Source organism: Saccharopolyspora sp. NPDC050642 (assembly GCF_040654735.1).
GTDB classification, from domain to species: domain Bacteria; phylum Actinomycetota; class Actinomycetes; order Mycobacteriales; family Pseudonocardiaceae; genus Saccharopolyspora; species Saccharopolyspora elongata.
The window spans coordinates 1-56,891 of record NZ_JBFAIN010000024.1; the positions used below are offsets into that span (position 1 = coordinate 1).

At 70.7% G+C, this 56,891-nt stretch carries 50 protein-coding genes, 2 tRNA genes and 1 pseudogene (1 of these 53 running past the window's edge); 30 read left to right on the forward strand and 23 right to left on the reverse strand.

All coding sequences use genetic code 11. The features are described 5' to 3' along the window. Window positions 1-165 precede the first annotated feature (165 nt). A complete protein-coding gene (locus AB0H93_RS29210; protein ID WP_358576609.1) occupies window positions 166-828 on the forward strand; it encodes an endonuclease V in 663 nt (220 codons plus the stop codon). A 37-nt stretch (window positions 829-865) separates the two neighbouring features. Here the strand turns inward: AB0H93_RS29210 and AB0H93_RS29215 are convergent, their stop codons facing one another. The 5 genes from AB0H93_RS29215 to AB0H93_RS29235 form a co-directional block, all read right to left on the reverse strand. Further along, window positions 866-1,429, reverse strand: coding sequence for a suppressor of fused domain protein (locus AB0H93_RS29215; protein ID WP_358576610.1), 564 nt, complete (start codon window positions 1,427-1,429; stop codon window positions 866-868). 62 nt (window positions 1,430-1,491) lie between these two features. After that, window positions 1,492-5,340 carry a GH-E family nuclease gene (locus AB0H93_RS29220; RefSeq protein WP_358576611.1) on the reverse strand — a complete coding sequence of 1,283 codons (3,849 nt, stop codon included), beginning with the start codon at window positions 5,338-5,340 and terminating at the stop codon, window positions 1,492-1,494. Next, the gene (locus AB0H93_RS29225) at window positions 5,340-5,645 is read right to left on the reverse strand and encodes an ESX-1 secretion-associated protein (protein ID WP_358576612.1); all 306 of its coding nucleotides are present in this window, start codon (window positions 5,643-5,645) and stop codon (window positions 5,340-5,342) included. The genes AB0H93_RS29220 and AB0H93_RS29225 overlap by 1 nt, the downstream gene beginning before the upstream one ends. Before the next feature lie 24 nt (window positions 5,646-5,669). Beyond that, on the reverse strand, window positions 5,670-6,248 hold the full coding sequence (locus AB0H93_RS29230) for a YbaB/EbfC family nucleoid-associated protein (protein WP_358576614.1): 579 nt from the start codon (window positions 6,246-6,248) through the stop codon (window positions 5,670-5,672). Between the two features lie 188 nt (window positions 6,249-6,436). Then, window positions 6,437-7,120 (reverse strand): 2-phosphosulfolactate phosphatase, encoded by a 684-nt coding sequence (locus AB0H93_RS29235; protein WP_358576616.1) that lies wholly within the window; start codon window positions 7,118-7,120, stop codon window positions 6,437-6,439. A gap of 57 nt (window positions 7,121-7,177) precedes the next feature. Here AB0H93_RS29235 and AB0H93_RS29240 point away from each other — a divergent pair, with 57 nt between their 5' ends. Genes AB0H93_RS29240 through AB0H93_RS29250 form a run of 3 tightly spaced genes read left to right on the forward strand, consistent with a single transcriptional unit; the run spans window position 7,178 to window position 8,810 of the window. Beyond that, window positions 7,178-7,648, forward strand: a complete 471-nt coding sequence (locus AB0H93_RS29240; RefSeq protein WP_093275003.1) for a ribose-5-phosphate isomerase — start codon at window positions 7,178-7,180, stop codon at window positions 7,646-7,648. Between the two features lie 4 nt (window positions 7,649-7,652). Further along, window positions 7,653-7,982: a hypothetical protein gene (locus tag AB0H93_RS29245; RefSeq protein ID WP_358576617.1), complete on the forward strand. Its 330-nt coding sequence runs from the start codon at window positions 7,653-7,655 to the stop codon at window positions 7,980-7,982. Between the two features lie 18 nt (window positions 7,983-8,000). Beyond that, a complete protein-coding gene (locus AB0H93_RS29250; protein WP_358576619.1) occupies window positions 8,001-8,810 on the forward strand; it encodes a DNA-formamidopyrimidine glycosylase family protein in 810 nt (269 codons plus the stop codon). An 86-nt stretch (window positions 8,811-8,896) separates the two neighbouring features. Here AB0H93_RS29250 and AB0H93_RS29255 read toward each other — a convergent pair whose 3' ends face one another. The 6 genes from AB0H93_RS29255 to AB0H93_RS29280 form a co-directional block, all read right to left on the reverse strand. Then, window positions 8,897-9,658 (reverse strand): hypothetical protein, encoded by a 762-nt coding sequence (locus tag AB0H93_RS29255; RefSeq protein ID WP_358576620.1) that lies wholly within the window; start codon window positions 9,656-9,658, stop codon window positions 8,897-8,899. Between the two features lie 68 nt (window positions 9,659-9,726). Continuing rightward, window positions 9,727-10,629: a sterol carrier protein domain-containing protein gene (locus tag AB0H93_RS29260; RefSeq protein WP_358576741.1), complete on the reverse strand. Its 903-nt coding sequence runs from the start codon at window positions 10,627-10,629 to the stop codon at window positions 9,727-9,729. Next, window positions 10,530-10,946 (reverse strand): GNAT family N-acetyltransferase, encoded by a 417-nt coding sequence (locus AB0H93_RS29265; protein ID WP_358576621.1) that lies wholly within the window; start codon window positions 10,944-10,946, stop codon window positions 10,530-10,532. The genes AB0H93_RS29260 and AB0H93_RS29265 overlap by 100 nt, the downstream gene beginning before the upstream one ends. Before the next feature lie 46 nt (window positions 10,947-10,992). Beyond that, the gene (locus AB0H93_RS29270) at window positions 10,993-11,619 is read right to left on the reverse strand and encodes a 2'-5' RNA ligase family protein (RefSeq protein ID WP_358576743.1); all 627 of its coding nucleotides are present in this window, start codon (window positions 11,617-11,619) and stop codon (window positions 10,993-10,995) included. A gap of 55 nt (window positions 11,620-11,674) precedes the next feature. Continuing rightward, entirely contained in the window at window positions 11,675-13,144 is a 1,470-nt protein-coding gene (locus AB0H93_RS29275; RefSeq protein ID WP_358576622.1) for a DHA2 family efflux MFS transporter permease subunit, read from the reverse strand. 506 nt (window positions 13,145-13,650) lie between these two features. Then, window positions 13,651-13,721: transfer RNA gene (locus AB0H93_RS29280), tRNA-Gly, on the reverse strand. Window positions 13,722-13,835: 114 nt separating this feature from the next. Here AB0H93_RS29280 and AB0H93_RS29285 point away from each other — a divergent pair. Continuing rightward, a tRNA-Pro gene (locus tag AB0H93_RS29285) sits at window positions 13,836-13,909 on the forward strand. A gap of 168 nt (window positions 13,910-14,077) precedes the next feature. Here AB0H93_RS29285 and AB0H93_RS29290 read toward each other — a convergent pair. Both AB0H93_RS29290 and AB0H93_RS29295 read right to left on the reverse strand, forming a co-directional pair. Then, on the reverse strand, window positions 14,078-14,218 hold the full coding sequence (locus AB0H93_RS29290; protein ID WP_165968244.1) for a hypothetical protein: 141 nt from the start codon (window positions 14,216-14,218) through the stop codon (window positions 14,078-14,080). Next, entirely contained in the window at window positions 14,197-15,153 is a 957-nt protein-coding gene (locus AB0H93_RS29295) for a sucrase ferredoxin (protein WP_358576623.1), read from the reverse strand. Before AB0H93_RS29295 ends, AB0H93_RS29290 begins: the two co-directional genes overlap by 22 nt. Window positions 15,154-15,344: 191 nt before the next feature. Here AB0H93_RS29295 and tig point away from each other — a divergent pair, with 191 nt between their 5' ends. From tig to AB0H93_RS29320, 5 genes are all read left to right on the forward strand, one after another. After that, window positions 15,345-16,709, forward strand: coding sequence for a trigger factor (gene tig / locus AB0H93_RS29300; RefSeq protein ID WP_358576625.1), 1,365 nt, complete (start codon window positions 15,345-15,347; stop codon window positions 16,707-16,709). Between the two features lie 242 nt (window positions 16,710-16,951). Next, the gene (locus AB0H93_RS29305) at window positions 16,952-17,578 is read left to right on the forward strand and encodes an ATP-dependent Clp protease proteolytic subunit (RefSeq protein ID WP_358576626.1); all 627 of its coding nucleotides are present in this window, start codon (window positions 16,952-16,954) and stop codon (window positions 17,576-17,578) included. A 40-nt stretch (window positions 17,579-17,618) separates the two neighbouring features. Further along, a complete protein-coding gene (locus AB0H93_RS29310) occupies window positions 17,619-18,251 on the forward strand; it encodes an ATP-dependent Clp protease proteolytic subunit (protein ID WP_358576628.1) in 633 nt (210 codons plus the stop codon). A gap of 230 nt (window positions 18,252-18,481) precedes the next feature. Continuing rightward, a complete protein-coding gene (gene clpX, locus AB0H93_RS29315) occupies window positions 18,482-19,762 on the forward strand; it encodes an ATP-dependent Clp protease ATP-binding subunit ClpX (RefSeq protein WP_132489213.1) in 1,281 nt (426 codons plus the stop codon). A 162-nt stretch (window positions 19,763-19,924) separates the two neighbouring features. Continuing rightward, window positions 19,925-20,563, forward strand: a complete 639-nt coding sequence (locus AB0H93_RS29320) for an alpha/beta hydrolase (RefSeq protein ID WP_358576629.1) — start codon at window positions 19,925-19,927, stop codon at window positions 20,561-20,563. Between the two features lie 7 nt (window positions 20,564-20,570). Here AB0H93_RS29320 and AB0H93_RS29325 read toward each other — a convergent pair whose 3' ends face one another. Continuing rightward, window positions 20,571-21,446, reverse strand: a complete 876-nt coding sequence (locus AB0H93_RS29325) for an alpha/beta hydrolase-fold protein (RefSeq protein WP_358576630.1) — start codon at window positions 21,444-21,446, stop codon at window positions 20,571-20,573. Window positions 21,447-21,519: 73 nt separating this feature from the next. After that, window positions 21,520-22,356, reverse strand: coding sequence for a formate dehydrogenase accessory sulfurtransferase FdhD (gene fdhD / locus AB0H93_RS29330; RefSeq protein WP_358576632.1), 837 nt, complete (start codon window positions 22,354-22,356; stop codon window positions 21,520-21,522). A gap of 104 nt (window positions 22,357-22,460) precedes the next feature. Here fdhD and AB0H93_RS29335 point away from each other — a divergent pair, with 104 nt between their 5' ends. Continuing rightward, window positions 22,461-23,798, forward strand: a complete 1,338-nt coding sequence (locus tag AB0H93_RS29335; RefSeq protein WP_358576633.1) for an OFA family MFS transporter — start codon at window positions 22,461-22,463, stop codon at window positions 23,796-23,798. 93 nt (window positions 23,799-23,891) lie between these two features. On the opposite strand, the gene AB0H93_RS29340 is transcribed toward AB0H93_RS29335, so the two are convergent. Both AB0H93_RS29340 and AB0H93_RS29345 read right to left on the reverse strand, forming a co-directional pair. Continuing rightward, window positions 23,892-24,683, reverse strand: a complete 792-nt coding sequence (locus AB0H93_RS29340; protein ID WP_358576635.1) for an LLM class flavin-dependent oxidoreductase — start codon at window positions 24,681-24,683, stop codon at window positions 23,892-23,894. 98 nt (window positions 24,684-24,781) lie between these two features. After that, window positions 24,782-25,708, reverse strand: a complete 927-nt coding sequence (locus AB0H93_RS29345; RefSeq protein WP_358576636.1) for a LysR family transcriptional regulator — start codon at window positions 25,706-25,708, stop codon at window positions 24,782-24,784. A gap of 71 nt (window positions 25,709-25,779) precedes the next feature. Here AB0H93_RS29345 and AB0H93_RS29350 point away from each other — a divergent pair, with 71 nt between their 5' ends. From AB0H93_RS29350 to AB0H93_RS29360, 3 genes are all read left to right on the forward strand, one after another. Next, window positions 25,780-26,838, forward strand: a complete 1,059-nt coding sequence (locus AB0H93_RS29350; protein ID WP_358576744.1) for an SDR family oxidoreductase — start codon at window positions 25,780-25,782, stop codon at window positions 26,836-26,838. 9 nt (window positions 26,839-26,847) lie between these two features. Further along, window positions 26,848-27,633, forward strand: coding sequence for an SDR family oxidoreductase (locus AB0H93_RS29355; RefSeq protein ID WP_358576637.1), 786 nt, complete (start codon window positions 26,848-26,850; stop codon window positions 27,631-27,633). A 418-nt stretch (window positions 27,634-28,051) separates the two neighbouring features. Beyond that, window positions 28,052-28,657: a hypothetical protein gene (locus AB0H93_RS29360; RefSeq protein WP_358576638.1), complete on the forward strand. Its 606-nt coding sequence runs from the start codon at window positions 28,052-28,054 to the stop codon at window positions 28,655-28,657. Between the two features lie 45 nt (window positions 28,658-28,702). Here AB0H93_RS29360 and AB0H93_RS29365 read toward each other — a convergent pair whose 3' ends face one another. Beyond that, window positions 28,703-31,000: an FdhF/YdeP family oxidoreductase gene (locus AB0H93_RS29365; protein WP_358576639.1), complete on the reverse strand. Its 2,298-nt coding sequence runs from the start codon at window positions 30,998-31,000 to the stop codon at window positions 28,703-28,705. A gap of 126 nt (window positions 31,001-31,126) precedes the next feature. On the opposite strand from AB0H93_RS29365, the gene AB0H93_RS29370 reads away from it, so the two are divergent. Next, window positions 31,127-33,754, forward strand: a complete 2,628-nt coding sequence (locus AB0H93_RS29370) for a valine--tRNA ligase (RefSeq protein WP_358576641.1) — start codon at window positions 31,127-31,129, stop codon at window positions 33,752-33,754. Window positions 33,755-33,868: 114 nt separating this feature from the next. Here the strand turns inward: AB0H93_RS29370 and AB0H93_RS29375 are convergent, their stop codons facing one another. Then, window positions 33,869-34,693, reverse strand: a complete 825-nt coding sequence (locus tag AB0H93_RS29375; RefSeq protein ID WP_358576642.1) for a siderophore-interacting protein — start codon at window positions 34,691-34,693, stop codon at window positions 33,869-33,871. A 167-nt stretch (window positions 34,694-34,860) separates the two neighbouring features. Here AB0H93_RS29375 and AB0H93_RS29380 point away from each other — a divergent pair, with 167 nt between their 5' ends. Genes AB0H93_RS29380 through AB0H93_RS29395 form a run of 4 tightly spaced genes read left to right on the forward strand, consistent with a single transcriptional unit; the run spans window position 34,861 to window position 37,437 of the window. Beyond that, window positions 34,861-36,228: a folylpolyglutamate synthase/dihydrofolate synthase family protein gene (locus tag AB0H93_RS29380; protein WP_358576643.1), complete on the forward strand. Its 1,368-nt coding sequence runs from the start codon at window positions 34,861-34,863 to the stop codon at window positions 36,226-36,228. Continuing rightward, window positions 36,225-36,707 (forward strand): DUF4233 domain-containing protein, encoded by a 483-nt coding sequence (locus AB0H93_RS29385; RefSeq protein ID WP_358576645.1) that lies wholly within the window; start codon window positions 36,225-36,227, stop codon window positions 36,705-36,707. Before AB0H93_RS29380 ends, AB0H93_RS29385 begins: the two co-directional genes overlap by 4 nt. 56 nt (window positions 36,708-36,763) lie before the next feature. Then, window positions 36,764-37,012, forward strand: coding sequence for a ribbon-helix-helix protein, CopG family (locus tag AB0H93_RS29390; RefSeq protein WP_358576647.1), 249 nt, complete (start codon window positions 36,764-36,766; stop codon window positions 37,010-37,012). Next, window positions 37,009-37,437: a type II toxin-antitoxin system VapC family toxin gene (locus AB0H93_RS29395; protein WP_358576649.1), complete on the forward strand. Its 429-nt coding sequence runs from the start codon at window positions 37,009-37,011 to the stop codon at window positions 37,435-37,437. Before AB0H93_RS29390 ends, AB0H93_RS29395 begins: the two co-directional genes overlap by 4 nt. Before the next feature lie 18 nt (window positions 37,438-37,455). Here AB0H93_RS29395 and AB0H93_RS29400 read toward each other — a convergent pair whose 3' ends face one another. Next, on the reverse strand, window positions 37,456-38,556 hold the full coding sequence (locus tag AB0H93_RS29400) for a zinc-binding dehydrogenase (protein ID WP_358576651.1): 1,101 nt from the start codon (window positions 38,554-38,556) through the stop codon (window positions 37,456-37,458). A gap of 209 nt (window positions 38,557-38,765) precedes the next feature. Here AB0H93_RS29400 and AB0H93_RS29405 point away from each other — a divergent pair. The 11 genes and pseudogenes from AB0H93_RS29405 to AB0H93_RS29455 all read left to right on the forward strand — a co-directional run bounded on the left by AB0H93_RS29405 (window position 38,766) and on the right by AB0H93_RS29455 (window position 51,787). Beyond that, window positions 38,766-40,290: pseudogene (locus AB0H93_RS29405) on the forward strand (alkaline phosphatase D family protein). A 66-nt stretch (window positions 40,291-40,356) separates the two neighbouring features. Beyond that, window positions 40,357-40,581 carry an AbrB/MazE/SpoVT family DNA-binding domain-containing protein gene (locus AB0H93_RS29410; protein WP_358576745.1) on the forward strand — a complete coding sequence of 75 codons (225 nt, stop codon included), beginning with the start codon at window positions 40,357-40,359 and terminating at the stop codon, window positions 40,579-40,581. Further along, on the forward strand, window positions 40,571-40,999 hold the full coding sequence (locus tag AB0H93_RS29415) for a type II toxin-antitoxin system VapC family toxin (protein WP_358576653.1): 429 nt from the start codon (window positions 40,571-40,573) through the stop codon (window positions 40,997-40,999). The genes AB0H93_RS29410 and AB0H93_RS29415 overlap by 11 nt, the downstream gene beginning before the upstream one ends. A gap of 106 nt (window positions 41,000-41,105) precedes the next feature. Next, entirely contained in the window at window positions 41,106-41,516 is a 411-nt protein-coding gene (ndk, locus tag AB0H93_RS29420; RefSeq protein WP_101376463.1) for a nucleoside-diphosphate kinase, read from the forward strand. Beyond that, window positions 41,498-42,055: a GNAT family N-acetyltransferase gene (locus AB0H93_RS29425; protein ID WP_358576654.1), complete on the forward strand. Its 558-nt coding sequence runs from the start codon at window positions 41,498-41,500 to the stop codon at window positions 42,053-42,055. Before ndk ends, AB0H93_RS29425 begins: the two co-directional genes overlap by 19 nt. A gap of 364 nt (window positions 42,056-42,419) precedes the next feature. Next, complete coding sequence (locus AB0H93_RS29430; RefSeq protein ID WP_358576656.1) at window positions 42,420-44,384, forward strand: TIGR03960 family B12-binding radical SAM protein; 1,965 nt, start codon at window positions 42,420-42,422, stop codon at window positions 44,382-44,384. A gap of 263 nt (window positions 44,385-44,647) precedes the next feature. After that, window positions 44,648-45,442: a TIGR03936 family radical SAM-associated protein gene (locus tag AB0H93_RS29435; protein ID WP_358576657.1), complete on the forward strand. Its 795-nt coding sequence runs from the start codon at window positions 44,648-44,650 to the stop codon at window positions 45,440-45,442. 166 nt (window positions 45,443-45,608) lie between these two features. Further along, window positions 45,609-48,614 carry a translation initiation factor IF-2 N-terminal domain-containing protein gene (locus tag AB0H93_RS29440; protein ID WP_358576659.1) on the forward strand — a complete coding sequence of 1,002 codons (3,006 nt, stop codon included), beginning with the start codon at window positions 45,609-45,611 and terminating at the stop codon, window positions 48,612-48,614. Between the two features lie 82 nt (window positions 48,615-48,696). Then, a complete protein-coding gene (locus AB0H93_RS29445) occupies window positions 48,697-49,605 on the forward strand; it encodes a hypothetical protein (RefSeq protein ID WP_358576661.1) in 909 nt (302 codons plus the stop codon). A gap of 45 nt (window positions 49,606-49,650) precedes the next feature. Continuing rightward, a complete protein-coding gene (locus AB0H93_RS29450; RefSeq protein WP_358576662.1) occupies window positions 49,651-50,259 on the forward strand; it encodes a TetR/AcrR family transcriptional regulator in 609 nt (202 codons plus the stop codon). 22 nt (window positions 50,260-50,281) lie between these two features. Further along, window positions 50,282-51,787 (forward strand): carboxylesterase family protein, encoded by a 1,506-nt coding sequence (locus AB0H93_RS29455; protein WP_358576664.1) that lies wholly within the window; start codon window positions 50,282-50,284, stop codon window positions 51,785-51,787. Between the two features lie 120 nt (window positions 51,788-51,907). On the opposite strand, the gene AB0H93_RS29460 is transcribed toward AB0H93_RS29455, so the two are convergent. From AB0H93_RS29460 to AB0H93_RS29470, 3 genes are all read right to left on the reverse strand, one after another. After that, window positions 51,908-52,639: a helix-turn-helix transcriptional regulator gene (locus tag AB0H93_RS29460; protein WP_358576665.1), complete on the reverse strand. Its 732-nt coding sequence runs from the start codon at window positions 52,637-52,639 to the stop codon at window positions 51,908-51,910. An 88-nt stretch (window positions 52,640-52,727) separates the two neighbouring features. After that, on the reverse strand, window positions 52,728-55,955 hold the full coding sequence (locus AB0H93_RS29465; RefSeq protein ID WP_358576667.1) for an arabinosyltransferase domain-containing protein: 3,228 nt from the start codon (window positions 55,953-55,955) through the stop codon (window positions 52,728-52,730). A gap of 248 nt (window positions 55,956-56,203) precedes the next feature. Continuing rightward, window positions 56,204-56,891: the 3' portion of a glycosyltransferase family 2 protein gene (locus AB0H93_RS29470; RefSeq protein WP_358576668.1), read on the reverse strand. The gene runs 290 nt beyond the window's last position; the window shows 688 of its 978 coding nt (coding positions 291-978); its start codon lies off the right edge, out of view; its stop codon occupies window positions 56,204-56,206.

Sequence of the window (56,891 nt, forward strand, 5' to 3'; positions counted from 1 at the left end):
ATGACCGTGCAGTGACGCAATCCCGGGTTTCCGGCCGCGAGACTGTGCAGCAGCGCGCTCTCCTGGCGGCCGTGCCCAATGCCGACCGACATCACCGCAGTTTCAATTGAAACTGCGGTCCACCACAGGGCCGAGGGCACCGGGGATTCGGCCTACGATCAGGGTGTGATCCGAGTTCGCGAGTTGCACCCGTGGCCGTCGACGGAGGCCGAAGCCGTTGCGATCCAAGAACAACTGCGCCCGCTCGTGCGCTTCGACGGCGAGCCCGCGGAGGTTCGCACGGCGGCGGGCCTGGACGTCGCCTACCGCGACGACTCGGGTCGCCTGGTCGCGGCCGTAACGGTCGTCGACGTGGCAACGCTGTCCGTTGTGGACAGTGTCGTAGTGCACGGCGAGACCGATTTTCCTTATGTGCCAGGGCTGTTCGCGTTTCGCGAAGCGCCTTCGTTGCTCCGGGCCTTGTCCGAGATGTCGGTGGTGCCGGACGTCTTGGTGTGCGACGGGCAGGGTCTCGCCCACCCGCGCCGCTTCGGGCTGGCCTGCCACCTGGGCGTGCTGACCGACCTCCCGAGCATCGGAGTCGGCAAGACGGCGATGGGCCGCTACGAGCCGCCGGGCGAGGAGCGCGGGGCGTGGTCACCGCTGCGGATGGACGACGAAGTCGTCGGCCGGGCGCTGCGGACGCAGCGGGGCGTCAAGCCGGTGTTCGTCTCCGTCGGCCACCGCTACACCCTCGACGGGGCCTGCGACCTGGTGCTCCGCCTGTCACCGAAGTACCGCCTGCCGGAAACGACCCGAACGGCCGACCACCTGGGCAGGACGGCGTAGCCCGGACGGTCGGCCTGGTCGATCTCGGCGGCCGTGGCTAGACGGCGGATTCGCGGCGCACGTCCAGGATGTTCGTCCCGTTCAGGTGGAAGACCTCGAAGAGCATGTCGGCGCCCTCCCGGCCCACGAAGTTGATCTCGGGCTTGGTGATCGGAACCAAGGTGAGGATCTGCAGCTGGGGCTTGGCCTGGTCCGGGTAGAGGTTGAACGCCTCGTCGAACATCGGGCTGGTGTGCGCGATGACCCCGACGATCTCGGTGCCCTCGATGATCGGCTGGTCGTTGTCGAAAACCGATCCGTACTCCATGCCCCGCTCGTTCTTGATGATCAACGAGGCGATCGAGTCGGTGAGGTAGTGCGCGATGTGCTGCTGGTCGGAACGCAGCGAGCAGACCAGCTCCTCGGGGAGCATCGAGGTGATCTTCTGGAACCGCAGGCCGTTGGTGACCACGGTGGTGACCGGCGGCTCCTCGTTCTGGTAGAAGGTCAGGTCGTAGCCGCGGTTGCCGCGGTCCGACTGCGCCGACTCGATCCGTTGAACCTGCCCGAGTCGCTGCTCGAGGTGGTCGAGCAGCTCGGGGGGCTGCTGGGCGTTCGTCACAGGTGCTCCGATCGTTCTTCCTGGAAGTATGCGGCTGTCCCGGCGAGCGTTCCAGGACCGTATCAGCGGCGGGGGTCTCCGAGCTTCTGTCCTCCCTTGACGATCGTTTGCGGATCGACGGGGGTGGTGGAGATCGGTTGCAGCTGCTGGCCCTGGAAGTGCTTCTCGAACAGTTGCGGGTACTTGCCGAAGCCCGGCGCCGTCGATTCGTGGCTGTGCTTCTGGTTCTCCGACTTGAGTTCGAGTCGGTAGTGGTCGGGGTGGTCGTACATCGCCTTGTACTGGTCGCGCGTCACCTCGTGGTGGATCGCGAACTCCCGCTGGCGCCAGTACTCGTAGTCCGGCATGTGGCCCATGTCCGCCACGCTCCGGTGCTTGCCGTCCACCTCTTCCTGCTTCGGGACGGTGAACTTGTCGTGCGGCGGTGCCGGGGGCTCCTCCCCGCGCGTGTACCAGTCCGGCGGGTCCGTTTCCCTGAGCTGCTGGTTCGGCGGTGTGCCGACGCGTTCGTAGAACTGCGGCTTCCCGGCGTCGTCCACGCCCACCGGGATGGGCTTGCCGGAGGCCGCGCACTTGTACGAACCATCGGGGTTCATCTCGGTGTTCTGGTAGACGCTGTGCTTGGTGCCCTCCGAGATGGCCGGCCGGTCACCCTCGTAGACCCAGCGCATGTACGTGTGGTCGTCCCTGAGGTGATCTGGAGTGTCGGGCGTCGGTTCGAGCGTGCCTTCGCGCTGGACCCACTCGTTGCTGTTCTCGTCCCACCGCAGCGGTGGGCCGCTCTGGCCATCGCGCAGACGCGCTTCGTGCCCACCGCCGTAGAGGTAGTACTTGTTGTCGTGCGGCGGCTGGCTCAGCGCCTCCTTGCGGTTCTTGATCTCCTCTTCGCTGAGCTTCTCCCGGTTCCCGCGCGCTTCGGCGTCGTCGGGCCGGTCGCCGATGTCTTCGCCGTCGCGAGACGGGTGGAAGGCGTCGTCGCTGGCAGGGGAGTTCGTGCCGTCCGGGTGGTGGGTGTCCCAGCCGCCGTCCGGCGGCCAGGTGGGCCCGCCGTCCGGGGCTCGGCTGCCGGCGAAGACGTTGCCGTTGGTGTCGGTCCAGGCCAGGCCGCGCGGGGCCGTCACGTCCACGCCGAGCTTCTTCGCCAGGTCGCCGGCGAAGTCGCCGGAGTTGCAGCTGACCAGGCGGATCGGGCTCTGGCCGTCCCAGCCGGAGCGGCGCAGCACGTCGGCGAACTCGTCCGGCGAGTAGCTGCGCCCGCCGATGTCGATCCGGCCGTCCGGACCCATGTGCGCGTCGACGGTGAAGTGCTTGCCGTCGTCCGGGACCCGGTGCGCCAGGTCCTGCATGTTCGGGTCGGTGTGGCCGGAAGTCCCCGCATCGGTGCGGTTGTTGTCGAGGGTGTCGACGCCGTCGTTGATCTTCTGGTCGTACTCGGGCGTGCCCGGCTCCGGCTTGTCGGCGTCCGGCTCGTGCGGCTTGTCCGCGTCGTCCTTCGGCTTGTCCGTCGTGTCGGGCTCGCGTTGGGAGTCCGCGCCGTCCTTCGGCTTGTCCGCGTCCGGGCCCTTCGAGTCCGGCTGGTTGGACGTGTCCGGCGACTTGGTGCCGTCCGGGGACTTCGTCGGGTCCGGGCTCTTGGTCGAGTCCGGTGCCTTGGACGAGTCCGGGGTCTTCGTGGTGTCCGGGGCCTTCGTGCTGTCCGGGGTCTTCGTGATGTCCGGCTTCGAGCCGGGCCCGCCTGCGTCGGGGCGCTGGTTCGGCGCGTCGGTGCGCGGCGCGCCGGGGCCTCCCGGCCCGCGGCCGTCGGGGCCCGTCGGTCGGGGAGAGCCGGTCGGTCCGCCGTTCGGGCGGGGCGGTGCGTCCGGTCCCGCCGATCCGCGGGGCGCCGCAGTGGGGCGCGGCGTAGCGTCCGGAGTGGACGGTGGGCGTCCGGCAGCGCCGGGGCTGCCCGGTGTGCCTGTCCAGCCGCCTCCGGAACCCGGACGGCTTCCGCCGCCGCTCGGGCTGGCGCCACCGCCGCCGGCGCCACCGCCGTGCGCGCCACCGCCCATCGCGCCGCCCGCCGGGGCTCCGGCGTTCGGCTGATCGGTGCGGGGAGCGTTGGGCGATGGTGCGGTCTGCGGAGCTGCCGGAGCGTCCACACTGGACGAGCTCGTGCCGGACGGGTTGCTCGGCCGGTCGAAGGACGACGGCGAGTGGCTGCCGCCACCACCGGAACCACCGCTGTGCGTCCCGCCGCCACCGGGCATGCCGCCGCCGGACGAACCGCCGCCGTGCGGGCCGGAGCCGCCGCTCGGCGAGCCACCCGCGTCGGGGCTGGAGCCGCCACCGTGCGGGCTGGAGCCGCCGCTGGGGCTGCCGGAGAGATCGCCGGAGAAAGCGGTGTTGCGGCTGTCCGGCGCGTGCCCACCACTGGGCGATCCGGAGGACCCGCCCCCGGAGTGGCTGCTGGAGCCCGGGCCGTCCGGCGAGGAGCTGCTGCTGGAATGGGTGCTCGAACCGCCCGAGTGCGGCGCGGAGCCGTCGGGCGAGGAGGTCGGCCTGCTGCTGTCCGGCGACGAGCTCGACGAGTGCGAACCGCCCGAGTCCGTGCTGCTGGAGCTCGACGAACCGCTGGACGACGAATCGGAGTGCGAGCCGCCGGAATCGCCGCCGCTCGACCGGCCGTCGCCGCCGGAGCCCGAGCCGTCCGAGCTGGATCCCGAACCGCTGGGGTCGGAGTTGGAGCTTCCGCTGGAGCTGGAGGAGTTCGATCCGTCGCTACCGGAGCCCGAGCCGCTGCCGGAACCGGAGTCGCCACCGGAACCGGAGCCCGACCCGTTGCCGGAACCGTTGCCACCGGACCCGTTACCGCCGGACCCAGAGCCCGAGCCGTTTCCGGAACCGTTGCTGCCGGATCCGGAGCCGCCGTCGCTGCCCGAACCCGAGCCGCCGTCGCTACCCGAGCCGGAGCCGCCGTCGCTACCCGAACCCGAGCCGCCGTCGCTACCCGAGCCGCCGTCGCCGCTGATGTTCGGGCCGCCGCCCGTCCTAGCGTTGTGCTTGCCGACGACGTTGGTGCCGAAGGCGTCGTCGAACTTCTTCCAGGAGCCCTCGGCGAAGTTGTCGGCGAGCTTGCCGGGGGCGTCGACGACCTTCTTGATGCCCTTGCCGAGCTTCTTCAGGATCTTGCCCAGGACCTCGACCATCTTGGCGATCTTCGGCGCCACGTTCTTGATCGTCTTGACCAGCTTCTGGACGACTTCGCTGATCTTCGAGACGGTCTTGGAGATGAACGCGGTCGCCTGGGCGACGATCACCGGGGTGCCGAGCCCGAAGGTGCACAGCGCTTCCAGCGCGTAGGTGATCAGCCGCGAGACGCAGTCGGCGACCAGGTCGCGGACGAATTCGCGGACGAACGAGACGACCTCGCCCATCACCGTCACGACGGTGCTCAGGATGCCGGCGAGCTCGCTGGCATCGTTGAGCGCGCTGGCCTTCTCCTCGGCGTGCTTGCGGTAGGCGTCACCGGCGGCGCCGGTCCACTGCGAGGTGTCGCCCTGGACGGCGCTGTTGTACTCCTCCGCGGCCTGCTTGACGGCTTCGGAGACCTTCTGCCAGGTCGCGCCGTAGGCCTTGACGCCGTCCGGGTCGCCGGCGAACCAGTCCAGCGCCTCCTTGAGCGGCTGCACGTGTTCGATCAGGAACGAGACGCCGTAGGACGCCAGCGTGCCGATGGGGTCCATGACCATGCTGGCCACTTCCATCGCGGCACCGCCGTAGGCGAGCCCCGCCTCCACCCAGCTGGATTCGTCGTTGAGGCTGGTGACGTCGTGGTACGACTCCAGGATGCCGACGCCCTTGATGCTGTCGGGCGTCTCGTTCGGGTCCTTCGGGAGGGTGTCCTCGGTAACGACGAGCGGATTGTCGGCCATCACTGCATCCCGCTGAACATCGAGCTGTTGTCGTCATCGGTGGACTGGTAGTCCTCGGCGGCGCCGCGCACGTTCTCGGCGGTGTCCTGCATCGCCTCCACGGCCTTCTGCAGCGTCTCGACGCCGTACTGCTCGACGGGCTGCAGCATCAGCGCGAAGGGCTGGCACAGGATCCCGTAGGCGTCGTTGTTCATCGTCACCTGCTGCGACGCGTCGACGGCGACGTTCAGCTGATCGACAACACCATCCACTTTGGACGCGTGCGATCGCAGGTTCTCGATGACGACGTTCATCTCGTCGGCCATCGTCGGCTCCCCTCAGTGCGGAACTCAGCGCAGGAACGAACCACCGCTGAAGTCGTCATCGTCGAAGTCGTCCGGGCGGCGGCGCGATGGCCGCGGCTGCTGTTGCGGAGGCGGCGGCGTGGCGGGACGTTGCGGAGGTTGTTGCCGCTGCTGCGGTTCCTCGTAGTCGTCTTCCAGCCCGAACTGCATCTCCGGCACGCCGGATTCGCGCCCCTGCGGGCCGTCCTCGTCCGCAGGCGGTTCCGGGAAGTTCTTGCGGGCCTCGCCGAGCACGTGCTGCGCGGCGGAGTCCTCCAGCCCGACCGTGCCCGCCACTGCCTGCTGCATGAGTTCGGGGATCTTCGCCTGCGCGGTCTGCACGGCGCGCATGATCTCGGCGGCGAGCTTCGCCATCGGGCGGTTGCTGGCGTTCTCGGAGAGCTGCAGGCTCTGCAGGATGCCGTTCGAGCCGATGGTCACCTGGATCGCTCCGTCGCGGGAGGTCTCCGTCACCGCGATCTGCTCGATCTCCTGCTGCATCCGGCCGAACTTCTCGGCCTTCTCCGCGGCGCGTTCCTGCCACTGCTGGACCATGCGCTCGGCGGCACCGATGTCTTCAACCACGCGTCCTCCCCGGCAGAACCCCCCTGTTCCGGAAAGAATGACGTGTTGGGAAACTGTTCGGATCCACCAGGCGGTACAAATGGGCCGAACAGATCAGCTCATTAAGTCGAATGGTCTAACAATCGTGCGCGAAAGTAGCTCAGCGGGTTCGTCGTGGCCCGGCCGTCCTGTGTGGACGCGAAGCCGCCTCATCCGGCCGTCAGGATCCCGTCCCGCAGCACGGGCGCCCGCCCGCTGCAGTTGACCTCGGCGGCCAGCGCGACGTCGTGCGCGAAGCCCCACTCCGCGAGCTCGCGGCCGGACTCGCAGTCGGCGAGCATGGCGCCGATCTCGCCCGACACGGCCTGGAACGCCGCCGCGGCCAGCTCGGCTTCGGGAGAGCGCCGTCCGGGCAACGCGGAGATGATCGCGCCCGCGCCGAGCAGATCCTCGATCGCCGGGCGCAGCTGGTCGTCCCGGCGCTCCCCGGCGGCGACGATTCCGATCGGGCCGCCCACCTTCACCGCCGCGCGGGCCACGGCCGCCGCGTTGCGCAGGCAGCCCGCGAACACGGTGGCCCCGGTCGCGACGGCCTCGGCGCACAGCGTCGCGCCGTTCGGCGACGGAAGCCCCAGCAGCACGTCCGGTGTCAGGGTGCGAAGCGACGACGGGCTCAGCGACCACTCGTCGAGGCTGCGGGGGCGCGCGAGCACGACGTCCTCGGGCGCCGACCCGTCCTGCCGGCGCAGCGGCATGACCCTGGCGCCGGTGCTCGTCGCCACGTCGACCGCCGTCGAGAAGGACAGGACGTCGACCACCACGAGCACCGGGTGGTCCGCCATGGCGCGCAGACCGGGCAGGGCCCAGTCGGTGTGCACATCGATGCTGGTCACGGCCGGTAGCGTAACCGGGGTGTGCGGGGGCGGTGGGCCGTTTGGCAGACTGCCCGCGTGCGCGTCTACATCGGCTCCGACCATGCCGGCTACGAACTCAAGAACCACCTCGTCAAGTGGCTGACCGACAAGGGTCACGACGTGACCGACATCGGTCCGGCGGAATACGACGCCCAGGACGACTACCCGCCGTTCTGCGTCGAGACCGCCCGCCGCGTCGTCGCCGACGAGGGCAGCCTCGGGCTGGTCCTCGGCGGATCCGGCAACGGCGAGCAGATCGCCGCGAACAAGGTCCCCGGCGCCCGCGCCGCGCTGGCCTGGAGCGTCGAGACCGCGAAGCTCGCCCGGCAGCACAACAACGCGCTGCTGGCCGGCATCGGTGCGCGGATGCACACCGTCGACGAGGCCGAGCAGATCGTCGAGGCGTTCCTGACCACCGACTTCGAGGGCGGCCGGCACCAGCGCCGGATCGACCTGCTCACCGACTACGAGAAGACCGGCGAGCCCCCGGCCCTGCCCGGCAACTGATCCCATGGCACCGGCACGTCCGACCGCGGCGCTGCTGACACCTCTGGTGGCGGCGGCGGGAACCGCGGTCGGCGTGCTGGTGCTCTTCTTCGGGCAGCGCGCGCTCGCGCCCGTCCTCGCCGGCGGTCCCGGCGCGACCTGCACCGAACCCGACTGCCTGCTCGGGGTGGGCCTGTGGCTGATCGTGGGCGGCGTCCTCGCGGTGTGCGCCTCGCTGCTGGCCGGGGCGGTGTTCCGGCATCCCGACCGACCGGTCCGGCGCGGCCTGTTCGTCGCGCTGTGGTGCGTGGCGGCCTACCTCGTGGAGTCGGTCGTGCTGTGGATCCTCGCCTGACGCGGACGGACTGTTGACATGCCTGAAGGCCACACGCTGCACCGGCTCGCCGGGCTGCACGGCGACCTGTTCGCCGGCACGGAGGTCCAGGTGCGCAGCCCGCAGGGGCGGTTCGCCACCAGCGCCTCGTTGCTGACCGGCTCGGTGTTCGAGCGGGCCGAGGCGCACGGCAAGCACCTGTTCCACTTCTACGGCCCGGACCGGGTCGTCCACGTGCACCTCGGGTTGTACGGCACGTTCACCGAGTCCGAGCTCCCGCTGACCGAGCCCCGCGGCCAGGTGCGGATGCGCATCGTCGGCCGCACGCATTGGACGGACCTGCGCGGGCCCACCGCGTGCGAGCTGCTGACCGGCGAGGAGGCCGCCGCGCTGCGCGGTCGGCTGGGGCCGGACCCGCTGCGCCGCGACGCCGATCCCGAGCGGGCGTGGCAGCGGATCTCGCGTTCCCGCACCAGCATCGCCGCGCTGCTGATGGATCAGAAGGTGCTGGCCGGCGTCGGCAACGTCTACCGGGCGGAAGTGCTGTTCCGGCACGGGATTCCGCCGTACACGCCGGGCCGCTCGCTCGGGCGCGAGCAGTGGGACGCGATCTGGGCCGACCTCGTCGAGCTGATGGCCGACGGGGTGCGGGTGGGGCGCATCGACACGGTGCGCCCGGAGCACCTGCCGGAGGTCACCGGCCGGGCGCCGAGGCAGGACCGGCACGGCGGCGAGGTCTACGTCTACCGGCGAGCGGGGATGCCCTGCCTGATCTGCGGAACGCCGGTGGCGATGGCGGACCTGTCGGCCCGCAAGCTCTACTGGTGCCCCACCTGCCAAGAAACCTGACCACCACCCGCCCCTCCCGGGAGGCTGTGGACAACTCCCGCAGTTTCAATTGAAATTGCGGGTTGTCGTCGGCGGCATCGGAACCGTCAGATGTCGAAACCGCCCATGTCGAAGTCGCCCGCGTCGAAGCCGCCGGCGTCGCCCGAGTCTCCGCCGTCGAAGCCCTGGTCACCGATGCCCTGGTCGCCGTCGGCTCCCAGGCCGTCCTGGTAGCCCTCCGCGTACGCGGCTTCCGCCGGGACTCCCGCCATGCCGCCGAACAGGGCGCTCATCAGCACGAACGAGCCCACGCCCCAGGCGCCCGCGACCAGCGCCGGCTTCCACCACGGCTCGCTGTACCAGCCCTGCGGCACCGGCCGCCCGGCGACCGTGCCGCCCGGGTAGTAGTGCGGCGTCTGCTCGGTCGGGTTCGGCGACGCCACCTGGTGCCGGCCCTCCACCTCGACGTCGCGGTACTCGGTGACCTTGCCCGCGCCGTGCTGGCCGGACAGGTCGGGCAGCTCCGGGCCCGGGTCCATGTCCATCGCGACCCGCGCCGCCCGCACGTAGTACAGGCCTTCCAGCGCGGACTCCGTGGTCAGGCGCGCCTGCGCGGCGGTGTTCGCCCGGTCGAGCTGGGAGATCGCCGCCCCGTGCCGTTCGGCCGCGTCGGCGAGGGCCTGCTTGGCCGCCTCGTTGGTGCCGACCAGGTTGAGCACCTGCCCGCCGAGTCGCTCCACCCAGCGCCGCGCTTCGGCCTTGGCGTCCTCCAGCTGCTTCTGCTGGTGCGCCACGGCCTTCTGGCGGGACCACCAGACCGCGGCGACGATCACCACGAGGGCGATCACGATGATGATGGTTGCGGTCACCCGGGCCTCCCGTTCCGGCGGACGCGTCGATTTCGACAGTACGCCGCCGGAACGAGGATGCGGTCGGGTCAGAAGCTCTCCGGGCAGTGCGGGGCGTCTTCGGTGGCGAACGCGCGGGAGGCTTCGAGCAACGCGCCGGGGGCGAGCTCGGCGACCCGCCCGGAGCGTGCCAAGCCGGAAAGTGTGTTCCCGCCCAGGTACGCCGCGGCCAGGTCGGTGACGTCCAGCCCGAGCTGGCCGGGGTCGTCGGTGCGGGCGATCTTGCCGACGCCGTCGGAACCGGCGGTCAGCCGCCACCGGCCCGCGTTCCACGGGCAGAACCGGTCGGTGATGTCGAGCACGACGTCGACCGGGGCCGAGTACCGGCGCGCGGGCAGCGCGCGGTCGACGTCGACGAGCCGCACCCACAGCCCGTCGAGGATCTGCCGGCTCGCCGCGCGCGGGTCGGCGAGCATGCCCACCACCGGCTCGTCGAGCGCGGCCTTCGGCCAGTTCACCTCGCCGACCAGGTCGATGTCGAGCAGGTACCGCCACAGCGCGGCGTAGGCCTGCGGGGTCGCCGCGACGAGTTCCAGCACCTGCAGCTGGTATGCGGGGCCCCGGGTGGTCCACTCGGGCTTGGGCCGGTAGATGACGTAGCCGTCGGGGTGCAGCGCGAACCTGGCCCGGCCCAGGTCGCCGCGCTCGGCGCGGTCGTCGATCATCCGGACTTCCCAGGAGCCGTCGCCCCGGGACAGCCAGCCGGTCCGGGCGGCGGCCACCTCCGGGTAGCGCCGGTGGGCGAATTCCAGCGCGGTTTCCCGGTCGACCTCCCGGACCCGTCGCTCGTCGACGTCCACAGTGGACAGGAATGCGGCGCCGCGCGGCAGGCTCAGGCGGGTTTCGCAGCTGGCCAGGCCGTAGCCGAAGCGGCCGTAGATGGCGCCTTCCGAGGCGTACAGCGCGGCGAGCCCGGAGCCGCTGTCGTGCAGCTCGTCGAGCTGGGCTGGGCGCGCATCAGGGAGGTCAGCACGCCGCGCCGCCGGTGGCCCGGCTTGACCCCGACCGCGCTGATGGCCGCGACCGGGTGCCGCGCCGGGCCGGGCACGGTGATGTCCAGCGCGAACCGCCCGGCGACACCGATCAGCTCGTCGCCGTCGAAGGTCCCGTGCGCCAGCGACGTGTCGAAGACCTCGCGGTAGCGCTCCATCGCGGGGTCCCGGCTGTCGTCGAGGAAGGCCGCGGTGAACACCGCGAAGAAGCTCTCGTAGTCGCCGGTCGAAAGTTTTCTCGTGGTGAGGTCCGCCATGTGGCGTTCCTACCGCCGACGAGCCTTTCGTGCGACCCTTTTTCGGTCAGGCGCCGAGCGGGACCTCGGCGATGGTCTCCCACTCGGAGCACGAGTGGTCCCGGTTGAGCTTGACCAGCGACAGCGAGGGCACCTTCGCCGTGGTCGGCTCCACCGCGGTCGCGCTGAGCGTGGCGATGGCGAAGATGGCCGGGCCGTCCGTCGTGGAGTGGGCGAGGCTCACGTGCTTGTCGACGTCCTCGGGCTCCGCGGGCAGCGGCGTCTCGCCGATGGCCTCGGTGGTCGTTTCCCGCACCGCGGCGCGGAGTTCGAGCACCGTCGACTGCGGTTCGGCCGGCAGCGCCAGCGACTCCGGCAGCACCACGGCGTGGTGGAACGCCAGGGTCAGGGGCAGCACCGACGCCAGCCGCGGCCGGGCGGCGGCCAGCAGCGCCTCGATGCGGTCTTCGCCGATCTCGTCGGTGAAACCGATCTCCTGCACCAGGATGTGCATCCATTCCAGCGGGACGAGGTCGAAGCCCGGCAGGTCGCGCAGGGCGTACTGGTAGTCGTTCACCAGCTTGCGCAGCCCGGGTTGGTCGGCCAGCGGCAGCAGCCACGCGTAGCCGGTGCGCCCGGCGCGCCAGCCCGGGCGCCAGCGGGCGTGATTGCGGACCTGATCGGCGTGTGGCATGTCGGTCACCCCTCACATACTGCCCGGGCCGGTCCGGGCGTGGGGCGAGCTTGAGCTATCTCACGGTTTCCGAGGGCTCGCGTTCACCCTGCCGTGCCTTCGCGGCCGGAGCGTCCAAGCTGGCCGCCGCGTCGGAGTCTCGCACGCCCAGCCCCAGCAGCAACCCCAGCCCGGCGAAGACCACCGAGACCAGGAACGCGCCGTGGTAGGCGCCGAGGTGCGCCGCGGCGACCTGACCGGCCGCGGCGGGATCCACTGTGGACATGCCGCGTTCGGTCAGCACCACCAGCACGGTCGCGACGATCGCGGTGCCCAGCGCGGTGGCGACCTGCCTGCTGACGTTGAACATCGAGCTGGCCTGGCCCATGGCGGGGCCGGAGATCCGGGCGAAGGTCGCGGTCTGCACCGGGGTCATCAGCAGCCCCATCGCCACGCCCTGCACCGCGAGCAACGCGACGAGGAACCACAGCGAGGTGTCGACGCCCTGCAGCTGCAACCCGATCCCGATCACGACCTGCACGGCGAACCCGGCCAGGATCAGCCGCTTCGGCCCGACCCGGCCGTAGATCCGGCTGATCACCTGGGTGGTCATCAGCATGCTGATGGCCTGCGGCATCAGCACGAGCCCGGCGTGCATGGGCGACACCCCGCGCAGGTTCTGCAGGTACAGCGGGATGAGGAAGAGCACCCCGAACATCGCGCCGGTCTGGCACAGCAGCAGCAGGTTGCCGGTGCGGAACAGCCGGTCGGTGAGCAGCCGGAGGTCGAGCATCGGGGCGCGCACGGTCAGCTCCCGCCAGACCAGCCCGCCGATGAGCAGCACCGCGGCGATGAGGCTCAGCCAGACCTGCGGCTCGCCCCAGCCGAGCTGCGCGCCCTGGTCGAGGCCGTAGAGCAGCGTGGCGAGCCCGGCGCCGGCGAGCACGAACCCGGGCAGGTCGAACCGGCCGGGATCGCGACGCGCCTCCTCCTTCAGGAAGAGAACGGTGAACAGCAGCGCCAGCGCCCCGACGGGAACGTTGATGAAGAAGATCCAGCGCCAGCTGGCGTATTCGACGAGGAGGCCGCCGAGCACGGGCCCGAGCATGGGGGCGACGGTGATCGGGATGGAGAGCACGGCGCCGGCCTTGGCGCGCTCGTTGGGCGGGAATGCGCGGAACAGCATCGCCTGGCCGACGGGCACCAGCATGCCGCCGCCGACGCCCTGGAACACCCGGGCGGCGATGAGGTGCCACATCTCGGTGGACACGCCGCAGAGCACGGAAGCGAAGGTGAAGATCACGACGGCGGCCTGGAAGGTCCGCTTGCTGCCGAACCGGTCGGCGATCCAGCCGGAGGAGGGGATGAAGACGGCGAGGCTGATCATGTAACCGGTGAGAACCCACTGCAGGGCAGCGGCATCGACGTCGAACTCCCGCCCCAGGGTGGCCAGGGCGACGTTGAGGATGGTGACGTCCAGGATCTGCATGATCAGCGCCAGCACGAAGGTGATGCCGACCAACCACTTGTACTCGAGCCGCCGCACAAAACCCCCAAGATCGAAAGAAGAAGACGACCACCGACCGGCAGACGAGCCGACCGCCCGACCGCAAAGCGACCGGGGCCGGACCGAGCCCCAAGCTTCCCGGAACCCCCTGACAAAACCCAAAGCCTTTTTATTCCCCAAAAGCCCCAAAATCACGCCCAACAACCCAAACAACCACAAACCCCCAACCGAAGCCGAAGCCGAAGCCGAGCAGTCCAGCGGAGGAATCAAGATCAAGGCCGAGGACTCCGCAGACTGATCCACGGGGGCGATGAAGGTCGAGCAAGCTGCAGGAAGAGCCCGCCGTTCTCGCGCGAAAACGCCACCCGGACAGAGAAGGGAACGCGGCTGGTCGAAAACCCAGGCCGGGAACGCCCCAAATCGCAAGGAGCAAAGAAGATGATGACCCCGCACCGTGGGGGGTGTGGGGGGCTCGGCCCCCCACGGCAAAGGCGAAGAGTAAGGGTCGGGTGGCGAAGCCACCAGACACAACAAGCCCAACTCGGAGCGGGCGACGGGAATCGAACCCGCGTAGCCAGTTTGGAAGACTGGGGCTCTACCATTGAGCTACGCCCGCATGCCGGTTTCGCCCGTCCCTCGCGGGTTGGGCGACCTTGCGTGCCACAGCTTAGCGGGTCGCGATAGGCTCTTCGCAACGCACCCGGTTCTTCCGGGTGTGCCGCACGTCGGACGGGGTGTGGCGCAGTTTGGTAGCGCACTCGCTTTGGGTGCGAGGGGTCGTGGGTTCAAATCCCGCCACCCCGACGTCGCGGCCGGCCGCTCGCCTGCAGGTGGGTGGCCGGTTTTCTTTTGCCCGTCGGCGGGTTGCGCGTGGTGATGTGCGTCGCAGCGGGTGGCTGCGGTTCGTAACGCTCCGTCGCGGGCGGCCGATTCCTCCGTCGTGCGCGATTGGAGTGTGGCCGGGTTCCGCGTTCAGCCGCCTGCCTTGGCGGTGTGCGTGGTGCTGGGCGCCGTCGTGGCGTTCCTGGTCGTGGTGTCGTTGTGCGTGCCGGGGCCGCCGGGTACGCCCGAGTTGGCGCCGCCGGACGGGATCATGACCGCGGTGACGCCCACGCGGTTGGGTTCTGCGGCGGGTGCGTTGGCCGGCCGTTGATGGTTTCGGCGGTGCAGGTGGTGGGGCGGACCGCTTTCTTCCCGCAGCTGTTGGGGCGCGGTGGGTCGAGTTCGTGTTCGCGGACCTCGACCTGCCAGCTGCGGCCGTCCTGGTGGCCGATCGTCACCTGGCCGTTCTCCTCGGCGGTGACGCGCAGGGCGTCGGCGAGGTATTCGCCGATGTGCTCCCGGACGGCGAGTTCGGCGGTTTGGCCGGCGCGGGTCCACGACGACCGGCCGCGGCAGTGGTCGAGCACGACCTTGCCGGCCGCGGCGGAGGACAGCACCGCTTCGGCGGCGGGCGCGGTCAGCCGCCCGTAGGTGTAGCCGCTGGGCAGCACGACCGCGGCGGGCGCGAAGCGGTGTCCGCCGGTGTGCGTGGATTCCCAGATCGAGCCGTCGTGCCGGCCGGCGAGTTCGGTGATGAGTTCGCGGCCGAGCAGTGCGCAGCACCGGTCGCGGCGGCCGTTGGTGCACACCAGCAGCAGCGGGTCGGCGACGGGCCGGCCCCAGCCGTCGTGGTGGCCGGCGGCGATCCGGCCGAAGTCGAGTTCGAGCAGGTCGGCGGGGTTGTCGACGGTCGTGGTCCGCAGCCAGCCGGTGCCGGGGGCGGTGTGCGCGAGGAACACCCGGCGCGGCTGGCCGTCGGCGGTGTCCGCGTGCCGACCGGGCTGCCGGATGAGCTGGATCCGCACGCCGTGCTCGTCGGTGCGCGCGGACAGCGCCCGTCCCAGTTCGGGGTCCAGGTGGCTCTGGACCAGCGCGTTGTGGCCCCAGGGGCCGCGCTGTTCCAGGCACAGCCAGCTGCCTGCCACCGCGGCGGTGCCGGGCAGCGGCTCGGCGAACGTCTCGGACAGGGCGGCGCAGGTGGCCGCGTCGGCTGCGGTGTGGTGCACGTTTCCACTCAAGCACGGATGGCCGCCCGATGGTTAGGTGAGGCTGGCCAATGCGGGTTGTGGCAACCCCGGGCCGTGTGCCCCGGCGGGAAGCAATAGACTCGGAGGTCAGCCCGGCATCGTTGGACGTGGTGGTATGCCGCGCCCGTTGGCAGCGCCGGGAATCAAGCACGTTCGCACTAGGAGACCACGTGAAGAGCACCGTCGAGCACCTGAGCCCGACGCGCGTCCGGATCAACGTCGAGGTGCCGTTCGACGAGCTCAAGCCGAACTTCGACCGCGCGTACAAGGCACTCGCCCAGCAGGTCCGCATCCCCGGCTTCCGGCCGGGCAAGGTCCCGGCGCGGGTGCTGGAGAGCCGCATCGGTCGGGGCCCCGTGCTCGACGAGGTCGTCAACGAAGCGGTCCCGGCCAAGTACCTGGAGGCGGTCAACAGCAGCGAGGTGCGCACCCTCGGTCGCCCGGACATCGAGGTGACCAAGATCGAGGACGGCGCGGAGATCGCGTTCACCGCCGAGGTCGACGTCCGCCCGGAGATCACCGTGCCCGCGTTCGGCGAGCTGTCGGTGAGCGTCGACGACGTCGAGGTCACCGAGGAAGAGGTGACCGAGCAGCTCGACTCGCTGCGCGCCCGCTTCGGCACCCTGGCCGGGGTCGAGCGCCCCGCGCAGGAAGGCGACTTCGTCAGCATCGACCTGTCCGCCACCGTCGACGGTGAGGACGTCGAGGACGCCAAGACCAGCGGCCTGTCCTACGAGATCGGCTCGGGCCAGCTCATCGAGGGCATCGACGACGCGCTGATCGGCGCGAGCGAGGGCGACACCAAGGCGTTCACCACGAAGCTGGTGGCCGGCGAGTACGCGGGCAAGGACGCCGAGGTTTCGGTCGTGCTGAACTCCGTCAAGGAGCGCCAGCTGCCCGAGGCCGACGACGAGTTCGCCCAGATGGCCAGCGAGTTCGACACCGTCGAGGAACTCGTCGCCGACCTGCGGGAGCGCCTGGGCCGCGTCAAGAAGATGCAGCAGGGCATGCAGGCCCGGGACAAGGTCCTGGACGCGCTGCTGGAGACCATCGAGGTGCCGCTGCCGGAGAAGGTCGTCGAGTCGGAGATCGAGGTGCGCCAGCACGACGCGGTGCACCCGTTCGACCACGACGAGGCGCGCTTCGAGGAGTGGCTCGGGCAGCAGGAGAAGACCCGCGAGGAGTTCGACGCGGAGACCCGCACCGAGGCGGAGAAGGCGGTCAAGACCCAGCTGGTGCTGGACACCATCGCCGACGCCGAGGACGTCTCGGTCTCCGACGACGAGCTCACCCAGCGGATCATCTACCAAGCGCAGCGCTTCGGGATGAGCCCGGACCAGTTCGTGCAGCAGGCGCAGCAGTCGGGCCAGCTCGGCTCGCTGTACGCCGACGTGCGCCGCAGCAAGGCGCTGTTCTCGGTCGTGCGCCAGGCCACCGTCACCGACGAGGCCGGCAACGAGCTGGACCTGGACGAGCTGTTCGGCCCGCAGGAGTCCGAGTCGGACGAGGCGGCCGAGACCGCGAAGGCGGAGTGACCGACCTCTCGGGCGGACAATTTAAAAGCATGCTCTAAGCGAACGTGGGTGGTACTGGGAAGCTGGTGCCGCCCACGTTCGTTAGGGTCGGTTGTAGCGGATCGCCCGAGAGGGAAGCAGGACAACGCCTGGGGCCGCGCCCGACGTGTCGGCCGCGCCGGTCCACTGTGGAAGTGGGCGGAGTGGCCGATGTGGCCCCGGTGGACAACGGCCCATTGTGGGAGAAGGCAGGGAGACGTGACGTGACGCAGCACCTGACTGTTCCGACGTCCGACGCGCGGTCGCCGTCCATGCGGACGGGGACGAACGGGCTCTCGCTCAACGACTCGGTTTACGAGCGGCTGCTGCGGGAGCGCATCATCGTCCTCGGCTCCCAGGTCGAGGATTCGATCTCGAACCAGATCTGCTCGCAGCTGCTGCTGCTGGCGGCGGAAGACCCGGAACGGGACATTTCGCTCTACATCAACTCGCCGGGCGGCTCGGTGACGGCGGGCATGGCGATCTACGACACCATGCAGCTGATCAAGCCGGACGTGGCCACGGTGGCGATGGGCATGGCCGCTTCGATGGGGCAGTTCTTGCTGTCCGCCGGCACCAAGGGCAAGCGCTTCGCGCTGCCGCACGCCCGGATCATGATGCACCAGCCGTCGGCCGGCCTCGGCGGTACGGCTTCGGACATCGAGATCCAGGCCAAGATGTTCTCCCGGCACAAGAAGGAAATGGCCGAGCTGATCGCCGAGCAGACCGGTCAGACGGTGGAGAAGATCATGCAAGACGCGGACCGCGACCGCTGGTTCACCGCGGAGGAGGCCCGGGACTACGGGCTCGTGGACCACGTGGCGAGCGCCGCTAATCTGCCCAGCAGCTGATCATCTCCGCCCGAGACCTAGCAACGAGGAGTCACCCGTCGTGAACCCTTACCAGTCTTTGCAGTCCCGCTACGTGCTGCCCTCGTTCGTCGAGCGCACCGCGTACGGCGTCAAGGAGTCGAACCCGTACAACAAGCTGTTCGAGGAGCGCATCATCTTCCTCGGCGTCCAGGTGGACGACGCGTCCGCCAACGACGTGATGGCGCAGCTGCTGTTCCTGGAGTCCGACGACCCGGACCGCGAGATCCAGATCTACATCAACTCGCCCGGTGGTTCGTTCACCGCGCTGATGGCGATCTACGACACGATCCAGTACGTCCGCCCGGACGTGCGCACCATCTGCCTCGGCCAGGCCGCCTCGGCCGCGGCGGTGCTGCTGGCGGCCGGCACCAAGGGCAAGCGCCAGGCGCTGCCGAACTCGCGCGTGCTGATCCACCAGCCCTCGGTGGAGGGCATCCAGGGCCAGGTTTCCGACCTGGAGATCCAGGCTGCAGAGGTGCTGCGGATGCGGGACCTGCTGGAGACCACGCTGGCCCGGCACACCAACCGGACCGTGGACCAGATCCGCGAGGACATCGACCGGGACAAGATCCTGACCGCCGACCAGGCCGCCGAGTACGGCCTGATCGACGAGGTCGTGCCCTACCGCAAGCTCTCGACGCAGAAGGCGTAAGGAGATTGCACGGCTCCGCTCGCGAGGGCGGGGCGGACGGCCGGGCGTGGTGGTTGCGCCACGCCCGGCCGTCATGCACGACACGCCGGACGAGGTGCTGGTCACACCACGCTCGGCAATGGCGGACACTGTGAGTCTCCCCGAACCCGGGGAACGCCAGGTACCGTCGAAGGCACATACGGTCAGGCGCGCTACCGGACGGCGCGCCGGAGGGGACGGGGTCAGCGGTCATGGCACGTATCGGTGACGGCGGCGACCTGCTGAAGTGCTCCTTCTGCGGGAAGAGCCAGAAGCAGGTGAAGAAACTCATCGCCGGCCCCGGCGTGTACATCTGCGATGAGTGCATCGATCTCTGCAACGAGATCATCGAGGAGGAACTGGCCGAGGCGGGCGAGGTCAAGCTCGACGAGCTGCCGAAGCCGGCCGAGATCCACGAGTTCCTCGACCAGTACGTCATCGGGCAGGACCCGGCGAAGCGGAACCTGTCGGTCGCGGTCTACAACCACTACAAGCGCATCCAGGCCGGTGAGCGCCGGGAGAGCCGTGGTGAAGAGGCCGTCGAGCTGGCCAAGTCCAACATCCTGATGCTCGGCCCCACCGGCTGCGGCAAGACCTACCTGGCGCAGACGCTGGCCAAGATGCTCAACGTCCCGTTCGCGATCGCCGACGCGACGGCGCTGACCGAGGCCGGTTACGTGGGCGAGGACGTCGAGAACATCCTGCTCAAGCTGATCCAGGCGGCCGACTACGACGTGAAGCGCGCCGAGACCGGGATCATCTACATCGACGAGGTCGACAAGATCGCCCGCAAGAGCGAGAACCCGTCGATCACCCGCGACGTGTCCGGCGAGGGCGTGCAGCAGGCGCTGCTGAAGATCCTGGAGGGCACCACCGCGAGCGTGCCGCCGCAGGGCGGCCGCAAGCACCCGCACCAGGAGTTCATCCAGATCGACACCACGAACGTGCTGTTCATCGTGGCCGGCGCGTTCGCCGGGCTGGAGAAGATCGTCGAGGAGCGGGTCGGCAAGCACAGCGTCGGCTTCGGTGCGGAGCTGCGCTCGAAGGCCAAGATCGACACCACCGACCACTTCGCCGACGTGATGCCCGAGGACCTCATCAAGTTCGGGCTGATCCCGGAGTTCATCGGCCGGCTGCCCACGGTGGCCAGCGTGACGAACCTGGACAAGCCGTCGCTGGTGCAGATCCTCACTGAGCCGCGCAACGCGCTGGTGAAGCAGTACAAGCGGTTGTTCGAGATGGACAACGTGGAGCTGGAGTTCACCAAGACCGCGTTGGAGGCCATCGCCGACCAGGCGATCCTGCGGGGCACGGGCGCGCGCGGGCTGCGCGCGATCCTGGAGGAGGTCCTGCTGCCGGTGATGTACGACATCCCGAGCCGTTCGGACGTCGCCAAGGTCGTCATCACGGAGCAGACGGTCCGCGAGAACGTCAACCCGACGATCGTCGCGCGCCAGGCCACTCGCCGCGAGCGCCGCGAGAAGTCCGCCTGAGCCCTGGTCGGTTCGTGTCGAGCAGCTCTGCCGGGCGCCGGAGGTCGCCCGCTTCCCGGATCGTTCTGCACTGATCCGCCACCCCGTGGTCACTCGCTGCGGATCCGGCGCGGTTAGATGATCATTGGTTGCGACCAGACGAACGATTCCGGGGACGGTGCCATGAGCGAGATGCATGTCCTGCTGATTCACGGGATGACCGGTTCCGGCCCCTGGCACTGGCAGCACTGGCTCGCCGGGCAGCTCCGCGACCAGGGCGTCCGGGTGGACCTGCCGAGCCTGCCCGATCCCGACCGGCCGGTGCTCGACCGGTGGCTGCCGGTGCTGCGGGAGCGGCTGGAGGCCGTGCCGCGGGAGGCCGAGCTCGTCGTGGCGGCGCATTCCTGCGGGGTGGCGCTGTGGCTGCACCACGCCGCGACGATCGCCGGGCGGGACCGGCGTGCGGACCGGGTCCTGCTGGTGTCTCCGCCCGCCCTGGACTGGCAGCACCCGGATGCCCAGGACATCACGCCCTATCCCACGGACGCCGCGGCGCTGCGCCGCGCCGCCGGGATCACCCGGCTCGTGGTGGGCACCGGCGACCCGTACCTGTCGATGTACCGGGCGCACGCGCTGGCCGCGGACCTGCAGGTCGAGATGGACGTGATCCTCGACGGCGAGCACCTCAACACCGACGCGGGCTACGGCCCCTGGCCGTCGGTGCTGGCCTGGGCCCTGTACGGCTCGGTGCCGCTGAACGACCGCTTCGACACCGACACCTACACCGCGGGCCCGTCCCAGGGCCGCCTGCGGCTGGTGTGACCGGCCCTCACTTCTTGCGCGACCGGGCGAGCTGGCCGCCCACGAAGTCGACGACCTCCGGCAGGGCCTTCCGGTAGTAGCGGCTGTTGTGCCCGCCCGGGGTGGTCGAGGCGTACTCGGGCTGGGCCGCGTGGATGAAGCGGCGGGTGCCCTCGATGAACCGGTCCTCGGTGCCGCACCACACGCCCAGCGGCACGTCGCCGAGCTCGTCGATGTGCCGGAGCGGGTCCATCGCGGCCCACTCGGCCTCGTTGGCGAAGGCACGTCGCTTGCTCATCTCCCGCCAGCTGGTGATCAGGGCGGGGGAGACGACGGCGGCGGCCGACAGCGGATTGCCCTGTTCGAGCCGGCGGCGGGCGTAGAGCAGCGCCCCGAACCCGCCCATCGAGATGCCGGCCGCCGCGAACGGCTGGCCGCTCGGGCCGCCGAGGCGGCGTTCGGCCAGCCAGCGCGGCACCTCGTGGAGCAGCATCGACATCGGGTCGTCGCCCGGCCACCGGTGCCAGTAGCTGTTCCCGCCACCGTCCACGGCCAGGAACGCGAACGGCGGGATGCGGCGCGCGGCCACCGCGTCGGACAGCCAGGTCGGCAGCCCGCCCGCGGACTTGCGCGCGTCGCCGAACCGGCCGTGCAGCATCAGGCAGACCGGAAGCCCTTCGCGCGCAACGCCTTTCGGGAACATCGTGACCAGGTGGACGGGGCAGTTGCGGGCCTGAGAGTGCACCTGCTCGATGAGCACGTTCGACTCGTCCATGTACTGCACCGCGGGGCGCGTGTCGAGGTCGGCGGTCAGCCCGATGCTCAGCGCGGCCAGCCCGGCGACGCCGGAGGCGAGGACGCTGCGCCTGCCGAGCATGCGGCCGCGCGGTTCACCGTCGCCCATGCGCCCTCCCGTTTTCGCTGTCCGACTTCATCGTGCCAACGGGGTGCGTCGGCACCAACCGAGTAGGACGCAATCAGGCGATGTCCTTCGTCACGATGCGTTCGGTTCCGGTGTAGACGTTCATGGTGCGGCCGCGGAGGAATCCGATCAGCGTCATGCCCTGCTCGGCCGCGAGGTCCACTGCCAGCGACGACGGCGCGGACACCGCGGCGAGCGCGGGCACCCCGGCCATCGCGGCCTTCTGCACGAGTTCGAACGACGCCCGGCCGGACACCATCAGCACGCAGCCGGTCAGCGGCACCCGGTCCGCCAGCACGGCCCAGCCGAGGACCTTGTCGACGGCGTTGTGCCTGCCGACGTCTTCGCGCACCACGAGCAGTCCGCCGTCGGAGTCGAACAGTCCCGCCGCGTGGAGCCCGCCGGTGGTGTCGAAGACGCGCTGCGCGGCCCGCATCCGGTCCGGGAGGGCGGCGAGGGTGTCGGTGTCCAGCGTCAGCGGATCGTCGGCGGGGGAGTGCCGGGTGCTGAGCCGGACGGAGTCCAGCGCGGCCTTGCCGCACACCCCGCAGGACGACGTGGTGTAGAAGTTGCGCGTCACGGAGGCGTCCGGCGGCTGCACGCCGGGGGCGAGCAGGATGTCCAGCACGTTGTAGGTGTTGCGGCCGTCGGGGCCGGGGCTGTCGCAGTAGCGGGCCGTGGACAGCTGGGCCTTGTCGTGGATGACGCCTTCCGTCAGCAGGAACCCGTGCGCGAGTTCGACGTCGTGGCCGGGCGTGCGCATGGTGACCGACAGCGGCGCGCCGTTGACCCGGATCTCCAGCGGCTCCTCGGCGGCCAGCGTGTCCGGCCGGCTCCGGCTGCCGTCGGCGGCGATCTTCAGCACCGGTCGTCGCACGGTGACGCGTCCCATCGGGCCCTCCCTACCGGCGCATCGGCGAAATCGTCCTCGTCCGAACGCCCTTGTACACCGTATGCTCAGCCGCGCTGTGATCAACGCCGCATCGGGGAGGTCCCATGGTCGCAGACCTGCTCGCCCCCAACAGAATCGTCGCACCTCGCGACTGGAACAGGTGGCTGGTCCCACCTGCTGCGCTCGCGGTGCACCTGTCGATCGGGCAGGTCTACGCGTGGAGCGTCTTCAAACCGCCGCTGGAGGACGCCCTCGGCCTGTCCGGGACGCTCAGCGCGCTGCCGTTCCAGCTGGCCATCGTGATGCTCGGCCTGTCCGCCGCGCTGGGCGGGACGCTGGTGGAGCGCCGCGGCCCGCGGTGGGCGATGGCGGTGTCCGCGACCTGCTTCTCGGCCGGCTTCCTGCTCTCCTCGCTCGGGGTGTCGACGGGCCAGTACTGGCTGGTGGTGTTCGGGTACGGGTTCGTCGGCGGGATCGGGCTCGGCATCGGCTACATCTCGCCGGTGTCGACGCTGATCAAGTGGTTCCCGGACCGGCCGGGCATGGCGACCGGCATCGCCATCATGGGTTTCGGCGGCGGCGCGCTGATCGCCTCGCCCTGGTCCGCGCAGATGCTGGAGTCCTTCGGCAGCGGCAGTTCCGGGATCGCGCTGACGTTCCTGGTGCACGGGTTGGCCTACGCGGTGTTCATGTCGCTGGGCGTGCTGCTGGTCCGGGTGCCGCCGCCGGACTGGCGGCCGGCCGGGATGCCGGAGCGGATCGCGGGCCCGATGATCACCACGGCGAACGTGACGGCCCGCAACGCGATGCGCACGCCGCAGTTCTGGCTGCTGTGGGTGGTCTTGTGCTGCAACGTCACCGCTGGGATCGGGATCCTGGAGAAGGCGTCGCCGATGATCGTCGGCTTCTTCGCGGACAGCTCGACGCCGGTCGCGACGGGCGCGGCGGCCGGGTTCGTCGCGCTGCTGTCGCTGACGAACATGGCCGGGCGGTTCGTCTGGTCGTCCACATCGGACATCGTCGGGCGCAAGAGCGTCTACCGGCTCTACCTGGGCGGCGGGGTGCTGCTGTACCTGGGCATCATGCTGTTCGGCGCGACCGGGGTGCCGGTGTTCGTGCTGTGCGCGATGCTGATCCTGTCGTTCTACGGCGGCGGTTTCGCGACGGTGCCTGCCTATCTGAAGGACTTGTTCGGCGGGCTCCAGGTGGGCGCGATCCACGGCCGGCTGCTCACCGCGTGGTCGGTGGCCGGGGTGCTGGGGCCGCTGATCGTCAACGCGATCGCCGACGTCCGCAAGGCGGCCGGCGCCACCGGACCGGACCTGTACACGACGTCGCTGTACATCATGATCGGCCTGCTGGTCGTCGGGTTCGTGGCCAACGAGCTGGTGCGGCCGGTCCATCCCAGGTTCCACGAACCGGCCACCGGAGGTGCGCGATGAACCGCCGAGCACTGCTCGTCCTCGCGTGGGCGTGGGTCGGCCTGCCGTTCGCCTACGGCGTCTACGAACTCGTCCAGAAGGTCACCCAGCTCTTCACCGGCTAGCGCGGTCGATGGCCGCGGTCACCTCGTGGACGGAGGTGAGCTCGGGGAACTGGACGAGCCACCAGGTGGCGCCGGCCTCCCGGTAGGGAGCGGGATCGTCGCCCGGGGCGCCGCCGACCGCGACGTCGTAGTCGCGCAGCCCTCCTCTGCTCCGCTCGATGCTGCGGAGCATCTCGCGCAGGCCGTCGGGGGTGGTCTCCGGGCACACGCCGTCGAAGCGCGCGGCCCGCCGCAGGGGGCGTGGCCGGACCGACTGGGCGGCGACCCAGATCGGGATCCGCGGGCGCTGCACGGGGCGCGGGAGGAATTGCAGCCCGTCGACGCGGTAGTGCTCGCCGCTGTGGTCGACCGGTTCGCCGCTCCACAAGCGGCAGATGACGTCGAGGGCCTCGTCGAGCATCTCGGCGCGGGTGCGGGCGTCGTCGGCCTCGCCCAGCTTGGAGAGCTCGCCACCGTTGGCCGCCCCGAGCCCGACGCCCAGGATGAACCGCCCCGCGCTGAGCTGGTCGATGGCCACGGCCTGCCGGGCCACGTCGTGCGGCCTGCGGCGCGACAGCGGGGTGATCCTGGTGCCGATCCGGATCCGCTCGGTGCGTGCGGCGATGGCGGCCAGCGCGATCCACGGATCGCAGACGGCGAGGCCGGGTCGCCGCGGCCGCACCACGTGGTCCCAGAGGAAAACGCCGTCGAACCCGGCGTTCTCCGCCCGGGCCGAGAGGTCGGCGAGGACGCCGGGGTCGGCGAGCTCGCCGAAGGGCGGGAGGTAGAGGGCGTAGCGCATCGCGGCCGATCCTCGACGGTGGGGGAGACCCGACGAGGATCGGGACGGGCGGCTGCGCCGTCCAGTCGACACGCGGGGCGGGCCGGTGTTGCACCTGGTCAGGAGCCGGTTTTCGCGGATGGGAGGCGGCGGCGGACGTGGTCGGGGAGGACCGCGGCCTTGCGGGCGAGGGTGTCGACGAAGGCCGACGTGAGCGGGTCCGGGCCGCTGCGGGTGTAGGCGGTCAGGGTCCGGTGCACGGGCGGGTCGGGGCGCAGCAGCGCGCCGTCGAAGCGGGGCGGGATGATGTTCGCCGGAACCAGCGCGGGGCCCAGCCCGGCGGCGGCGAGCATGGGGGCCGCCGCGGTCTGCTCGGTGCGGATCGCGGCCCGCGTCTGGAAGCCGGCGCCGGCGCAGGCCTGTTCGAGCACGTCGGAGAGCCCGTTCTCCGGGCTGTAGTGCACCCATCCCCGGTCGGCGAGCGCCCCGAGCTCGATGCGCGTCGCGCCCGCGCCGACGACCGGATCGTCCGCCGGCAGCACGACGACGAACTCCTCCACGCCCAAGGTGTGCACCGGACCGTCCCAATCGGACGGTGGCGGCCCCACCGCGAGATCGGCCTGCCCGGCCGTCATCGCGGCGCGGAGCTCGTCGGTGTGCCGGTGCTCGAAGAGTCTGATGTGGACACCCGCGTGCTCGCGGCGCCAGGCGCGCAGCACCGGCGGCAGCACGCCGAGGCTGATCGAGTACACCGTCGCGAGCTGCAGCTCGCCGCTCTCCAGCCCGCACGCCTGCCGGGCGGCCAGCCGGGCGCGTTCGGCGTCGGCGAGCGCCGCGCGGGCGTGCGGCAGCATCGCGCGGCCCATCGGCGTCAGCCGCACCGCGCGCGGCAGGCGCTCCAGCAGCGGGCCGCCGACCTCCCGCTCCAGCGCGCGCACCTGGTGCGACAGCGCGGGCTGGGTGACGTGCAGGAGCTCCGCGGCGCGGGTGAACGACCCCTCCGCCACCACCGTGACCAGGTACTCGAACTGCCGCAGCGTTGGCATGAACAGAACTTATCACTGGCAGAAAGAACAAGCCTTGGACTTATGGATCGATGGCGACGAGTGTTGTCGGCATGGAGCACAACACCAAGGTCGCCCTGGTCGTGGGGGCCAACGGGGTCATCGGCCGCAACCTCGTCGAGCACCTGGCCACGCTGCCCGACTGGGAGGTGATCGGGCTGTCCCGGCGCGGCGGCGAGAACACCGAGCGGGTCCGGTACGTGGCCGTCGACCTGCTCGACCCGGACGACGCCCGGGCGAAGCTGCGCGAGCTCACCGGCGTCACGCACGTCTTCTACGCGGCCTACCAGGACCGCCCGACCTGGGCCGAACTCGTCCCGCCGAACATGGCGATGCTGACCAACGTCGTCGACGCGGTCGAAGCCGTCGCGCCCGGCCTCCGGCACATCAGCCTGATGCAGGGCTACAAGGTCTACGGCGCGCACCTCGGGCCGTTCAAGACGCCGGCCCGCGAGACCGACGCCCGCCCGATGCCGCCCGAGTTCATGGCCTCCCAGCAGCAGTTCCTGGAGCAGCGCCAGCGCGGCAAGGCCTGGACCTGGACGGCCCTGCGCCCCTCGGTGGTGGCCGGATTCGCGCTCGGCAACCCGATGAACCTGGCGATGGTGATCGCGATCTACGCGGCGATCTCGAAGGAACTCGGCCTGCCGCTGCGGTTCCCCGGCAAGCCCGGCGCCTACGACTCGCTGCTGGAGATGACCGACGCCGGCTTGCTGGCGAAGGCGACGGTCTGGGCCGCCACCTCGGAGCGCGCCGAGAACCAGGCGTTCAACATCAACAACGGCGATCTGTTCCGCTGGCGGGAGCTGTGGCCGAAGATCGCCGCGCACTTCGGTCTGGAGGTCGCCGACCCGCTGCCGATGTCGCTGAGCGACGTGATGGCCGACAAGGCCGGGCTGTGGCAGCAGATGGTCGCCGACCACGGCCTGGAACCGCACGCGTACCAGGAGGTTTCGTCCTGGGGGTTCGGCGACTTCGTCTTCTCCTGGGACTACGACATGTTCGCTGACGGCTCCAAGGCCCGCCGGTTCGGGTTCCACGAGTTCGTCGACACCGAGGCGATGTTCCTGGAGATCTTCGACGACCTGCGCGCGCGCCGCGTCATTCCCTGAGGAGTCCTGATGGATCTGCAACTGGCCGACAAGGTCTTCGTGGTGACCGGTGCCTCCGCGGGCATCGGCGAGGCGACCGTCCGCCTGCTGGCGGCGGAGGGCGCGAAAGTGGTCGGGGTGGCGCGCGAACCGCACGGCATCTGCGCGCTCGGCAGCGGGATCAGCGCGGTGGCGGCGGACATCACCGACCCGGACGCCGCCGAGCGGGTCGTGGCGACTGCGCTGGAGCGGCACGGCCGCCTGGACGGGCTGGTGAACAACGTGGGCGGGCTGCAGTCGCGCACCGGCTTCCTGGACGTCGCCGACGAGGAGTGGAAGCGGACCTTCGAGCTGAACTTCCACTCGGCGATCCGCATGACCCGGTCGGCGGTGCCCGCGATGCTGGCGCAGGGCGCGGGCAGCGTGGTGCACGTGACCAGCGAGGCGGCGCGCCTGACGGACGTGCCGCTGATCGACTACGCGGCCTCGAAGACCGCGATGCTGTCGGTCTCCAAGGCGCTGGCGATCGAGTTCGGCCCGCGCGGCGTGCGCTCCAACGTCGTCGCGCCGGGCCCGACCCGGACCTGGCTGTGGGACGCGCCGGGTGGCTTCGCGGCGCAGCTGGCGGACCGGTTCGGCCTGCCGGTGGAGGAGGCGGTGGAGCACTTCGTCCGGGACGTCCGCGGCCTGCCGACGGGCCGCCTGGGAACCCCGGACGACGTGGCCCGGGTGATCGCCTACCTGCTGTCCCCGCTGGCGGCCCAGGTGACCGGCGCGGAGTGGGCGGTCGACGGCGGAGCCCTCCGCCAGCTGTGACACCGACATCCGTCCGCCGCAATTTCCATTGAGGTCTTTCCAGCCTCGTTTTGCGTGGCGGTGCCGGTGGCGGAACCTCAGAGGCTCCCTGGTCTGTGGGTGCCCTGACTTATGCATGTCCCGGCGTCAGGGCCGTCCTCGCCGAGGGAACCCCGGAGGGGTGGGCACCGTGAACCCGCAGCGGTGCAGGTGTCGTAGGTGGGCTATGCGCCTGCGGCGCATGCGACACCCCATCGACGTGCAGCTTCGCGACCCGCGACTGCGGGCTGACCAGGATGAAAAACGCTCATTGAAATCGGACCTTCGATTTCAATGGAAATTGCGGACCGGCGGGCGCGGTGGTTTCGGGGCGATCGGTCCCGCCCTGACGGTCGGTGGCGCTACCGTCGGCGAGGCACCCCGCACAGTGAGGAACGCGATGGCCACCAGCACCCCGCCCGAACGGCAGAACCTGCGCTTCGTGGAGGCGTCGGAACCGATCACCGAACCGATCACGAAGTTCGGCGGCCAGCCGGTGTGGCTGGCCGACCCGACCTGGCCGCTGTCCGCCGACACCGGCCGCCCCATGCGGTTCATCGGCCAGATCCGCCTGCCGGGCGAGGAAGTCCGGCTCGGCTACCTGTTCATGACCGAGGACGGTTCCGACGAGTTCGTCGACGGCACCTACGACCCGACCGCCGGCGAGAACGCCTTCTTCGCCCAGCCCGGCGAGCCGGCGGAGTTCTACCAGGTGGCCAGCATCCGCCGAGGCCCGACGTTCGGCCCGGACCACCACGCGGAACTGGCCCCGCACGACCCGGACGCGGTGGACGACCAGGACGACGACCTGCGCAGCCGGCTGTGGGGCGAACCGGTCTGGCTGCAGGGCGAGGAGTGGCCGGGCGAACCCGGCACCTGGCGGTTCGTGGCGCAGCTGGACAGCGCGGACGAACCGTTCGACATGAACCTCGGCGACGCGGGCGTCGCCTACGCCTTCATCGACGAGAAGACCGGCCAGGGCCGCTTCCTCTGGCAGTGCGGCTAGTTCTCGTGGGTGGCGCTCCCGCCGGGAGGGCCACCCACGAGCCCGTCAGGCCCGTTCGAGTCGGATGACGACCGCCTTGGACACCGGCGTGTTGGACTTCTCCGCCACCGAGTTCAGCGGCACCAGCGGGTTGGCTTCCGGGTAGTAGGCCGCCGCGCAGCCCCGGGCGGTCGGGTAGGCGACGATCCGGAAGCGCTCCGCGCGGCGCTCCTCCACCGAGCCGTCCGGCGCCGCCCACTCCGAGATCACGTTCACCAGATCTCCCGCCGCGAAGCCGAGTTCCGCGATGTCCTCGCCGTTGACCAGCACCACGCGGCGGCCGTCCTCGATGCCGCGGTAGCGGTCCGAGAGCCCGTAGATCGTGGTGTTGTACTGGTCGTGGCTGCGCATCGTCTGCAGCAGCAGCCGCCCCGCGGGCACCTGGATCGGCTCCGGGACGTTCACCGTGAAGTTCGCCTTGCCCGTCGCCGTCGGGAACGTGCGGCTGTCGCGTGGCGGGTGCGGCAGCACGAAGCCATCCGGTTCGCGGACCCGCCGGTTGTAGTCCTCGCAGCCGGGCACCACCTGCGCGATGTGGTCCCGGATCACGTCGTAGTCGCGCTCGAAGGACTCCCAGCGCACCGGGTGGTCCGGGCCGAGCAGTTCACGCGCCAGCCGGCAGATGATCGCGACCTCGGAGAGCAGGTGCTCGGACGCCGGCGTGAGCCGCCCGCGCGAGGCGTGCACCACCGACATCGAGTCCTCGACGGTCACGAACTGCTCGCCGGTGCCCTGCGCGTCGCGTTCGGTGCGGCCGAGCGCGGGCAGGATCAGCGCGGTGCGGCCCGGGACGACGTGCGAGCGGTTGAGCTTCGTGGACACCTGCACCGTCAGCTCGCAGCCGCGCAGCGCCCGGATGGTCGCGTCGGTGTCCGGCGTCGCGGAGACGAAGTTCCCGCCCATGCCCACGAACGCCTTGACCCGGCCGGCCTGCATGGCGCGGATGGTGTCCACCGTGTCCAGGCCGTGCTCCCGCGGCACCGGCACCTCGAACTCGCGCTCCAGGGCGGCCAGGAACTGCTCCGGCATCTTCTCCCAGATGCCCATCGTCCGGTCGCCTTGCACGTTGGAGTGGCCGCGCACCGGGCACACCCCGGCGCCGGGCTTGCCGATCATCCCGCGCAGCAGCAGCAGGTTGACGATCTCGCGGATGGTGGCGACGCCCTGCTTCTGCTGGGTCAGGCCCATCGCCCAGCACGCCACCGTGCGCTGCGAGGAGATCAGCATCTCGGCGATCCGCTCGATCTGGTCGCGGTCCAGCCCGGTCGCCTCGGCGGTGGCCTCCCAGTCGACCTCCCGGGCCTGGGCGGCGAACTCGTCGAAGCCGTGCGCGTGCGCGTCGATGAACTCCTGGTCCACCGCGCCCGCCTTGAGCACCAGCGCGTTGAGGGCCTTGAACAGCGCCAGGTCGCCGCCGATGCGGATCTGCGCGAACTCGTCGGCCAGCTGGGTGCCCTCGCCGACCACGCCGCGCACGTTCTGCGGGTTCTTGAACCGCATCAGCCCGGTCTCCGGCAGCGGGTTCACGGCGATGATCCGCCCACCGCGCTGCTTGACCTTCTCCAGCGACGACAGCATCCGCGGGTGGTTGGTGCCCGGGTTCTGGCCCACCACCAGCACCAGGTCCGCGTGCTCCACATCGGACAGCGACACCGAGCCCTTGCCGATGCCGATGGTCTCGGTCAGCGCCGACCCGGACGACTCGTGGCACATGTTCGAGCAGTCCGGCAGGTTGTTCGTGCCGAAGCTGCGCACCAGCAGCTGGTAGAGGAACGCCGCCTCGTTGCTGGTGCGGCCCGAGGTGTAGAACGCGGCCTCGTCGGGCGAGGCCAGCCCGCGCAGGCCCGCCGCGATCACCTCGAACGCCTCGGCCCAGCCGATCGGCCGGTAGTGGCTGTCGCCGTCGCGCAGGATCATCGGCTGCGTCAGCCGGCCCTGCTGGCCGAGCCAGTAGTCGGTCTTCTCGGCGAGCTCGGCGACCGGGTGGCGAGCGAAGAACTCCGGCCCGACCCGCCGCGTCGTCGCCTCCTCGGCGACCGCCTTCGCGCCGTTCTCGCAGAACTCGGCGAGCTTCCGCTTGTCGCCCTCGGCCTCGCGCGGGTCCGGCCACGCGCACCCGGGGCAGTCGAAGCCCGCGCGCTGGTTCAGCAGCGGCAACGTCCGGACGGTGCGGGTCAGGCCCATCTGCTCCCAGCTGCGCTGCAGCGAGACCAGAACGCCCTTCACCCCCGCCGCGGCGTGGCCGGGCGGACCGACTCGGAGGCCGTTCTCGTCGATGTCCTGTTCGGGCGCTCCACGCGACATGCGCATAGCGTGCGCCACGGCGCGCAGGCGGGCACGGGTGGGGTGGGGGGAGTCACAACCGCGCTGGTCGCCGCGCAGCCCAATGCCCGGAAAACGCGCTGAACAGGCACTCGTAGAATCCGGTGCGTGACACAGACCCATGACGCTCAGCAACGTGAACTTCCGTCGACCTGGAATCCGGCCGACGTAGAGGCCGAGCTGTACGAGCGCTGGGTAGCCGCCGAATACTTCACCGCCGACGCGAACAGCGACAAGCCGCCGTTCTCGATCGTCATCCCGCCGCCGAACGTCACCGGCAGCCTGCACATCGGGCACGCCTTCGAGCACACCCTGATGGACATCCTCACCCGGCGCCGCCGGATGCAGGGTTACGAGGCGCTGTGGCTGCCGGGCATGGACCACGCGAGCATCGCGGTGCAGGCGCTGGTCGAGCGGCAGCTCCGCGAGGAGGGCATCGACCACCGCGAGCTGGGCCGCGAGGCGTTCCTGGAGCGCGTGTGGCAGTGGAAGGAGAAGCACGGCGGGGCGATCCTGTCCCAGATGCGCCGCCTCGGCGACAGCGTCGACTGGACCCGCGAGCGCTTCACCATGGACGCCGGGCTTTCCCGCGCGGTGCAGACGATCTTCAAGAAGCTCTACGACGACGGGCTGATCTACCGGGCCGAGCGACTGGTCAACTGGTCGCCGCAGATGCGCTCGGCGATCTCCGACATCGAGGTGGAGCACAAGGAGGTCGAGGGCGAGCTCGTCTCCATGCGCTACGGCGACGGCGACGACTCGATCGTGGTGGCCACCACCCGGATCGAGACGATGCTCGGCGACACCGCCGTCGCGGTCCACCCCGACGACGAGCGCTACAAGCACCTGGTCGGCACCGAGATCGAACTGCCGCTGACCGGGCGCAAGATCCCGATCGTCGCCGACGAGCACGTGGACCCGGAGTTCGGCACCGGCGCCGTCAAGGTCACCCCGGCGCACGACCCGAACGACTTCGAGATCGGCAAGCGGCACGACCTGCCGATGCTGACGATCATGGACGAGCAGGGCCGGATCGCCCACACCGGCACGCAGTTCGACGGCATGGACCGCTTCGAGGCCCGCGTCGCCGTCCGCGAGGCGCTGCGCGAGCAGGGCCGCATCGTCGCGGAGAAGCGCCCGTACCTGCACAGCGTCGGGCACAGCTCGCGGTCGAAGGAGCCGATCGAGCCGCGGCTGTCGCTGCAGTGGTTCGTCAAGGTCGGCCCGCTGGCCAAGGCCGCCGGCGACGCGGTGCGCGACGGCCGGGTCGCGGTGCACCCGCCGGAGATGACCAAGCGCTACTTCGACTGGGTCGACAACCTGCACGACTGGGCCATCTCGCGGCAGCTGTGGTGGGGCCACCGCATCCCGATCTGGTACGGGCCGGGCGGCGAGGTCGTCTGCGTCGGGCCGGACGAGGAACCGCCGTCGGGCGAGGGCTGGCACCAGGACGAGGACGTGCTGGACACCTGGTTCTCCTCGGGCCTGTGGCCGTTCTCCACGATGGGCTGGCCGGCGGACACCGCGGACCTGCGGAAGTTCTACCCGACCAGCGTGCTGGTCACCGGCTACGACATCTTGTTCTTCTGGGTCGCCCGGATGATGATGTTCGGCCTCTACGCGATGGACGGCGTGGAGCCCTTCAAGGTCATCGCGCTGCACGGCATGGTCCGCGACGCGCACGGCAAGAAGATGTCGAAGTCCGCGGGCAACACCGTCGATCCGCTCGTGTGGATGGACACCTACGGCACCGACGCGCTGCGGTTCACCCTGGCCCGCGGCGCGAACCCCGGCACCGACTCGCCGATCAGCGAGGAATGGGTGGCGGCGTCCCGCAGCTTCTGCACGAAGCTGTTCAACGCCACCAAGTTCGCGATGATGAACGGCGCGAAGGTGCCGGAGCGGCTGCCCGACCGCGGCGCGCTCACCGACGCGGACCGGTGGATCCTGGACCGCGTCGACCAGCTGGTGTCCGATGTGGACGAGCTGCTGGAGGACTTCCAGTTCGCCAAGGCGACCGAGGCGCTCTACCACTTCACCTGGGACGAGTTCTGCGACTGGTACCTGGAGCTGTCCAAGGTCCAGCTGGACGGCGAGCGGGCGGAGCGGACCCGCGAGGTGCTCGGGTACGTGCTCGACGTGCTGCTGCGGCTGCTGCACCCGACGATCCCGTTCATCACCGAGACCCTGTGGACCGCGTTGACCGGCCGCGAGTCCGTGGTGATCGCGGACTGGCCGAAGGCGTCCGGGGCGGTTGCCGACCCCGCCGCCGCGGAGCGGATCGCGGCGGCGCAGAAGCTGATCACCGAGATCCGGCGGTTCCGGTCCGACCAGGGACTCAAGCCGGGGCAGCGGGTCGCGGCCAAGCTCGGCGGCATCGCGGAGCTGGGGCTGGCGGACCACGTGCCCGCGGTGCAGGCGCTGGCCCGGGTCACCGAGCCGGCCGACGGGTTCACCTCGTCGGCGTCGATCGAGGTCGGGTTGGCCGGCGGCAACGTGTCGGTGGAGCTGGACCTCTCCGGCGCGGTCGACGTGGCCGCCGAGCGCAAGCGGCTGGCCAAGGACCTGGCCGTGGCGGAGAAGGAACTCGCGGGCACCGACAAGAAGCTGAACAACCCGGCGTTCCTGGACAAGGCCCCGGCCGACGTGGTGGACAAGATCAAGGCCCGCCGCGAGACGGCGCAGGCCGACATCGCCCGCATCAACGCGCGCCTGGCCGCGTTGCCGGGGGCCTGACCGGTTTCGAGCTCGCCGGGTGGCGTCTTCGCGCGAAACCGCCACCCGGCAGGCACGAGGAGCGGCGATTTCTCGCGAAATCGCCGCTTTCGCCTTTCCGGGACGCGTGCGCGGTCACGGCATTCGCCAGTAGCCGCAGAACATGATGTTGTTCTTCGGCAGGCCCGATCGGACCCAGTGCCGGCGCAGCGAGGCGGCCAGCTCGGACTCGCCGACCACCCAGCCGTAGGTGTTCTCGGCGGGCGCGGGCAACGCCTCGGCCGCGGCAAGCGCCGCTCGCCCCGGGGTGTTGCCCGGGTTGTCCCGCACCACCCAGCGCACCGACATCCCGGCCGGCGCCTCCATCCGTTGCTGGTCCGCCGCGGAAGGGATCTCGATCAGCGCCTGGCCGCGGGTTTCCGGGGGCAGCGAGGCCAGCACGCCCGCAGCCGCAGGCAGCCCCGTCTCGTCGGCCACCATCAGCACGTGCTCCGTGCCCGGCGGCGGGTTGAACCCGATGCCCTCGTCCAGGATCGCCACGGCGTCGCCGGGTTCGCAGGTCTGCGCCCACGTGGCGGCGGGACCGGCGGTGCCGTCCTCGGCGGAGCCGTGCAGCACGAAGTCCACGTCCAGTTCCGGGCCGTCGGGGCCGATCGGCCGGTAGGCGCGCACCGAGTAGTTGCGCAGCACCGGCCGGGAGGTCTTGGCGATGGTCAGGAACTTGGCGTAGGAGACCGCGTTGAGCTTGTTCGGCAGCCGGGACAGCGAGTCCTCGGCGACCGGGATGAACAACCGGAACCACTGGTCGAAGCCCATGTAGCGGAACCGCTCGGCGTCGCCGCGGCCCAGCGTGACGCGCGCGAAGTGCGGCGAGACCCGCTCCCGGCGGATGACCCGCAGGGTGAGCAGCTCGCTGTGCTCCGGCTTGATCCGCCTCGTGGCCAGGTTGGTTCGGGCCATGCTCAACTCCTTCGTAACTTAGCTATGCCTAACCTTACTGGAAGTTCGGCGGGTCAAGATCGCGGATTTCGGGAACCGGGAACCGGCGGAGCGGGTCTTCGCCGGTCGGCCGACCGGCGAGACGTAGACTGACCTCGTCGTTTCGCCGTTCGCAGGGGAGTGAGCACTTGTCCGGCACCGATCCCGCCGCGCTGCAGGAACTGCGCGTGGTGGAGGCCGAGCTCAACGAACGCTGGCCGGAAACCAAGATCGAACCATCGCTCGACCGGATCCGGGCGCTCACCGAGCTGCTCGCGGATCCGCAGCACAGCTATCCGGTCGTGCACATCTCCGGCACCAACGGCAAGTCGTCGACGTCGCGCATCACGGACGCGCTGCTGAGCGGCCTCGGGCTGCGCACCGGCCGCTACACCAGCCCGCACCTGCAGCTGGCCACCGAGCGCATCAGCATCGACGGCGCGCCGATCAGCCCCGAGGGCTACGTCGAGGCCTACCGCGACGTCGCGCCGTACGTGTCCATCGTGGACTCCCGCAGCGACGTCCGGATGAGCAAGTTCGAGGTGCTCACCGGGATGGCGTTCGCGGCCTTCGCCGACGCCCCGGTGGAGGCGGCGGTGATCGAGGTCGGCCTGGGCGGCAGCTGGGACGCCACCAACGTCGCCGACGCGAAGATCGCGGTCGTCTGCCCGGTCGCGCTCGACCACGCCGACTACCTCGGCACCGACCTGGCCTCGATCGCCGGTGAGAAGGCCGGGATCATCAAGCCCGGCTCCATCGCGGTGGTCGCGGCGCAGCCCGCCGAGGCGCAGAAGGTGATCATGGAGCGGGCCGCGGAGGTGGACGCCACGGTCGCCCGCGAGGGCCAGGAGTTCGGCGTGCTCTCGCGGACCGTCGCCGTCGGCGGCCAGCTGCTCCGGCTGCAGGGCCTGGGCGGCGTGTACGACGAGATCTTCCTGCCGCTGCACGGAGAACACCAGGCGCGCAACGCCGTGTTGGCGCTGGCGGCGGTCGAAGCGTTCTTCGGTGCCGGTGCCGACCGGCAGCTCGACGTCGAGCGGGTCCGCGACGCGTTCGCGAACGTCGTGACGCCCGGGCGCCTGGAGCGGGTCCGCGCGGCGCCGACGGTGCTGGTCGACGCGGCCCACAACCCGCACGGCGCACGAGCCCTCGCCGACGCGCTCAGCTCCGAGTTCTCCTTCCGCAAGCTGGTCGCGGTGGTCGGCGTGCTTGGTGACAAGGACGCGCGCGGCATCCTCGCCGAGCTGGAACCGGTGGTCGAGGAGATCGTGCTGACCACGAACTCCTCGCCGCGGGCGATGGATCCGGACGAGCTGGCCGGCGTGGCCAAGGACATCTTCGGCCCGGACCGGATCGTGGTGGAGCCCCGGCTGGACAACGCGGTGGAGACCGCGATCCAGCTGTCCGAGGAGACCGATGAGCCCGGCGAATCGGTCTCCGGCGGCGGCGTCGTGATCACCGGGTCCGTGGTGACCGCGGGCGAGGCACGCGCCCTGTTCGGCAAGGAGCCCGCGTGAGCGAACCGCAAGACACTGGAGCCGTCGTGACCGATCAGCCGAACCCCGAACCAGGCAAGGGCCTGCCCGAGGCGCCGCCCGGCGTGCGCGACCCGTGGAAGGGCCTGCGCGGGATCATGGCGGGCACGCTGGTGCTGGAGTTCATCGCGTTCATGCTCGCGCTGCCGGTGGTCTGGAAGCTCGGCAGCGGCGTCTCCAGCATCGGCTTCACCATCGTGGCGGTGCTGTCGGTGCTGATGCTGGCGGCGGCGTTCGTGCAGCGCCGCCCGTGGGGCCTCGGCGTCGCGCTCGCCCTGCAGGTCGCGATGGTGCTCTGCTTCTTCGTGCACCCGGCGGTCGGGATCATGGGCGCGGTGTTCGCCGCGGTCTGGGCCTACATGCTGTACCTGCGCCACGACGTCGCCCGGCGCATGCGCGAAGGCCAGCTCTACGACCAGCTCGGCCACCCGCCGGGCTACCCACCGGAGCAGACCGACTGACGTTCCACCTGGTCGGGCGTGGTGCATCACGATGCAGCCGCGATATGCTTTGATGCATGCGGACGACCATCACGATCGATGATCAGTTGCTCGACCGGTTAAAGCTGCGTGCGGCGCGCGAGCACACCACGGTGAGTGCGTTGATCGAAGACGACGTTCGGATGGGCGAGCTGCGGCGCGCTCAGCGAGACGCTCCGAAGAAAGGGCGTTTCCGGCTACCGACGTTCGACCTGGGGGAGCCGAAGCCCGGCGTTGATGTTAATGACAACGCTGCCCTGCTCGAGTTCATGGAGCGCGACGAGTGATCGCTTGTGACGTCAACGTCCTGCTCAACGCTCAGAACGCGGCCCTGCCGGACCACGAGAAGTACCGCGTTTGGCTTGAGGACGCCCTGCAAGGGCCCGCTCCGGTCGGCATTCCAGCGCTGGTGTTCAGCGGCTACCTGCGGATCATCACCAACCACAAGATCTGGAACCGGCCCTTGGCGCCGGAGCAAGCGTTGGAGATCATCGCCGCGATTCGCACTTCGCCCGCATTCGTGCAGGTCGAACCGGGTCCACGCCATTGGGAGATCTTCACCGAGCTCTGCCGCAAGGCGGACGCGAAGGGCAATCTGGTCCCGGATGCATATCTCGCGGCGATCGCGATCGAGCACGGTTGCGAGTGGATCACCGCGGACCGGGGCTTCGCGCGCTACTCGGGACTGCGCTGGAGGCATCCCCTGGACTAGGCCCGAAGGCTGGGCTCGTCAGCCGATGTCGATGACGGCTCGGCCGACGGTTTCGCCGCGCTTCAGGGCGTCGTAGGCGTCCTGGACCTGTTCGAACGGGTAGTGGCGGCTGATCGCGTCCTGCGGGCGGAGCAGGCCGCGGGCCACCAGGTCGAGCAGCACCGGCATGTCGCGCCGCGGCTTCGCGCCGTAGGAGCCCTTGATCTGCAGCTTCCGGCGGGCGATGGTGGCCAGGTCGAACTCCGCGGTGGTGCCCCTGGCGGCGATGCCGACCACCACGACCTGACCGCCTTCGACGACCGAGTCGCGCGCGATGTCGAAGGTGGGCACCGCGCCCAGCGCCTCGAAGGCGACGTCCACGCCGCGCCCGCCGGTCAGCTCGCGGATCGCCGCGGGCGCGTCCGCCTCGGCGGAGTTGACCACGTGCGTCGCGCCCAGCTTCCGCGCCCCGGCCAGCTTCTCCTCGCTGATGTCCACCGCGATGATCATCGACGCGCCGAAACCCGCCGCCAGCTGGATCAGCGCCGAGCCGACGCCGCCCGCCGCGACCACCGCCACGGTGTCGCCGACCTGCACGTTCGCCGCGTGGCGCAGCGCGCCGTACGCGGTCATCGTCGAGCAGCCCACCGAAGCGACGTCGCTGAGCTCCACGCCGTCCGGCACGCGGTAGACCGAGGTCGCGGGCGTGACGCAGCGTTCCGCCAGGCCGCCCATCGAGTACATCCAGACCGGCTCGCCGTCCGGCCGGAACAGCCGGGTCTCGTCGTCGTAGAGCCGCCCCTTGCCGCGGTTGAACTCGAAGAACTTCCGGCAGATCTCCTCGTTGCCGCGTGCGCACTGCTCGCACTGGCCGCACGGCATGATGAAGCTGGTCACCACCCGGTCGCCCACCTCGAGGCCGGTGACGTCCGGCCCGAGCTCGGCGATCACGCCGGCCACCTCGTGCCCGAGCACAGTCGGCGTCGGGAACGGCAGTTCGCCCTTGAGCACGTGCAGATCCGTGTGGCAGGCCCCGCAGGACCGCACGTCGATGGCGACCTCGCCGGCCTTCGGCCGGGGATCGGCGAGTTCCTCGATCCGCATCGGCTGGTTCGCGGCGGTGTGCACGGCGGCGCGCATCCGGACCTCCAAGTCAGACCGGCCAGTCGGTTTGCCCGTGAAGCTATCGCGCCGACCCGCCGGGCACCAGGCGCGAACGCGGGAAACCCGCACCGCCGGTGATCGGACCGGCACCGCACGTGCGCTCGCGGTCGCCCGGCACGAACTCTTCACCTTCGCGTCGACCAGCGGTGATCCACCAGCCTCCTGCCGCGGATAGAACCGGCGGCATGACTCCCGAACCTGCCCAGCTGAACCGGCGCGCCCTGCTCCGCGGCGCCGCCGCCACCGGCCTCGCCGCCACCGGCCTGTTCCTGACCGGCGCGCCCGCGTTCGCGCGCGGCGGCCGCCCGGTGCTGACCCACGGCGTGCAGCTCGGGGACCCGCGCCCGGACGGGGCCGTGGTGTGGACCCGCGCCGACCGGCCGTCGCGGATGTTCGTGGAGGTCTCCCGGCACGCCGACTTCCGCGGCGCGCGGCGGATCCCCGGCCCGGTCCTGACCCCGGAGACCGACGGCACCGGCGAGGTCCGGCTGGGCGGGCTGGCGCCGGGGCAGCAGGCGTACTACCGCGTGATCGCCGAGGACCTGGACGGCCGCGTCGAGAGCGAGGCGCTGACCGGCACCTTCCGCACCGCGCCGAGCAACCGGCGGGACGTGCGCTTCCTGTGGTCCGGCGACGTCGTGGGGCAAGGCTGGGGCATCAACCCGGACGTCGGCGGCATGACGATCTACCACGCGATGGCCGCCCGCAACCCGGACTTCTTCCTGCACAGCGGCGACACCGTGTACTCCGACGGTCCGTTGAAGGAGTCCGTCACGCTGCCCGACGGCCGGGTGTGGCGCAACGTCGTGACCCAGGAGAAGTCCAAGGTCGCCGAGACGCTGGCCGAATACCGCGGGCAGTTCGCCTACAACCTGCTCGACGAGAACGTGCGGCGCTTCGCCGCGCAGGTCCCGCAGCTCGTGCAGTGGGACGACCACGAGGTCACCAACAACTGGTACCCGGGCGAGATCCTGGACCTCGACCAGTACACCGAGAAGCGCGTCGACGTGCTCGCCGCGCGGGCCTTCCAGGCCTTCCACGAGTGGCAGCCCGTCCGCCGCCAGGACGCGGTGGACGGCAGGGTGTACCGGAAGGTCTCGCACGGCCCGCTGCTGGACGTGTTCGTGCTCGACATGCGCAGCTACCGCGACCCGAACTCGGCGGGCACCACGCCGGAGCGGATCCTCGGCGCCCGCCAGGCGCGCTGGCTCGTCGACGAGCTCGCCCGGTCCCGCGCGACCTGGAAGGTGATCGCCTCGGACATGCCGATCGGCATCGTCGTGCCGGACGGCGACAAGATCGAGGCCGTGGCCAACGGCCTGCCGGGGGCGCCCAACGGGCGCGAGGCGGAGCTGGCCTGGGTGTTGCAGGTCGGTCCGCAACACCGTCTGGCTGACCGCCGACGTGCACTACACGGCGGCGATCCACTACGCGCCGGAGCGCGCGGCCTTCGCCGGGTTCGACCCGTTCTGGGAGTTCGTCTCCGGCCCGCTGCACGCCGGCGCGTTCGGGCCGAACAAGCTCGACCCGACCTTCGGTCCGGAGCAGGTGTTCGTCAACGCCCCGACCCGCCAGGGCGCGTCCCCGCTGGAGGGCTTCCAGCACTTCGGCGAGGTCAACATCGACGGCCGCACGGGGCAGCTGACCGTGGACCTGCGCGACCACTCCGGCCGCTCCCTCTGGGCCAAGACCCTCGACCCGCGGCGCTGACCAGCCACGATCGAGTTATTCCGTGGAAGTGGAAGTAGGAAAAGTCGTATTCTTACTTCCGTGAAGATGACGGAGAAGGGGCAGGTGACCATCCCGGTCGACCTGCGTCGCGAACTAGGACTGAGACCCGGGGATCAGATCGAGATCAGATTGGAGGGAAACGCGCTGATCCTCACCCGCGGGCATTCCGTGCCCAGCCGTGGGCAGCGGATCGTGGAGCACCTCCGCGGGCGCGCCAGCGGGGAGGGGCTTTCCACCGACGAGATCATGGCGATGACCCGTGGAGAGTGAATCCGCCCGCGCGCCGGCCACACTGGTCGACTCCAACGTTCTGCTCGATCTGGTCATCGAGGAGGGCGAATGGGTCGATTGGTCTTCGGACGCGCTTGAAAAGGCGGCGGAAGAGGGCCCCTTGGTGATCAACCCGTTGATCTTCGCCGAGGTGTCGGTGCGCTTCCCGGCGATCGAGGAAGTCGAGGAGGCGTTCCCGAAAGACTTCTTCGTCCGCATGCCGCTGCCGTGGTCGGCGGCGTTCCTCGCGGGAAAGTGCTTCCAGGACTACCGAAGGCGAGGTGGCGAGAAGCGGTCGCCGCTGCCCGATTTCTACATCGGCGCGCATGCGGCGGTGAGCCGGCTTCGCCTGCTGACCCGCGATGCCCGCCGGTACCGCACCTACTTCCCGACGGTCGAGGTGATCGCTCCGGACTGAGGCGGGGTCGCCGCTCGGGGTGTCACCTGCATCGATACCCTGGCTGGCAAATCGGGCGCGGTGCGTTTTCGCACCCGGCGCCACCGGAAATGAAGGAGAAGCAACCGTGAGCGAGCGCACCCTGGTCCTGGTCAAGCCCGACGGCGTCGAGCGTGGCCTGGTCGGCGAGGTGATCAGCCGCATCGAGCGCAAGGGCCTGAAGCTGGTCGCGCTGGAGCTGAAGAACGTCGACCGCCAGCTCGCCGAGCAGCACTACGCCGAGCACGACGGCAAGCCGTTCTTCGGCAGCCTGATCGAGTTCATCACCTCCGGCCCGGTCGTGGCCGCGTGCGTCGAGGGCCCGCGCGCGATCTCGGCGTTCCGCCAGCTGGCCGGCGGCACCGACCCGGTCGACAAGGCCGCGCCGGGCAGCATCCGCGGCGACTTCGGCCTGGAGGTCCAGTACAACCTCGTGCACGGCTCCGACTCGGTCGAGTCCGCCGAGCGCGAGCTCAAGCTGTGGTTCCCGGAGATCTGAGCGCCGCGACCGGAACCGGCGTCGACGTGACCGGGCCGCACCGGGTCGACGCCTCGCACCCGGGCCTGGTGGACGGGCTCGCCGGCCTGTGGGAGCGAGTCACCGCCGCAGGCGGCGCGGTCGGCTTCAGCCCGAACGATCCGGTCGAGCGGCTGCGCGCGGCGGCCGCCGCGCTCGTCGAGGACGTCCAAGCCGAGCGGGCGCACCTGATCACCATCGGCCGCCAGGACGTGCTGGTCGGGCTCGCGGTGCTGCGGCAGCGCCAGCTGCCGGTGCGCAGGCACACCGGTGAGCTGGCCTGGCTCGCGATCGACCCCGTCCTGCAGCGCCAGGGCTGGGGCAAGCGGCTGCTCGACGCCGTGCTGGTGCAGGCGCGGGCGGTCGGCGTGGAGAAGCTGGACCTGGTCACCCGCAGCGGGCACGACCTGGAGCGCTTCTACGAGGCCAACGGCTGGGTCGAGCGCGGCCGCTGGCCGGGCGCGGTGCGGGTCGCCGCCGGCGACGACCGCGACGAAATCTGGTTCACCCGCGACGTCTGAGCACCGGTGTTGCGCGATTTCAATGGGAATCGAAGGTCCGATTTCAATGAGCGTTTTTCATCCTGGTCGGCCCGCAGCCGCGGGCCGCAAAGCTGCACGTCGATGGGTGTCGCATGCGCCGCAGGCGCATAAGCCACCCACGACACCTGCACCGCCGCGGGTTCACGGTGCCCACCCCTCCGGGGTTCCCTCGGCGAGGACGGCCCTGACGCCGTGTATTGGACATGCATAAGTCAGGGCACCCACAGACCAGGGAGCCTCTGAGGTTCCGCCCCCGGCACCGCCACGCAAATCGAGGTTGGAAAAACCTCAATGAAATCCGCCCCCGGTCTCCCGATTCGGGGCGGACCTCTACCCTGGTCGCGTGCGTGTTGAGTCCGTTTTCGACAGGTTGGAACCGCTGTTGCCGCGCGTCTCCAAACCCGTGCAGTACGTGGGTGGGGAGCTCAACGCGACGGCGAAGGCGTGGGACGACGCCACCATCCGGTGGTGCCTGATGTACCCCGACGCCTACGAGGTCGGGCTGCCCAACCAGGGCGTGCAGATCCTCTACGAGATCCTCAACGAGCAGCCGGACGTGCTCGCCGAACGCACCTACGCGGTGTGGCCGGACCTCGAGGAGCTGATGCGGGAGCACGACATCCCGCAGTTCACCGTGGACAGCCACCGGCCGGTCGGCGCGTTCGACGTGCTGGGCCTCAGCTTCGCCACCGAACTCGGCTACACCAACATGCTCGGCGCGCTCGACCTCGCGGGCATCCCGCTGCACGCGGTCGATCGCACCGATGATCACCCGATCGTGTTGGCCGGCGGGCACGCGGCGTTCAACCCCGAGCCGATCGCCGACTTCCTGGACGCCGCGGTGCTCGGTGACGGCGAGGAAGCGGTCCTGGAGATCACCGAGGCCATCCGGCGCTGGAAGGCCGAGGGGCGGCCGGGCGGTCGCGAGGAGCTGCTGCTCCGGCTGGCCGAGTCCGGCGGCGTGTACGTGCCGCAGTTCTACGACGTCACCTACGGTCCCGACGGCGCGATCTCGGAGGTCGTGCCGAACCGCGACCGGGTGCCGTACCGCGTCTTCAAGCGGACGACCATGGAGCTCGACGACTGGCCGTACCCGAAGAAGCCGCTGGTGCCGCTGGCCGAGAGCGTGCACGAGCGGATGAGCGTGGAGATCTTCCGCGGCTGCACCCGCGGCTGCCGGTTCTGCCAGGCCGGGATGATCACCCGGCCGGTGCGGGAGCGGTCCATCGAGGGCATCGGCGAGATGGTGCAGCGCGGGCTGGAGGCCACCGGTTTCGAAGAGGTCGGCCTGCTGTCGCTGAGCTCGGCCGACCACTCCGAGATCGCCGAGATCACCAAGGGTCTGGCGGACCGCTACGAGGGCACCAACACCGGGCTGTCGCTGCCGTCGACCCGGGTGGACGCCTTCAACATCGACCTGGCCAACGAGCTGTCCCGCAACGGCCGCCGCTCGGGCCTGACGTTCGCGCCGGAGGGCGGCAGCGAGCGGATCCGGCGGGTGATCAACAAGATGGTGTCGGAGGAGGACCTGATCCGCACCGTCTCCGCCGCGTTCGCCAACGGCTGGCGGCAGGTCAAGCTGTACTTCATGTGCGGGCTGCCGACCGAGACCGACGAGGACGTGCTGCAGATCGCCGAGATGGCCAAGCAGGTCATCCGGGCCGGCCGGGAGGTCTCGGGCCGCAAGGACATCCGCTGCACGATCTCGATCGGCGGTTTCGTGCCGAAGCCGCACACCCCGTTCCAGTGGGCGTCGCAGTGCGATCCGGACACCATCGACGAGCGGCTGCGCAAGCTGCGCCAGGAGATCAACACCGACCGCAGCCTGGGCCGCAACATCGGCATGCGCTACCACGACGGCAAGCCGACGATGGTCGAGGGACTGCTGTCGCGCGGTGACCGCCGGATCGGCCGGGTCATCGAGCGGGTGTGGCGCGAGGGCGGCCGGTTCGACGGCTGGAACGAGTACTTCTCGTTCGAGCGCTGGATGTCCTGCGCCGCCGCCGAGCTCGAACCGCTGGGCGTGGACGTGCACTGGTTCACCACCCGCGAGCGCGGCGAGACCGAAGTGCTGCCGTGGGACCACCTCGACTCCGGGCTGGACAAGGAGTGGTTGTGGGCCGACTGGCAGGACGCGCTGGACGCCCGCGAGCAGGACGACTGCCGGTGGACGCCGTGCTTCGACTGCGGCGTATGCCCGACGATGGGCACCGACATCGAGGTCGGTCCGACCGGGCGGAAGTTGCTGCCGATCTCTCCGGTCGGGCAGGGCTCCCCGGTTCGCAACCCGGCCTTCAACGGCGGCTGACCCCGCATTTTCCCTGGTCAAGGGGCTCTGATTCGAGGTGTGCGAGGTTCCGGCCGGAACCTCGCACACCCAGGCGGAGCGCTCGGTGCCGGGGTGGTGGCCGGGGTACGGTCCTTCGAAATATGAGCCGCAGGTGTTGTCACACGGCGGTTGAGCACGCAAGCATCGACATCGGAGCGGTCGACGAGGACCGCCGATGACGATCATTGGTCGGGGAGGGCATCCTGAGTCGGCGAGATCACCCCAATCCCTCGGCGCCACCGGTGCAGAAGCTGCGCCTGCGTTACGCCAAACGGGGGCGGCTGCGCTTCACCTCGCACCGCGACGTGGCGCGCACCTTCGAACGCGCGCTGCGGAGGGCTGGGGTACCGATGGCGTATTCCCAGGGCTTCAGCCCGCACCCGAAGGTGTCCTGGGCCGGTGCGGTGCCCACCGGCGTGTCCAGCGTGGCCGAGTACGTCGAGCTCCAGCTCGTCGAGCGGCTCGACCCGGCGACGCTGTCCGCCGAGCTCAACGCCGCGCTGCCGGACGGGATCGACGTGCTCGACGCGGTCGAGGCCGAGCCGGGGCCGCTCGCGGACCGGCTGCAGGTGAGCCGGTGGCGGATCGATCTCCCCGGCACGGACGTCGCGGAGCTGCGCGACGCCGCAACGGCGCTGATGGCGGCCGACACCGCACTGGTGGAGCGGATGACCAAGGACGGTCGCCGCACCATCGATGCGCGGGCCGCGCTGGTCAGTGCGGAGGTGCAGGACGGCCGACGGGCCGTCGCGGAGAGTGATCAAAATTCCGCGTCGACCGCCCAGGTGGACGATTGGCCGAAGGCATCCGAACCGTATGGGATACTTGTAACGGTCGTGCGGCAGACAACACCGGTCGTACGACCCGACGACGTACTGAGCGCCCTGCGTGTCGTCGCCGGTCTGGCACCGTCGGCCGTCGCGAGAGCGACCCGGCTGGAGCAGGGTCGGCTCGACGACGGGGGAGGGATTGTCGACCCGTTGGCCCGGGCCTCAGGCGGCGGCCGGATTCCGGCGGGAGAGCCCGCGGCGGGGTGACGGGCGGCGCGGACGTCGTCGACCCGCCGTGTGACTTCCCGGCCTGAAGGCTCGGGGCGGAGGGAACACCAGAATTGCCGTCGCCTGCGGGCGGCGGAGACCGAAGATCGCACATGCCTCTGTGCGGCCGCGTCCACCCGGACGCGCCCGGGGGCGGAGGAGCTGGATGTTGAACATGGATACGCCCGCTGGAAGCCCCAGCGGGCAATCGCCCACACCTACCCGCGACGAGCAGGGCACGATCGAGCTGCCCGCCAAGCTCCGGGTGCACGCACTGGCCAAGCTGCTGGGCGCCAGCAGCCGGGAGATCATCACGACGCTGGAATCGATCGGCGAATCGGTTCGCAGCGCCCAGTCGAACATCACCCGCGACGTCGCCCTGCAGGTGGTGCAGGCCCTGCACCCCGAGATGGTGGCGGAGTCGGAGAGCGCGGCCGAGCCGGAGCAGACCGAGCCCGAACCCCAGGCTCAGCCGGAACCCCAGGCCCAGACCGAGGCCCCGGCGGAAGCCGCAGCCCAGGCAGAGCCGGAGCCGGCAGCCGAGGCCAAGCCCGCGGTCGAGGCGCAGCCCGCTGTCGAGCCCGCGGTGCCGGCGGCGGACTTCGCGTCCGCCGGTGCCGAGACCGCCGCCGGCACGCCCGCGGCACCGGGGCTGACGCCCCTGTTCGCCGCGCCGGCGCCGGAGGCGATGTTCCTCGCGCCCCAGCCCGAGGCGCGGCAGGTGCCGAAGCCCGAGCCGGAGCCGGTGGAGGCGAGCCAGGAGCCTGAGGCGACCGAGGCCGAGCAGCCTGCCGAGACCGCCGCCGAGACCGACGACGAGAGCGAGCCCGCTGGTCGCCGCCGTCGTCGCCGCGGCCGCCGTGGCCGTGGCCGTGGTCGCGGTGCCGAGTCCGAGTCGGGCGAGGAGGAGACCGACACCGCCGAGGAGACCGCCGCCGAGGCCGCCGAACCGGCCGCGGAGGAAGCCGCCGAGGAGCAGTCGGCCGAGGCTGACGGCTCGGGCGACTCCAACCGCCGTCGCCGTCGTCGCCGTCGCCGCAAGGGCTCCTCGGACGACGAGAGCAGCGCCCGCGAAGACGACCCGCCGAACACCGTCGTGCACGTGCGCGAGCCGGCGGCTGCCGAGACTCGTCAGGACAGCAGCGACGACGAGGTGCGCGCGGTCAAGGGCTCGACGCGCCTGGAGGCCAAGCGGCAGCGCCGCCGGGACGGCCGCGAGGCCGGTCGCCGCCGGGCCCCGGTGCTCTCCGAGGCCGAGTTCCTGGCCCGCCGAGAGTCGGTGGACCGCAAGATGGTCGTCCGGCAGAACGGCGACCAGACGCAGATCGCGGTGCTCGAGGACAACGTCCTCGTCGAGAACTTCGTGACCTCGTCGGGCTCCGGCTCGCTGGTCGGCAACGTCTACCTCGGGCGCGTGCAGAACGTGCTGCCCAGCATGGAGGCGGCGTTCGTTGACATCGGCCGCGGCCGCAACGCGGTGCTCTACGCCGGTGAGGTGGACTGGGACGCCGCCGGGCTGGCCGGCAAGGCCCGCCGCATCGAGCAGGCCCTGCAGACCGGTGACAGCGTCCTGGTGCAGGTCACCAAGGACCCGGTCGGCCACAAGGGCGCGCGCCTGACCACCCAGATCAGCCTGCCCGGCCGATTCCTGGTGTACGTGCCGGGCGGCGGCGCGACCGGCATCAGCCGCAAGCTGCCGGACACCGAGCGCAAGCGGCTCAAGGAGATCCTCAAGCGGATCGTGCCGGACAACGCCGGGGTGATCATCCGCACCGCGTCCGAGGGGACCAGCGAAGAGGCGCTGGACCGCGACGTGCGGCGCCTGCAGGCGCAGTGGGAGGTCATCAAGGAGAAGGCCGAGACGCCGGGCGCGCAGGCCCCGCAGCTGCTCTACGAGGAGCCGGACCTGCTGATCAAGGTCGTCCGCGACCTGTTCACCGAGGACTTCTCGGCCATGACGGTCCAGGGCAACGACGCCTGGGACACCATCGACGCCTACGTCAAGCACGTCGCGCCGGACCTGGCGCAGCGGCTGTCCAAGCACGTCGGAAAGAACGACGTGTTCACCGAGCAGCGGATCAACGAGCAGATCGCCAAGGCCCTGGACCGCAAGGTCTGGCTGCCCTCCGGCGGCTACCTGGTGATCGACCGCACCGAAGCCATGACGGTGATCGACGTCAACACCGGTAAGTTCACCGGCTCCGGGGGCAACCTGGAGGAGACGGTCACCCGCAACAACCTGGAGGCGGCCGAGGAGATCGTCCGGCAGCTCCGGTTGCGCGACATCGGCGGCATCATCGTCATCGACTTCATCGACATGGTGCTGGAGTCGAACCGGGACCTGGTGCTGCGCCGCCTCACCGAGTGCCTGGGCCGGGACCGCACCCGCCACCAGGTCGCCGAGGTGACCTCGCTGGGCCTGGTGCAGATGACCCGCAAGCGGGTCGGCACCGGCCTGCTGGAGGCCTACAGCAGCACCTGCGAGCACTGCCGCGGCCGCGGCCTGCTCGTCTCGACCGAACCGGTCACGCACCCGAACGGGCAGACGAGCGGCAACAACGGTGCCCGGCGGAACCGGCAGCGGGGCAAGCAGCACGAGCACGAGCAGCCCGCCCAGCAGGAGACGCGCACCGAGGCCAAGGCCGAGGCACCCAAGACCGAGGCGCCGAAGGTCGAGGCGCCCAAGGCCGAAGAGCCCAAGGTCGAGGCGCCGAAGGCCGAAGAGCCCAAGGTCGAGCGTGCCAAGGCCGAGGAGCCGAAGGCGGAGGCCGTCAAGGCCGAAGAGGTCAAGCCGGAGCCCGTCAAGCCGGAGCCCGTCAAGCCGGAGCCCGTCGAGGCCGTGAAGGCCGAGCCGAAGCCGGCGGCGAAGGCCGAGCCGGAGGCGCCGAAGCCGGAGCCCGTCGTCGAGCCGAAGGCGGAGGCGGCGAAGCCGGTCGTCGAGCCGAAGGCGGTCGAGCCCGAGGCGGAGCCGGCCGCGGCGAACGGTCGCCCGCGGCGCAAGGCGACGCGGGCCGCCGGCAGCGCCGGCGCGGCGGTGACGCCGCTGGTGGTCAGCAAGCCGGCCGAGCCGCAGGAGGCCGCCCAGAACGGCCTGCCGAGCGTCGCTCCGGCCGCTCCGGTGCGGCGGGTTCGCCGGTCCGCGTCCCGCCCGGCGGGGCCGCCCGTGGAGTAGCCCCCCGTCCGGGGCTGCCACCGAAGGCGGGAATGGCCGATTCGTTCAAGAACGGATCGGCCATTCTTCTTATCTTCGGTGCATGATTCGATGCACCGAAGAGCGCGTGGCCGCCGTCGAGCGGTTCGTCTGGCTGACCGCGCGCGTGCTGGAACAACGCCGTTTCGAGTTCTTGTTCGCCGGCGGCAGCGCCGACGGGGTGCTGGCCGCGCTCGACGCCTACCGCTGCGCGGACGGCGGCTACGGCTACGCCTTGGAGCCCGACTCGCGCGGCCCGCTCAGCCAGCCGCTGCAGACCTTCACGGCGTTGATGATCCTCGACGAGGTCGGGGCCTGCGACGGGGCCGCGGTGGCGCGGATCTGCGACTACTTGGTGTCGATCACGCGCCCGGACGGCGGCGTGCCTGGAGGCGACACGCGGCTGCGGGACTACCCGCACGCGCCGTGGATTCCGGTCGTCGAGGAGCCCGAGGGGAACCTCCTCTCCACTGGCCTGATCGCGGCCCTGCTGCACAAGAACCGGATCGAGCACCCGTGGCTGGCCGGGGCCACCGAGTTCTGCTGGCGGCGGATCGAGGAGCTGACCGAGAGCCACCCCTACGAGGTGCAGGCCGCGGTGTCGTTCCTCGACCACGTGCCCGATCGCGATCGGGCACGTGCCGCGGCCGGGAAGCTGGGCGGGCTCGTTCGGGAGAAGGGGTTCGTGCTGCTCGACCCGCAGCATCCCGAACGGGCTCAGGTGCCTCCCGGCTACGCGCCCGGCGAGCTGCACTGCGTCTGGGACTACGCGCCGGAGCCGACGAGCCTGGCGCGTTCGTGGTTCTCCGACGACGAGATGACCCGCGGGCTCGACCACCTCGCGGGCCTGCAGGAGGACGACGGCGGCTGGCCGATCCGCTGGCGCGCGTGGGCGCCCGGCACCCGCCTGGAGTGGCGGCCGCGGGTGGCCATCGATGCCCTGCGCACTCTCCGCGCCTACGACCAGGTCTGATCCGCGGCGCTCCCGGTTCTTGCTCGCCTGTGCTAGGTTTTGCTCATGCGAGCAAATTCCGGCTCAGGTGAGCAAGGTCGGTCGTTCACCGAGCGGGGCCGGCGGGCGCAGATCGTCGAGGCCGCCATCGACACGATCGTCGAGGTCGGCTACTCGCGCGCGTCGTTCGGGCAGATCGCCAAGCGGGCTGGCCTGAGCAGCACGGGGATGATCTCCTACCACTTCCGGAACAAGGCCGAGCTGATGCAGCAGGTGGTCGCCGACGTCTACGCGGTGGCCGAGGAGCTGGTGGGGGAGCGCATCGAGGCGGCGGGTACGGCGCGCGACCGGCTCCGGGCGTTCATCGAGTCCAGTGTGGACTTCTACCGCGCGCACCACCGGAAGATCCGGGCGCTCACCGAGATCTTCCTGAACGAGCGCGGTGACGACGCGGCGCTGCCGCACCGGCGGGAACTCGAAGGCTTGCGGGAAATGCTCCGCGCCGGCCAGCTGGCTGGGGAGTTCCGGGACTTCGACCCGCACGTGATGGCCGTGGCGCTGCGCCACGCGCTGGACGGCGTCGCACTGCGCCTCGGGGTGGAACCCGACGCCGACGCCGACCGCTACGCCCGCGAGCTCGCGACCATGTTCGACCTGGCCACCCGGTCCGGGTGAGCCGGCAACGCACGGAGGTGCCGTGGAAGACATCGTGGAGCTGGACTCGGGTCGCGTGCGCGGCCTGACCTTCGAGGAGCACCGGCTCTTCCAAGGGATTCCCTACGCCGCGCCGCCGGTCGGCGAGCTGCGCTGGAGTTCGCCGCAGCCCGTCGAGCCGTGGCCGAACGTGCGGGACGCGACCGCGCCGGGAAACCCGTGCCCGCAGCTCCCGCAGGACTTCGCCGACATCGCGAGCCTGGACGAGGACTGCCTGTTCCTGAACGTGACCGCGCCCCGCGGCGGCGGCCGCAAGCCGGTGATGGTGTGGCTGCACGGCGGCGGCGGGGCCAACGGCGAGGGCGCGATCTTCGACGCGCACCGGCTCGCCACCGCCGAGGACGTCGTCGTGGTCACGCCGAATTCGCGGCTGGGCATCTTCGGCAACTTCGGCTACCCGGGCCTGGCGGGAGGCGGCGGATTCGGCCTCGAAGACCAGCAGGCGGTGCTGCGCTGGGTGCAGCGCAACATCGGCGAGTTCGGCGGAGACCCGGGCAACGTGACGCTGTTCGGCGAGTCCTACGGCGGGCTCAACGTCAGCGCGCACCTGGTAGCGCCCGGCTCGGCCGGGCTGTTCCACCGGGCGATCGTGCAGAGCGGCTTCGCGCTGCTGAAGGCCCCGGCCAACGGCTGGGCGCCGGGCTCGCCGGACCTGCCGACGATGTGGATGTCCACAGTGGAACTGGAAGCCCTGGCCGAGCACCTGGTCGGCGAGCTCGGCTGGGTGCGGCCCGGGCAGGGCCCGGCGATCGAGCAGCTGCGCCGCGTTCCGGTCGAACAGCTGGTCAACGTGTCGTCGGTGTTCAGCAGGCCGGCGTTCGGCGGTTCGGTGCTGCCGGAATCCCCGACGCAGGCGCTGCCCGCCGGGCGGTTCCACCGGGTCCCGGTCCTCACCGGCGGAACCCGGGACGAGGCCCGGCTGTTCACGGCGCTGTTCTGGGACGCTGCAGGTCAGCCGATCACGGCCGACGGCTACGACAAGCTGCTCGCCGAGGCCTTCGACGCCGCGGCGGACGACGTCGCGCAGCAGTACCCCGCCGGGGCGTACCCGACGCCGAGCGTGGCATGGGCGGACGTGGTCGGCGACTGCGCCTGGGCGCGCTCGGTGTGGGACTTCGCGCACGCCCTGAGCTCTGACACCGCCACCTACGTCTACGAGTTCGCCGACCGCGACGCGCCGCCGGTCGTGCCGTTCCCGCCGGGATTCCCGCCGGGCGCCCACCACTCCGCCGAGGTGCCCTACCAGTTCGACCTCGGCGAGCCGGCGCCGCTGAACGACGCGCAGCGGCGGCTGGCGGCGACGATGAACCGCTACTGGGCGAACTTCGCGCGCAGCGGCGACCCCAACGGGCCGGACCTACCCGGCTGGCCGCGGTTCTCGGCCGCCGAGCCGCGGGTGCAGTCGTTGCACCCGGACCAGATCGCCGGGACCGACTTCGCCGCCGAGCACCGCCTGGAGTTCTGGAGGGCTCTGGCCGAACGAGGCTGATCGTCCCGTACTGGCATTCATGAGTCGGGGATCCCACAGCGAGAAGGCGCCTGAGGTTCCGCTACCCGCACCGCCACGCAGAGCAAGTTTGGAAACAGCCTCTACAGCGATCAGAAGTGCTCACGGGTCGTTGCGCGGAAGCGGGCTGAAGTACCGACCCGGGGTCACGCCTGCCAGGCGGCGGAACTCGCGCGTGAGGTGCGCCTGGTCGGCGTACCCGGCGGCGTGCGCGAGCTCCGCGAGCCCGCCGGGGCCGGTGCCGCGCCGCGCCGCCCGCTGGAAGCGGAGCACCGCGGCGAGGGTCTGCGGGCTGTAGCCGACGGCGGCGGTGACGCGTCGCCGCAGCTGGCGCTCGGACAACCCGAGGGTGTCGGCGAGTGCCGGAACCGCGAGCGGGGCGGGGGAGTCCAGGGCTGCGACGACGGCCGCGAGCGCCGGATCGGGCCGGTACTCCGGCAACCGGGAGCAGGCGAACTCCTCGAGAATCCGCCCCGCCTGCTCCGGCGCTTCGCGGATTCTGTCCACTGTGTACCGGATCGAAGCGCCCCAGCAGTCCACGCCGTCGACCTGCAGATCGCGCAGCTCGGTGGCCGGAATGTCGCCCAGCAGCAGCCGGGCGGCGCCGGGCCTGGCCCGGATCCCGGTGATGCGGCTCCCCGGCGGCAGCTCCGCGAGCCGGGCGGAGGTGTCCGGCCCGACCACGTCGAGGCGATCGCCCATCCAGATCAGGTCCACGCAGCCGTCCGGGACCACCCGCTGCACGTGGCAGTCCGCGTCCGCCCCGTGCGTCCACACGCAGGCGATCGCCCCGGTCAGCGCGCCGACCGGCGGCCGCTCCCGATACCGGCTCACGACCCCATGATGCCCATCGGCCCCGACACCGGAATGCGAAGGGCCCCGCCGACCAGTTCGTTCGGTCGGCGGGGCCCTCATGCCCGGATCAGTCCTGCTTGTCGTCGAACGTCGGGATGTCCGTGCGGTCGTCGGAGCTGGGCATGTCGCCCGGCAGATCCAGGGCCTGCGTCAGCGGGCCGGGCGACCAGGTGCCCCAGTGGGTCTCCGAATGCACCTCGATCGCCGCCTGCGCGGGCAGCGCATCCGCGTCGTACGGGTGCACCACGTACAGCGAACCCCAGTCCTGCTGCGGATCGTTGCGCAGGTAGGTCGGCAGCTCGCGGACGCTGGACGCGATCGTCAGCCAGCCGAACGGCCCGCCGGCATCCGGCGACGACCAGCCCTCGCCGACGTCCCGGACCTCCTCGCCGGCCGATACCCGGAACTGCGGCATCTCCGCGATCCCGTTGTACAGACCGGAACCCCGCAGGCACGGGTGCACCAGCGCGGCCGGCCACTCGACGAACGTCGCGCTGTTCCCGATGACCTCGGTCATGTTCGTCAGCTTCGGCACCCGCGGCGCGGTCACCGCGATCCAGCCCTCCCGGCCCAGCGCCTGGTCGACGGCGATCAGCCGCATCTTCGTCGCGCCCTCGGCCTCGGCGCCGAGCATGTAGCGGTGATCCCGCCACCCGGGCGGCGGGCCCTGCTCCACGGTGTAGCGGCCGGTGATCTCGAAGCCCCGATCGGTCTCCTTGCCGAATTCGAGGACCACGAAGTTCGCGCCGGTCTCCGCGCCCGCCAGGCTCACCGCCATCGGCACCTCGCCGTTGCGGGCCGAATCCGGGATGTCGTACCAGGGCGTGCGCAGCTCGCCGGTGTTGGTGCCGGCCTCGTCGAAGCTGCCCCACGCCGGCGCGTTGTCGCCGCCGAACTGGTGCGGCGGCTTCCAGCTCGGCGCATCCGAGTCGACACCGTCGCTGGCGGGCACGCCGGGCCGGGTGAAGCCCACCTGCTTGGGCTGCAGGTACTGCTCGGCGGTTTCCCGGCCGGCCAGGCGGCGCGGCGGCACCGGCACCGCCGGGTCCCGGGTCGGCGCGACCACCGAGGGCTGGGCGGGCGCCACCGGCAGGACGCTGGCCTGCGGATCGGTCTCGACCCCGATGTAGTCCGACAACCCGCAGCTGTTGCCGGTGAGCTGCTTGACGTTGTCCGTGGACAGGCTGTAGCTGTCGCCGCGCTCCTGGATGGCCTTGCCGAACGCCGCGAGCTCGCCGAACACCATCAGCGCGCAGACCAGCGACAACGGCGCGGTGCCCAGCCGCAGGGCGCGGCTGCGCTTCTCCGGGCTGTCCCAGCGCTCGTCGACGATCTTCGGGTTGTTCTCGTCGATGCGCAGGTGCTCGATCAACGCGATCACGCCCGCTATCGCGGCGAACACCAGGAACAGCGTGCTGAAGTTGTGCCCGTTGATCGACGGCGGCTTGTCGAACCACGGAACGCCCCAGCCCGAGACGTACCACCATGCGTTCGGCCCGGTGGCGGCGAACGCCAGGATCACCATCAGACCGGCGACGAAGCCAGCCCGGTTGCGGCGGGAACGCAGCACGGTGGTGCTGGTGGCCAGCGCGGTCAGCGCCGCCAGGGCACCGCCGAAGGCGGCGAAGATCCCGAAGTGGTGGGTGTGCTTGGTGGGGGTCAGGGCGAGCACCGCGAAGCACATCGCGGTGACCGCGAGCAGCCGCCGGCTCGGGCCGAGCCCGGCACCGCGGATGCGGCCGCGCCGCAGCAGCACCACGGCGCAGGTGGCCAGGCAGAGGATCACCAGCAGCACCGGGAACCGGCGGGTCAGCGAACCGTCCGGGCTCTGGCTGAACAGCAGGCTGTAGCGGTTGAGCTCCTCGTACCAGCGGCCGTTCGGGCCGAAGGTGGTCTTGAGCTCCATCGCGTCCATGACCGACTGCCAGGTCTGGTCGTAGAACACCAGCGTCAGGATCACGAACCCGGAAGCGGAGATCGGCGCCAGCACCGGCAACCAGCCGAACTCCTGGGCCCGCTTGCGCACCAACCGGTACAGCGGCTTGATCGCGGCGATGTAGGGCAGCACCGCGACGAGGCCGTGCGGGTTGACGCCCACCGACAGGGCGGCGCCGACCAGGCCCAGCGCGGCGGGCATCAACCGACCGGTCGACACGGCCCGCTCGACGGCGCACAGCGCCAGCAGCGAGAACAGCACCACGACCGGCTCGGCCCGGAGCCCGTTGTTGTAGGGCAGCCAGAACGCCAGGAACACCGCGGCGGCGGCCCAGCCTGCGGCGTTGCTGCGCCGCACCTGCTGGCCGAGTCTCGGCAGCACCTCGCGGCTGATCAGCAACCAGCTGACGATGCCCATCAGCAGCGCGGGCAGCCGCACCCACGGCGTCGCCGTCGAGATCTGCACCCACAGCGCGTAGAACTCGTAGAACCAGCCGAACGGCGACTCGGGGTTGGCGAACCAGCGGTAGTAGTTGCTGACGTACCCGGCGCTCTCGGCCGACCGCACCATGCTCAGCACGTAGCCGTCGTCGGACGTCATCGCGCCGATCAGCCACCACAAGCCCAGCGCGCCGAACACCGAGACGTCGCGGAACGTCGGCTTCCACCAGCGCAGCGGGGCCAGCCGCGGCGCGCGACGGCCTGCGCGCGTGTCCAGCTTCCGCAGGCAGAGCACCGAACCGATGAACGCGGCCACGGTGAGGGCGATCACCACGAGCTTGAGCGGCGTCGCGTAGCTGCTGAACCGGTTGTCGACACGCGCCTCGAAGGACAGCCCGCGCACGTCGTCCGCGGCGTTGTCCAGCGACGAGTAGATGCCGGTCAGCTGCGGGCGCTGGTCGCCGAGAACGCGCGCCCACGCCTGCCCGTCGACGCTCGCGGTGGTGCCGTCGGCGTCCGCGCGCACGTCGATCGAGCACGCGCCGGCGGGCAGCTGCACCGTGCTGATCTGCCGCCCCTTGGAGAACAGCGCGGCCTGGCCCTCGTCGACCTGCAACGTCAGCCCGGTCAGCTTGCCGTAGTCCGATGACGGCGGATTGGTGCTCAGCAGGATCGCCGGCCCCGCGGTGCGCGCGTCCAGGCTGCGCGCGGCGGCGCACGGCACCTTCGCGTCGAGCCACAGCGGCGAGTAGGCGACCAACGGGGCGGACACCGATTTGGTGCCTTGAGCAGTTGGCCACCGTAATGTCACCACATCGTGATTGACAGGTAGGAAGGGCACGAGCAACGCCAGCACGGTGCCGACGAGCCCGAGCAGCGAGGCGTACAGCCGAAGTTTTTTCGCCGACCCTGGGTGCACGTGGAGACCATACGGGCGCTGATCGCCCGCACTTGTGCGCACCCCTCGCGCGTCCTCCGAACGGCATTTGCATGCCCTCGGCACCGCGCGTTCTGCCTGGTCGTAGCGGGTGGGTGTGCTGGGGTGCAATGCAGTGCCGGTTTTGTCCCGGCGGCGCGAGGCATTCGTTGTCGCTCAGTCCGCCTCTGCGAGCGCCGACGCCGCGCGAAATAGTCCGGAAACGAGTCCGCATAGCGACCCGAACACGATCAGGCGGACTGCGCCGGGCTTTCGGTCGTCGTTTGATCGGCGACCAGCACATCCACATCCCGGTCTCGCCCGGTCCGGTGCAGCACCAGTTCCGCGAGCAGGCCCACGGAGATCATCTGCACCGCGAATATCTCCAGCAGGATGCCCAGCGTCAGCAGCGGACGAGTGCCGATCGACTGCTCGGTGAACACCCACACCCCGGTCAGGTAGAGCAGGATCAGCGTGCCGATCGTCCCGGCCAGCAGCCCCAGCCCGCCGAAGAGGTGCGCCGGGCGCCGCCCGTAGCGGGTGAGCGCGACGACCGTGAGCAGGTCCAGCGCGCCGCGCACGTACCGCTCGAACCCGTAGTTGGACTTGCCGTGCACCCGCGGTCGGTGGTGCACGGCCAGCTCGCGCACCCGGTAGCCCAGCTGGTGCGCCAGCGCCGGGATGTAGCGGTGCAGCTCCCCGTACAGCGGCACGCGCCGGTAGACCTCGGTGCGCGCGGCCTTCAGCCCGCAGTTGTGGTCCGCGAGCTTCAAGCCGGTGATCAGGCCGGTGACCCAGTTGAACACCTTCGACGGCAGCCGCTTGCCCAGCGGGTCCTGCCGCTGCGCCTTGTGGCCGCTGACCAGGTCGGCCCCGTCGTCGAGCTCGTCGAGCAGGCGCGGGATCTCGGCGGGGTCGTCCTGCAGGTCGGCGTCCAGC

Bases quoted from the DNA above. Each gene is read 5' to 3' on its own strand.
- AB0H93_RS29220 (WP_358576611.1), bottom strand. From the start codon at position 5,340: ATGGCCGACAATCCGCTCGTCGTTACCGAGGACACCCTCCCGAAGGAC.
- AB0H93_RS29225 (WP_358576612.1), bottom strand. From the start codon at position 5,645: ATGGCCGACGAGATGAACGTCGTCATCGAGAACCTGCGATCGCACGCG.
- AB0H93_RS29245 (WP_358576617.1), top strand. From the start codon at position 7,653: ATGGCACCGGCACGTCCGACCGCGGCGCTGCTGACACCTCTGGTGGCG.
- AB0H93_RS29250 (WP_358576619.1), top strand. From the start codon at position 8,001: ATGCCTGAAGGCCACACGCTGCACCGGCTCGCCGGGCTGCACGGCGAC.
- AB0H93_RS29265 (WP_358576621.1), bottom strand. From the start codon at position 10,946: ATGGCGGACCTCACCACGAGAAAACTTTCGACCGGCGACTACGAGAGC.
- AB0H93_RS29270 (WP_358576743.1), bottom strand. From the start codon at position 11,619: ATGCCACACGCCGATCAGGTCCGCAATCACGCCCGCTGGCGCCCGGGC.
- clpX (WP_132489213.1), top strand. From the start codon at position 18,482: ATGGCACGTATCGGTGACGGCGGCGACCTGCTGAAGTGCTCCTTCTGC.
- AB0H93_RS29320 (WP_358576629.1), top strand. From the start codon at position 19,925: ATGAGCGAGATGCATGTCCTGCTGATTCACGGGATGACCGGTTCCGGC.
- AB0H93_RS29325 (WP_358576630.1), bottom strand. From the start codon at position 21,446: ATGGGCGACGGTGAACCGCGCGGCCGCATGCTCGGCAGGCGCAGCGTC.
- fdhD (WP_358576632.1), bottom strand. From the start codon at position 22,356: ATGGGACGCGTCACCGTGCGACGACCGGTGCTGAAGATCGCCGCCGAC.
- AB0H93_RS29335 (WP_358576633.1), top strand. From the start codon at position 22,461: ATGGTCGCAGACCTGCTCGCCCCCAACAGAATCGTCGCACCTCGCGAC.
- AB0H93_RS29340 (WP_358576635.1), bottom strand. From the start codon at position 24,683: ATGCGCTACGCCCTCTACCTCCCGCCCTTCGGCGAGCTCGCCGACCCC.
- AB0H93_RS29345 (WP_358576636.1), bottom strand. From the start codon at position 25,708: ATGCCAACGCTGCGGCAGTTCGAGTACCTGGTCACGGTGGTGGCGGAG.
- AB0H93_RS29350 (WP_358576744.1), top strand. From the start codon at position 25,780: ATGGAGCACAACACCAAGGTCGCCCTGGTCGTGGGGGCCAACGGGGTC.
- AB0H93_RS29355 (WP_358576637.1), top strand. From the start codon at position 26,848: ATGGATCTGCAACTGGCCGACAAGGTCTTCGTGGTGACCGGTGCCTCC.
- AB0H93_RS29360 (WP_358576638.1), top strand. From the start codon at position 28,052: ATGGCCACCAGCACCCCGCCCGAACGGCAGAACCTGCGCTTCGTGGAG.
- AB0H93_RS29365 (WP_358576639.1), bottom strand. From the start codon at position 31,000: ATGTCGCGTGGAGCGCCCGAACAGGACATCGACGAGAACGGCCTCCGA.
- AB0H93_RS29375 (WP_358576642.1), bottom strand. From the start codon at position 34,693: ATGGCCCGAACCAACCTGGCCACGAGGCGGATCAAGCCGGAGCACAGC.
- AB0H93_RS29390 (WP_358576647.1), top strand. From the start codon at position 36,764: ATGCGGACGACCATCACGATCGATGATCAGTTGCTCGACCGGTTAAAG.
- AB0H93_RS29400 (WP_358576651.1), bottom strand. From the start codon at position 38,556: ATGCGCGCCGCCGTGCACACCGCCGCGAACCAGCCGATGCGGATCGAG.
- AB0H93_RS29410 (WP_358576745.1), top strand. From the start codon at position 40,357: ATGACGGAGAAGGGGCAGGTGACCATCCCGGTCGACCTGCGTCGCGAA.
- AB0H93_RS29440 (WP_358576659.1), top strand. From the start codon at position 45,609: ATGTTGAACATGGATACGCCCGCTGGAAGCCCCAGCGGGCAATCGCCC.
- AB0H93_RS29445 (WP_358576661.1), top strand. From the start codon at position 48,697: ATGATTCGATGCACCGAAGAGCGCGTGGCCGCCGTCGAGCGGTTCGTC.
- AB0H93_RS29450 (WP_358576662.1), top strand. From the start codon at position 49,651: ATGCGAGCAAATTCCGGCTCAGGTGAGCAAGGTCGGTCGTTCACCGAG.